Genomic DNA, 48,239 nt, shown 5'->3' with positions numbered 1-48,239 from the left:
ACACGAAGGCCTCCTTGGTGGCGGAGCGGTTCCTTAGACAGCTCCACTCCACACCAGGAGGCCTTCACCCATCTACACCTCAGACCGAGTCGTCACACGATCTCGACCAACGTGCCTGGACATCACACCTAGCCGCTCCCGCGGGACGTGGGCGCGACTACGGTGACCCCATGAGCGACGTGCTGCGCTACACCGCCTTCTCCGACGACCCTGCGGGCGGCAACCCTGCCGGGGTGGTGCTCGACGCCGCGGGTCTGAGCGACACCGAGATGCTCGCGACGGCGGCCGAGATCGGCTACTCCGAGACCGCGTTCCTCGTGGCACGCGACGGCGAGGACCGGTCGTACGACGTGCGCTACTTCGCACCGGAGGCGGAGGTCCCCTTCTGCGGCCACGCGACGGTCGCCTCCGGCGTGGCGCTGGCCGAGCGCCTCGGCACCGGCCCGCTCGTGCTCCACACGCCGGTGGGTCCGGTCGACGTCGACACCGTCGACCAGGACGGCCGTATCTGGGCGACCCTCACGAGCGTCGACCCGCAGGTCGTCCCGGCCGACGTCACGCTCGTCGACGACGTGCTCGGAGCGCTGGGATGGTCGCGCGACGACCTCGACCCGCGCTACCCGCTCTCCGTCGCGAACGCCGGCGTGTGGCACCTCGTCCTCGTCACGCGGACCCGTGAGCGCCTCGCCCAGCTGTCGTACCCGTTCGACCGGCTCCGCACGATCATGGCCGACGCGGGCCTGACGACGCTCCAGCTGGTCTGGCCCGACCACTTCGGCACCTACCAGTCGCGCAACCCGTTCCCGGTCGGCGGCGTGGTGGAGGACCCAGCGACGGGCGCGGCGGCCGCCGCCTTCGGCGCGTACCTCGCGCACCACGGCCTCGTGCCGCCCGACGCGTCCTTCACGATCGAGCAAGGGGTCGACATGGGCCGCCCGAGCCTCATCCACGTCAAGCTCAGCGACGACTCGCCCCGCGTGCGCGTCAGCGGCAAGGCGGTGGCGCTGTGACGGCTCAGCCCCTGGTCAACGGCGCCGTCTCCTACTGGATGAGCGCGCTGGGACGGACCGCGCCGACCCGTGCGCCGCTCACCCGCGACCACGAGGTCGACGTCGCGATCGTCGGCGGCGGGTTCACGGGACTCTGGACGGCCTACTACCTCGCGAAGGCCGACCCGACGTTGCGGATCGCGGTGCTCGAGCGCGAGATGTGCGGCTACGGGGCCTCCGGTCGCAACGGGGGCTGGCTGACCGCGGCGATGGCCGGGTCGCCCGAGGTGTACGCGAAGGCCTCGGGCCGTGACGGCGTCGTGGCGCTGAGCGACGCGATGAAGGCCACGGTCGACGAGGTGATCGCCGTGGCCGCCGCCGAGGGCATCGACGCCGACGTCGTCAAGGGCGGCGAGCTCACGGTCGCGTGCAGCCCTGCGCAGGACGAGCGCCTGCGGGCCGACCACGCGTACGCCGAGTCCTGGGGCGACCACGACCACGAGCTCCTCGACGCGGCCGCGGTCACGTCCCGCGTCGCGGTCGCGGGAGCGGTCAGCGGCCTCTGGACCCCGCACTGCGCGCGGATCCATCCGGCCAAGCTGGTCACCGGCCTCGCCGACGTGGTGGAGGGCCTTGGCGTGCAGGTCTACGAAGGCACCGAGGTGACAGCGATCGAGCCTCGGCGCGTCCGGTTCCGCGCGCGCCCGAGCAGCGGTGCCACGACCGAGGGCACCGTCGGGGCGGCGTACGTCGTCCGGGCGACCGAGGGCTTCACCGCCGGTCTCCCCGGAGAGCGCCGCACCTGGCTGCCGATGAACTCCGCGATGGTCGTCACCGAGCCCCTCGACGCCGCGGTGTGGGACGAGATCGGCTGGTCGGGGTACGACACGGTCGGCGACCAGGCCCACGCCTACATGTACGCCCAGCGGACCGCCGACGACCGGATCGCGATCGGCGGTCGCGGGGTCCCGTACCGCTACGGCTCGCGGACCGACCACGACGGCGCCACCCAGCGCGCGACCGTCGACAGCCTCCGCGACGTGCTGGCGCGGCGGTTCCCTGCGGCTGCGGAGGCCCGGCTCGACCACGCGTGGGCGGGCGTGCTCGGCGTCCCGCGCGACTGGTGCGCGACGGTGACGCTCGACCGGACCACCGGGCTGGCCGCGGCCGGCGGCTACACCGGTCACGGAGTCACCACGACCAACCTTGCCGGACGGACGCTGCGCGACCTCGTCCTCGGGCAGGACACCGGGCTCACCGCGCTGCCGTGGGTCGGCCACCGCACGCGCCGCTGGGAGCCGGAGCCGCTGCGGTGGCTGGGCGTGCAGGCGATGTACGCGGCCTACCGCGCGGCGGACCGGCGCGAGGACAGCCGCGGCGGGCCGACCTCGTGGATCGCGCGCGCCGCGGACGTCGTCAGCGGCAGGTGAGCGACGGCGCCGCGGTCGCTCACCGACAGGCGGCGGCGGACGACCGCGTCGTGCCGACCCAGCGCCAGCCCGACGCCGGCGCACGCCCACGCTCCGACGACCAGACCGGGCGTCAGGACGACGAGGTCGTCGCGGAGCAGGAGCAGGTCGACCACGCCGGTCGCGACCGCGTTGGCCACCCATTGCCACGCCACGCAGAGGATCGAGGCGACGAGCCCGACGATCGCCCACAGCGGGTACGGGTGGCGGAGGCCGCGTCGCCCGTCCCGGAGCGCGAGGGCACCGGCCGTCGCGTACCACAGCGCCGTGGTCGCGACCGCTGATGCGATCGTCGCGTCCGGGGTGTCGCCTGCGAGGAGTCCGACAGCCCGTCCGAGGACGACCCAGACTCCTAGCAGGGCGGCAACCCGCAACGCGACGTCCCCCGAACGTCGCATGCAGACATCATCGCCCCAGGCGCGGAGGTCGGCAGGTCGTTGTCCGGATCCGGTCAGCGGCGCCGGTGGTCCATCCGGGTGATGCGGGGACCGCGACGGGGGCGCGCGAGGGCGCCGTCGGCGTACAGCAGGTGGATCACCCGGCCGCGATGGCCGCGCCACGGCTCGAGGATCTCCAGCATCCGCGCGTCGTCCACCGGCTCGCCGACGAACGCCCACCCGACGTCCTTCGCCAGGTTGTAGTCGCCGACCGACACGGCGTCGGGATCGCCGAGGCGCTGGAGGACCTCGGCGCTCGTCCACACCCCGATGCCGGGGAGCGACTGCAGCGCCGCGGACGCCTCCGCGTACGAACGGTCGACCAGACGCTCGACCGCCGGCGCCCGCTGCGCGACGGTCACGGCGGTGCGGGAGCGCGCGGGATCGACGCCGGCGCGGTGCCACGCCCACGATGGGAGCCCGCGCCACTGCGCGGGGGCGAGGGGGACGACCATCGGGACCGGGGTCGGGCCGGGAGCCGGCTCACCGTACGTGCGCAGCAGGCGGCGCCACGCGGCGTACGCGTCGACGCCCGGGACGCGCTGCTCGAGGATCGCCGGGATCAACGTCTCGAAGATCCGGCGCTGCCGCGGGAGCCGGAGGCCCGGGTGCCGCTGGAGCGCCCGCGCGACGACGGGGATGCGAGGGTCGAAGCCGGACCGGTCGTCGTCCTCGCCGAGCAGCGTCGGCGCCTCCGCCGCCAGCTCGTCCGCGCCGTCGCCCCACGCGTCCACCCGCACCTCGCCGTCCCGCGCGCTGACGCGGTAGGTGACCGGGCCGGTCGCCATCCTGCTGGCGCGCCAGACGGCGCCGTCGGGAGCGACCTGGTGCGCCGGGTCGTACGGGCCCTTGGCCAGGATGCCCAGGGTGCGGCGCACGTCGACCGGGCCCGCGGGACGCCAGGCGCGGGAGGCGTCGGGCGTCGGCGGACGGGAGGTGCTCACCCCCCGATCGTGACACGGGGCCCTGACGCCGGGCGCGGTGTGGGCTGCGTCACGCCGGGGCACCTGCTCCTGTCGCGGCGCGCGGCGGCGTGCGTAGGATCCCCTGTCCATGAAGGCATGGTCATGAGCGGAATCGTCTCCCTGCTCCCCGCCGCCACCGAGATCGTCCTCGCCCTCGAGCTGGACGACGACCTCGTGGCGGTGACCCACGAGTGCGACGAGCGCGCCCGTGCCGGACGGCGGGTGCTGGTCCGCGGGCTCGACACCCGCGGGCTCGAACCCGGTGCGATCAACGCCCTGGTCGCGTCGACCGGCGACGCGGGCGGCTCGACGGCGACGCTCGACGCCGCCGGGCTCGCGGGCCTCGACCCGAGCCTGATCGTCACCCAGGACCTGTGCGCGGTCTGCGCGGTGCCGGCAGGTGCGGTCGACGAGGCGCTGGCGCGGCTCGGCTGCGCGGCCGACGTGGTGACGCTAGACCCGCACTCGTTCGCCGACGTCCTGGTCGGGATCGCCGAGGTCGCCCAGCGCGCCGGCGTCCCGGAGCGCGGGGACGCGCTCGTCAGCGGCCTGCGGACCCGGCTGGCCGACGTCTGCCTCGCCGTCGCCGGGCGGTCGCGTCCGCGGGTCGCGGTCGTCGAGTGGACGGACCCGCTCTTCCTCGGCGGGCACTGGATCCCTGACATGGTCGACCTCGCCGGAGGCGCTGCCGTCGGGGGATCGGCCGGCACCCGGTCCCACGCGGTCGGCTGGGACGCGCTGCGGACCGCCCGGCCCGACGTGGTCGTGGTGGCGCCGTGCGGCTACGACCTCGACGGCGCCGCGCGCCAGGCCGAGGACGTCGCGGCGACGGTCGCCGAGCACGCGGGGCCGGTGCCGGTGTGGGCGATCGACGCCGACGGCCTCGTCGTACGACCGGGGCCGCGGCTGGTCGACGGCGTGGAGGCGCTCGCGTCCGTGCTCCACCCCGGGACGGTGCCCGAGCACGCGGGCGTTCGGCGGGTGGCGTGAACGGGCGGTACGCGCCGAGCCCGTCGGGGGACCTCCACGTCGGGAACCTGCGGACGGCGATGCTCGCCTGGATGTTCGCCCGCTCGACGGGGCGCGGCTTCCGGATGCGCGTCGAGAACCTCGACCGGGTCCGCGCAGGGGCTCAGGAGCAGCAGCTCGCCGACCTCTCCGCGCTTGGCATCGACTGGGACCCGCCGGTCGTGATGCAGTCGCAGCGGCGCCCCGCGTACGACGAGGCGGTGGCGACGCTGGTCGCGCGCGGCCTGACGTACGAGTGCTTCTGCACCCGGCGCGAGATCGCCGAGGCAGCATCGGCGCCGCACGGCGTCCCCGGCCACTACCCGGGCACGTGCCGCCGGCTCACCGAGGAGGAGCGGGCCGCCCGGCGCGCCGAGCGGCCCGCCGCGCTCCGGCTCGCCTCCGGAGTGGACCAGTTCACGGTGCGTGACGTGCTCCACGGGACGTACACAGGTCCGGTCGACGACCTCGTCCTCGTGCGCAACGACGGCGTTCCGGCGTACAACCTCGCCGTGGTCGTCGACGACGCCGCGATGGAGGTCGACCAGGTCGTGCGGGGCGACGACCTCCTCGCCTCGGCGCCGCGGCAGGCCTACCTGGCGACGCTGCTCGGCACGGTCCCGCCGCACTACGCCCACGTGCCGCTCGCGGTGAACGGGCTCGGCAAGCGGCTCGCCAAGCGCGACGGCGCGGTGACGCTCGCCGACCTGGAGGCGCTCGGGTGGAGCGCGGCGGACCTCGTCGCGGCGATCGCGGCGTCGCTCGGCATGGTGGCGCGCGACGCGGCCGGGATGCTCGCCGCGTTCGACCCCGCGGAGCTGCCTCGTACGCCGTGGGTGTTCGTGCCGCCCGCGGCTCCGGCTGCTTGACTCGGGGCGTGCTCGACGCCTACTTCCGGGAGGTCCCGCTGGCCGGGATCGGCGTCGTGCTGGCGCTGCTCCTCGCGACGGCGCTCGCGGCGGTGGCGCTGCGTACCGGGGCGGCATCGCCGGTCCGTGTCTGGCTCTACGTCGCGGTCGTCGGGTCGTACGTCGCCGTCACGATGCTGCCCGGTGCACTCGCGGAGGGGTGGCGGTGGCAGAGCCCGCTGGCGCTGCGCGTGGACGCGCCGCTGTGGGAGGCCTTCTGGACCTCGACGGACTCCCGCACGCTCAACGTCTGGGCCGGGGTCCTGCTCGGCGCCGCCGCCGTGCTGCTCGCGCTGGACCTGCGCCGCTGGTGGCCGGCGCTCGTCGTGCTCGCGCTGCCGTGGGTCGCGGAGTGGTGGCAGGCCGTCATCCCGACGCCCCGCGACGGTCTGTCGGGCGAGGACCTCGGCGACAACCTGTACGGGATCGCCGTCGGTGCCGCCGTCGGTGCGGCCCTGCACCTGGCCCTCGCAGCGGCGGAGCGCCGGTGGGGTGCGGGCGAGCGTTGACGGCTCAGCGGCGCCCGACGAGGAAGTACGCCACCGGCCCCACGGGCTGGACGAAGCACGCCGCCGCCCACGCGGCCTTCGGGCCACGGACCGCCTTCGCGGGGCGCCGGGCCAGGTTCACCAGGGCCGCGACCGTCATGGCGGTCTCGGCGACGCCGGCCACGACCACGAGGCGGCGCTGGGTCGGGGTCAGGTCGGACCAGCTCTTCTGGGGCATGTCTCGACGGTACTGGTCCCACGGCCGGTACGCCGGAGCGCGCGTCGCGGACGACGTGTAACGCCGTGAGCCGCGCGGGCGACACCCCGGCTCGTGCATCTGCGGGGGTGGCGCGGGAGGATCGAGGAGAAGCCACGCACGAGGAGGTCGTCATGTCTTTGGAAGGTCGCGAGTCCGAGGTCGTCGCGGGGGTGCATCCCCAGCTCTTCGTCGGAGGGAAGTGGCGTGACGCAGAAGGCCAGAAGACCTTCGCGGTCGAGGACCCGTCCACCGGCAAGACCATCGCCGAGGTGGCGGACGCGTCTGTCGCCGACGGCCTCGCCGCGCTCGACGCCGCGGTCGCCGCGCAGTCCGACTGGGCCCGGACGGCACCCCGTGACCGCGGCGAGATCCTGCGCAAGGCGTTCGAGCTCATCACCGAGCGCGCCGACGACCTCGCGCTGCTGATGACGCTCGAGATGGGCAAGCCGCTCTCGGAGTCGAAGGCGGAGATCGCGTACGGCGCAGAGTTCTTCCGCTGGTTCTCCGAGGAGGCCGTCCGCATCAACGGCCGCTACGCCGTGGCGCCGAACGGGGCCACCCGGCTCCTCACGCTCAAGCAGCCGGTCGGCCCGTGCCTGATGATCACGCCGTGGAACTTCCCGCTCGCGATGGGCACGCGCAAGATCGGTCCGGCGATCGCCGCCGGCTGCACGATGGTCGTCAAGCCCGCCGCGCTGACGCCGCTGACGATGCTGGCGCTGGCCGACATCCTGGCCGAGGCAGGACTGCCCGACGGCGTGCTGAACGTCGTCACGACGACCGCGACCGGCGACGTGATGGAGCCGCTGATCCGCGACCCGCGCCTGCGCAAGCTCACCTTCACCGGCTCGACCCCGGTCGGCCGCAAGCTCATCGAGCAGAGCGCCGAAGGCATCCTGCGGGTGTCGATGGAGCTCGGCGGCAACGCGCCGTTCCTCGTGTTCGAGGACGCCGACCTGGACAAGGCCGTCGACGGGGCGATGCTCGCCAAGATGCGCAACATCGGTGAGGCGTGCACTGCCGCCAACCGGTTCCTCGTGCACGAGTCGGTCGCCGACACGTTCGCCCAGAAGCTCGCCGAGCGGATGGGCGCGATGACGGTCGGGCGCGGCTCCGAGGACGGGGTCCAGGTCGGTCCGCTGGTCGAGGGCAAGGCGCGCGACAAGGTCGCCGAGCTCGTCGCCGACGCGGTCGGGTCGGGCGCGACCGTGCTCACCGGCGGCGAGGTCCCGGACGGGCCGGGCTACTTCTACCCGCCCACGGTGCTCACCGGCGTCGGCGAGGACGCCCAGGTCTTCCGCGAGGAGATCTTCGGCCCGGTGGCGCCGGTGTTCACGTTCTCCTCCGACGAGGAGGCGCTGCGGATGGCCAACGACACCGAGTACGGCCTGGTGGCGTACGCGTTCACCGAGAGCCTCGAGCGCGCGGTCCGGGTGTACGAGGGGCTCGAGACCGGGATGGTCGGCATCAACCAGGGCGTCGTGTCCAACCCGGCCGCGCCGTTCGGTGGTGTGAAGGCGTCCGGCTTCGGTCGCGAGGGCGGCGCCGAGGGCATCGACGAGTACCTCGAGGTCAAGTACGTGGGGCTCGCGCTCTAGCCCGCAGATCTCGCCCGGAGAAAAAGTTCTGGTGGTGGCGCAAAGTCGGCCGCCGTCGTTCGTGGAGGTCGTGAGAGGCCGACGCGAGGGGCGGCGGCCGACGACTGCAGGAGCACCTCATGACCACCACGACCCACACCCTCGGCAGCACCCGCACCGCCTGTGACCCGCAGACCCGGGTCACGAAGTCCTTGCTCGGGTACGGCGTCCTCGCCGGCCCCTTTTACGTGACCGTCGCGCTCGCGAGCGCGTTCACCCGCGATGGCTTCGACCCGGCCGTCCACCAGTGGAGCATGCTCGCGCTCGGCGAGCACGGCTGGATCCAGGTCGCGAACTTCGTCATCACCGGGCTCATGGTCCTCGCCTTCGCGGTGGGTCTGCGCCGGTCGCTGGCGCCCGGTCGCGGCGCGCGCTGGGCGCCGCGCCTCGTGGCGGCGTACGGGGTCTCCCTCCTCGCCGCGGGCGCCTTCCGCGCCGACGCCGCGTACGGGTTCCCGGCGGGCACCCCCGACGGCCCCGGCGAGGTCTCCTGGCACGGGATGCTCCACCTCATGGCCGGGAGCGTCGGCTTCACGTGCCTCGCGGTCGCGTGCTTCGTGATGGCGCGGCGCTACGGCAGCGACGGTCGGCGGGGCTGGGCGATCGCCTCCCGGACGGTCGGCGTGCTGTTCCTCGCGGGCTTCGGCGCGGTCGCCGCCGGGACGGGCGCCGCCGCCGCTAACCTCGCGTTCACCGCGGGCGTCGTCACCGTCTTCGGGTGGCTCGCCGCGGTCGCCGTCGACCAGTACCGCACCGCCTCCTGATCCGCCACCACCCTCGTACGAAGGAGATCACCATGCGCTATCTCGTCCTGCTCGACGGCACCCCGCCCGAGGGCCCACCCCCGTCCGAGCTCATGGAGGCGATCGCCGCGCTCGGCGCGGAGGCGACCAGCTCGGGCGCCATGCTCGACAACGCCGGGCTCGCTCCGAGCGCCTTCGGGGCCCGGGTTGACCTGACCGGCGGTGAGATCACCGTGAGCGACGGTCCGTTCACCGAGGCGAAGGAGCTCATCAGCTACGCGCTGTACGAGGTCCGCTCCAAGGAGGAGGCCGTCGAGTGGGCGCGTCGCTTCCTGGCGCTGCACCAGGAGCACTGGCCCGCGTGGCAGGGCAGCGCCCGGGTCGTGAAGCTCTTCGGCCCCGAGGACTTCGCCGCCCTCCCCTGACGCCTCCCCGCCCGTCCCGTCCCCGCCCCCGTCCGCGTTTTGAAGGGTTCCGGTTGGTTCCGAGGTCCGGAATCCGACCGCAACCCTTCAAAACGGGGACGGGGCGGGGGCGGGTGTGTGCTTGGATCGGCGGTGATGGCGGGCGAGGCGGAGGCGCGGGCGGCGGTCGAGGCGGTGTGGCGGATCGAGGCCGGCCGCCTGGTCGCCGGTCTCGCACGGGTGACCGGTGACGTCGGGCTCGCCGAGGAGCTCGCCCAGGACGCGCTCGTCGTCGCGCTCGAGCAGTGGCCCGGCAACGGCATCCCTCCGAACCCCGCCGGCTGGCTGATGACCACCGCCAAGAACCGCGCGATCGACGCGGCACGGCGGCGCGGCACCTACCAGCGCAAGCTCGAGCAGATCGGGCGCGACCAGGAGACCTTCGCGTACGCCGCCGGCGACGACGTCGAGGACGCGCTGGACGACGACATCGGCGACGACCTCCTGCGGCTGATCTTCACCTCCTGCCACCCCGTCCTCTCGGTCGAGTCACGGGTCGCGCTCACGCTGCGCTGCCTGGGCGGCCTGACCACCGGCGAGATCGCGCGCGGCCTCCTCATCCCGGAGGCGTCGGCCGGGCAGCGGATCTCCCGGGCGAAGAAGACGCTGCGCGACCGCGGAGTCGTGTTCGCGATGCCGGACGCGGGCGAGCGCGCGGCACGGCTGAGGTCGGTGCTGGAGGTCGTGTACCTGATCTTCAACGAGGGGTACGCCGCGCAGGCCGGCGACGACTGGATGCGTCCGGCGCTGTGCCAGGAGGCGTTGCGCCTCGCCCGCCTGCTCGCCACGCTGGTCCCCGACGACCCGGAGGTCCACGGCTTCGTCGCCCTGCTGGAGCTTCAGGCCTCACGCATCCCGGCCCGGACCTCGCCGGACGGGGGTCCCGTCCTGCTGCTCGACCAGGACCGCCGTCGCTGGGACCGTACGCTGCTGCGTCGCGGGCTGGAGGCGCTCGCCCGCGCCGAGGAGCTGGCCAGTGCTCCGGGTCCGGACGCGCCGGCGCTGGGGGCGTACGCGATCCAGGCCGAGATCGCCGCGTGCCACGCGCGGGCCGCGACGGCCGAGGACACCGACTGGCGCCGGATCGCGGCGCTCTACGTGCTGCTCCGTCACGCGTGGCCGTCGCCGGTCGTCGAGCTCAACCGGGCGGTCGCCGTCGGCTTCGCCGAAGGCCCCGAGCGCGGGCTCGCCGTGGTGGACGCGATCGCGGGTACGCCCGCGCTGGCGTCGTACCCGCAGCTCCCCGCGGTCCGCGCCGACCTGCTCGCCCGCCTGGGCCGCACCACGGAGGCGCAGGAGGCGTACGAGCAGGCGGCGGCGCTGTCGGGCAACGCCCGCGAACGCGAGGTCTACGCGGCGAAGGCGGCCGCGCTCGTCCCCTAGACCCCGCGCCCGCCAGGGTCACGCGTCCTGGCCGACCGGCTCCGGGGCGGCGACCCTCGGCTCGCTCGTACGCCGCTGCGTCACCAGCGCGACCGCTGCCGCCACCACGGTGAAGGCGGCCGCGACGAGGAGCGCCTCCCTGACGCCCGGGACGAAGTCGCCCGGCACCGCGTACGAGGCGTAGACGGTGACGACGACCGCCATCCCGACCGAGCCGCCGACCTGCTGGACGGTCTGGAGGAGGCCTGACGCCGCCCCCGCGTGCTCGGGTGCGACGCCGCGCAGGGCCGCGACGGTCGAGGGCATGAACGCGAGCCCGGCGCCCAGGCCGTTGAGCACCAAGGGGCCGAGGACGGACGCGACGTACGTGCTCGACGCGTCCAGCGTGCTGAGCCAGAGGTGGCTGGCGGCGAGGGCGAGACTTCCGGTCACCAGCAGCGGCCGCACGCCGAACCGCTCGACGAGCCGCGGCGCCACGCGCGAGACCGCGAAGATCGCGGCGGTCAGCGGGAGGAACGCGGCACCGGCGGTGAGCGGTCCGAGGTCGAGTACACGCTGGAGGTACTGCACGAGCAGGAAGAACAGCGCGAACTGGCCTCCGACGATGAGCGCCATCGTGAGCAGCGCCCCGCCCCGGCCGCGGTCGCGCAGCAGCGTCAACGGCAGGAGCGGCGCCGGGGTCCGTGCCTCCACCAGCAGGAACACGGCGATCAGCAGCACGCCGGCGGCCAGCCCGCCGTACGTGAGCGGCGAGTCCCACCCGCGCTCGGCCGCGCTGATGAAACCGGAGACGAGCGCGAGCGAGCCGAGCGTGGCCGTCAGGGCGCCGGCGACGTCGAACCGGCTGCGCTGGCGGGGCGTCTCGGCGACGAAGCGGCGCGCCGAGACGATGACCGCGATCCCGATCGGCACGTTCACGAACAGCGTCCACCGCCACGACCCCCAGTCGGTGAGGATGCCGCCGAGGATCAGCCCGAGCGAGGCTCCGGCCGACGAGACGGCGCTGAAGAGGGCGAGGCCGCGGTTGCGCTCGTGGGTCGTGCGGGCGGTCGTCGTGATCAGCGCGAGGACGCTCGGCGCGGCGAGCGCGGCGCCGACGCCCTGCAGCGTCCGCGCGGCGACCAGCAGCTCCGGCGTGCCGGCGATCCCGCCCAGCAGCGACGCGACCACGAACGTCGCGAGACCGATCTCGAACGCGCGCAGCCGACCGATCGTGTCGCCGATGCGGCCGCCCAGCAGCAGCAGACCGCCGAACGCGAGGGCGTACGCGTTGAGGACCCAGGACAGCCCTGCGGGCGAGAAGCCGAGGTCGTCCTGGATGCCGGGGAGCGCGACGTTCACGACGGTGGCGTCGAGCACGAGCATCAGCTGGGCGGTGGAGACGATGCCCAGGCCGATCGCGGTCCGGCGGGACGTCGGGGTGGACTCCATGGAGGCTCCTTCGAGGAGATCGCGTGCGTTAGGATAGGTGGAGACAGGCTCCGTTTCGGGCCTGAGCATGACGATACGGAGACTGTCTCCGTTTTGGCAAGCGCAATTGCCGCGACCCCGGAAGGACACGCGGGTCGCGGTGCGAGAGGGTGGCGTACGTGACGACCCAGGAGGCGAGCCGGCGTGCCCGGCCGATGCGGGCCGACGCGCGACGCAACTACGAGAAGATCCTCGAGACGGCGCGCGAGGTCTTCCGGGAGAGCGGCGCCGACTGCTCGCTCGACGCCATCGCGAAGCGCGCCGGGGTCGGCCCGGGCACGCTCTACCGGCACTTCCCGACGCGGGAGGACCTCGTCGACGCGCTGCTGGAGGACTGGATCGACGCGCTCGCCGCCGACGGGGAGGCCGCGGTGTCCTCGACGGCTCCGGCGCGCGAGACGCTCAGCACGTGGCTCGCGAGCTTCGTCGACAACATCGTCGTCTACCGCGGGGCGGCCGCGATGATGGCCACCGCGATGGGTGACCCCAGCTCGCCGATCTACGGACGGTGCCAGGTGCTGCGCGACGTGAACGCGCGCGTGCTCGGCACGTTCGTCGAGTCCGGCGCGGTCCGCCCCGACGTCGACGCCGACCAGGTCCAGCGGCTCGTCAACGGCGTCGCCTCCGTCGTCGACCAGGCCGGCCTGTCGACGGACGACGCACGGCCCATGCTCGACATCGTCCTCGACGGGATCCTGGTCGACCCGCGAGGCTGACGACCGCTAGCGCCCGCGCCCCTCGACCAGGTACGCCAGCCGGCGCAGCGCCTCGCGGTTGCGGGCCTTCAGGCTGAGGGCCTCCGCGGGCTTCGGCAGGAGCTTCGCCGGTCCGCTGACCGTGTGCTCCTCCATGTCCACCGTCGTCGTCGCCCCGGTCTCGCGCAGCGTGAGCCCGACGTACCCCTCCCCGACGGGCCACGCCCGCACCTCCAGCTCGAGGCGTCGCCCCGGCTCGCAGGAGATCACGCTCGTGGTGTCGTCGATCAGCAGCGGCCACGAGCCGACCGAGTGGTGGATCTTGGTCCCGGGCTCGGGGAAGCCCGCGTCGACGTGGCGGATGCGCGAGGCCCCCACCACCCACGAGGCGTACGTCCAGCCGTCGGCGAGGACGGCGAACACCTGGTCCGCAGGGGCAGCGATCTCGCGGGAGACGAGCGTCATCGTGGACTCCTTCTCGAAGGGCGTGGGACACCGTCGCGGCGCACCCGGGCGAGCAGCGGGCGCGCGCGCCTGACCAGGGACGGCTCGGCGAGGACGGCGCGTGCGGCGTTGGCGCCGGGCGAGCCGTGGACCCCGCCGCCGGGGTGGGCCGACGCCGAGGCCAGGAAGAGGCCGGGCACGGGGGTCGTCGCGCGGCCGTTGCCGGGGACGGGGCGGAAGACGAGCTGCTGGTGGATCGCCGACGTGCCCCCGTTGATCGCACCGCCGACGAGGTTCGCGTCGCGGGCCTCGAGCTCCCGAGGGCCGAGCACCCGACGGGCGACGATCCGGCTCGCCAGGTCGGGGGCGTGCACCTCGATCCGGCGCTGCATGCGATCGGCGAAGCGCTCCACCTCGTCGCGGTCCCAGCGGCCGGTGAGGCCGTCGCCGCCCGCGTCGTGGCGGACGTGCTGAGGCACGTGCGCGTACGCCCACAGCGCCTCCGTCCCCGTGGGCGACCGCGTCCCGTCGGCGGTCGTCATCTGCCCGACGATGAGGAGCGGCTCGGAGGGCACGGTGTGCGCCGTGATCTGCGCGGTGGCCTCCGCGATCGCGGAGACGGAGTCGGCGACGTGGACCGTGCCGGGCGGCGTCTCGGGCGGCGAGGACCAGGGCACGGGGCCGTTCAGCGCGAAGTCGACCTTCACCGTCCCCGGGTCGAGCTCGAAGAACCGCATCCGCCGGCGCAGGCGCGGGGGCAGCTCGTCCTCCGGGACCAGCTCGCCGTACAGCGAGGAGGCGACGACGTCGGCCACCACAGCGCGACGGGCCCGGACGACCTCGCCGCCGGTGATGCGTACGCCGGTGGCGCGGCGGCCGTCCAGCAGCACGCGGTCGACGCGGGAGGACGTCCGGACCGTGCCGCCGAGGCTCTGGAACCGACGGGCCAGGGCCCCCGCGAGCTCGCCCGCGCCGCCCCGCGGCACCGGGAAGCCGACGGTCTGCCCGAGCATCGTCATGAGCAGGCCCATCAGGCCCGAGCCGGCGGCGTCGGCCGGGATGTCGGCGTGGCCCGCGTTGCCGGCGAGCAGCAGCGCCGCCCCGGGGCCCCGGAAGCCGTCGCGCCCGAGCGCGCTCACCGGCTCCAGCAGACGGCGTACGTAGTCGAGCCCGCCGACCGAGCGCAGCGCCCACAGCGTCCGGGCCCCCGCGCGGACCGGCGGGAAGGGGGTCGTCAACGCGTCGACCAGAGCGTCCCCGATGTGCGCCCAGTCGTCGACCCACGCGCGCCAGCGGTCTCCGTCGCCGGTCCCGAGCGCCTCGAGGGACCGGGCCGTGGCGTCGACGTCGCGGTGCAGCATCGCCCACGACCCGTCGGCGATCGGGTGCCCGAGCACCGCCGGCGCGTGCGTCCACTCGAGGCCGTGCTCCTCGAGCCCGAGCCCGCGGATCACCTTCGACGCGGCCGCGAGCGGGTAGAACGAGCTGAACGTGTCGTGGACGTAGTCCGGGTGCACGTCCCGGGCGCTGCGGACGGCCCCGCCGATCTCGGGCTGCGCCTCGAGGACGAGGACGTCGAGGCCGGCGTCGGCGAGCAGGTTCGCCGCGACGAGGCCGTTCGGCCCGGCCCCCACGACGACCACGTCGCACTCGGTCGCGGCCACGTCGGCTCCCTCCGCGCTCGGGTTGACGGTGCTCGGGGGGTACCCGGGTGCGGCCGGTCTGAAACGCCGAGTGTCCTGGGCGAAGGTGGGTACAGGAGCGCCGACGGAAGGAGCCCGATGCAGTCCTGGTGGCACGACAGGGAGACCGACCGCCCGACGTATGCCCCGCTCGCCGAGGACGTCGCCTGCGACGTCGCGGTCGTGGGGGCCGGGCTGGTGGGGGCGACCGCCGCCCTCGCCCTCGCACGCGCCGGGACCTCGGTCGTCGTGCTCGAGGGGCGCACCGTCGCCGCAGGCACGACCGGCGGCACGACCGGCAAGGTCAGCCTGCTGCAGGGATCGCGCCTCTCGACGGTCCGCCGGCACCATCCCGAGCACCTCCGCGGGTACGTCGAGGCGAACCGGTCCGGGCAGGAGTGGATCCAGGCGTTCTGCCAGTCCAGCGGGATCCCGTACGACGTGCGGGACGCGGTCACGTACGCGACGACCGCCCGTGGCGAGGAGCAGCTGACGGCGGAGCAGGAGGCGTGCGAGGCAGCCGGCCTCGCCGTGGTGCGCGACCCCGATCCCGGCCTGCCGTTCCCGGTCCGCGGGGCCCTCCGCCTCGCGGGGCAGGGACAGATCGACGCTGTCGCGCTGACCGACCGGATCATGGCCGACGCCGTCGAGGCGGGTGCGCGGGTGTTCGAACGGACGCGCGTCCTCGGCGTGGACGGCACGGGACGCCGCCGGGTCCGGACCGAGCGCGCCACCGTCGACGCCCGCCACGTCCTTCTCGCCACCGGCACGCCGATCCTCGACCGCGGCGGCTTCTTCGCCCGCCTCTCGCCGAAGCGCTCGTACGCCGCCGCGTTCCGCACCGACGGCCCCGCGGTGGACGCCATGCACCTCTCCATCGACGCGCCGACGCGCTCCCTGCGGACGTCGACCCCGGACGAGTCGGTGCTCGTCGTCGGCGGCAGCGGGCACACGACCGGGCGGGCCCGCTCGGAGGCGTTGAAGGTCGCCGACCTGGTGGCCTGGGCCCGCAGCACGTTCGGCGTGGGGGAGCCCCTCGCGACGTGGTCCGCGCAGGACTACTCACCGACGTCCGGCCTGCCGTACGTCGGGAGGCTGCTCCCGACCGACGGGCGGATCCACGTGGCCACCGGCTTCGACAAGTGGGGGATGGCGATGGGGGCCGCGGCGGGGCTCGCGCTGGCCGGCGACGTCCTCGGGGAGAAGCCCCCGTGGCGCGACGCCGTCCGCTCGTGGCGCCGACCCGCGCTGCGCGACGCGGCGAAGGCCGCCTCGGTCAACGCTGCCGTCGGGGTCGAGCTCGGCAAGGGCTGGGTGTCGGCGGCGATGTCGCGCGACGATGCCGCGCCGTCGGTCCGCGGGGTGCCGCCCTGCGCGGTCTCCGACGACGGGCCGTCCTTGTCGGCGGTGTGCACCCACCTCGGCGGGATCGTCGAGTGGAACGACGCCGAGCGCACGTGGGACTGCCCGCTGCACGGGTCGCGCTTCGCCGAGGACGGCACGGTGGTGGAAGGACCCGCGACGCGGCCGCTGCGGCGCCGGTGACTTTCGGGGCCTACACCGGTCAGCCTTGGAAGGGGTCCGGACGCGACCCCGTCAGGAGGACGGACATGCTCGCCGAATCACCGGCCTACAGCGGTTTCTCGGTCGACGACGTCGCCGCTGCGAAGGCGTTCTACGCCGACACGCTCGGTCTCGACGTCTCCGAGGCGAACGGGATGCTCACGCTGCACCTCGCGGGCGGGCGGGACACGCTCGTCTACCCGAAGGGGGACCAGCACCAGCCCGCGTCGTACACGATCCTCAACTTCCCGGTGCCCGACATCGAGGCAGCGGTGGACGGGCTCACCGAGCGCGGCGTCGCGTTCGAGAAGTACGAGGGCACGCCCACGGCGACCGACGACAAGGGCATCTTCCGTGGCGGCGGCCCGCTCATCGCGTGGTTCACCGACCCTGCGGGCAACGTCCTGTCCGTGATCCAGGAGTGACGCGCGCTCAGATGCGGACGTCGGCGCGGACGTGGTCCTCGCTGTCACGGACGCAGGTCCCGTCCCGGAAGACGACCCCGTCCCGGAACCGGCCCTCGATCTCACCGCCGCCGAACTGCTCGACGTACAGGCGCGAGTAGAGCCCGCCCTCGGCGAGGAGCTCCGCGTGCGTGCCCTGCTCGACGAGCAGCCCGTCCTCGAGCCCGAAGATGACGTCGGCGTTCTGGATCGTCGACAGCCGGTGGGCGATCGCGATCGTCGTCCGCCCGACCGTCGCACGCTCCAGCGCGTCCTGCACCAGTCGCTCGGTCTCGGTGTCGAGGGCGGACGTCGCTTCGTCGAGGATCAGCACGCGCGGGTTCATCAGGAACACGCGGGCGATCGCCACCCGCTGCTTCTCGCCTCCCGAGAGCCGGTAGCCGCGCTCCCCGGTCACCGTGTCGTACCCTTCCGCGAAGCTCATGATCCGGTCGTGGATGTTCGCGTCTCGGGCGGCCTGCTCGACCTCCTCGGGCGTCGCGCCCTCCTTCGCGTAGGCGATGTTCTCGTAGATCGTGCCGTGGAAGAGGTACGGCTCCTGGGTCACCATCCCGACCGTGGTGGCGAGCGAGTGCTCGGTCGCCTCGCGCACGTCGACGCCGTCGATGAGGACGGCGCCCTCGGTCACCTCGTAGAAGCGCGGCACGAGGTAGGTCATGGTCGTCTTGCCCGAGCCCGAGGGACCGACGATCGCCGCGAGCTGACCGGGCTCGACCGTGAGCGAGACGTCCTGCAGCGTCCACCGCTCCTCGGTGACCGGGTCCTCCTCGTCGGTGTCGCGCGGCTGCTGGATCCCGAGGAGCCGCGGCGGCGGGTAGCGGAACCAGACGTGGCGGAACTCCACCCGGCCACCGCGTCCGGTGTCGGGCAGCGGCCGTGCGTCGGGGCTCTCGACGATCGCGGGCTCCAGGTCGAGGTACTCGAAGATCCGGCGGAACAGCGCGAGCGACGTCTGGACGTCGAGCGTGACCCGCATCAGCTGGATCAGCGGCATCTGCAGCCGTGCCTGCAGCGTCGTGAACGCGACCAGGGTGCCGGCGGTCAGACCCGCGCCGGCGTAGTCGAGGTGCCCGGTCAGCATCAGCCCGGACACGAGGTAGATCAGCGCGGGCGTGATCGCGAAGAACGTCTGCACCATCGCGAAGAAGGTGCGTCCCGTCATCGCGGCGGTGACCTGCAGGCGCGTCTGGCGCTGGTTCTCCTCGCGGTAGCGCAGCGTCTCGCTCTCCGCCCGGTTGAACACCTTCGCGAGCAGGATGCCGGAGACCGACAGGGCCTCCTCGGTGATCGCCGTCATCTCCGACAGCGACTCCTGGGTCTTGCGGGCGAGCCGCTGGCGGCGCCGGCCGACGCGGACCTGGATCACGACGAAGAGCGGCATGAGGATCAGCGTGATGATCGTGAGCTGCCACGAGAGGATCACCATCGCGACGAACGCCGAGACGACGGTGACGGCGTTCTGGAGGATGGTGGTCGCGGTGTCGGTGAGGACCGTCCGCACCCCGCTGACGTCGTTGGCCAGGCGCGACTGGATCGCCCCGGTCTTGGTCGCGGTGAAGAAGCCGAGCTCCATGGTCTGCAGGTGCGCGAACAGCCGCCCACGCAGGTCGGCCATCGCCGAGTTGCCGATCGTCGACGTCAGGTAGTTCTGCCCGATCCCGATCAGCGCGGTCACCACCGGGATCGCGCACAGCCCCGCGACGAGCCAGCCGAGCAGCGCCAGGTCCGGGCTGCCCTCTCCCGTCGGGCTGGTCTGCTGAGGGAAGAGCGCGTCGTCGAACACGGCCTTCGTGAGGAACGGCGCGATCGAGCTGAGCACGGCTCCGGTCACGACCGCGAGGCCGACGAGCAGCATCTTGCCCTTGTACGGCGCCAGCAGGTGGGCGATGCGGGGGAGCACCCGCTGCGCGTCCGCGCGGGCGACGGCGCGGCGCGCGGCGCGCTCCGTCTCCTGCATCGATGAGGTCATGAGCCGAGCCTAGGTCGGGATCCGCCGGGAAGAAGGTGTGAAGGAGCCCCCCGGCGGGTACCCCGTCCCCGTACGACCCCCGAAGGAAAGGAGCGCCCATGTCCGAGGCCGACCTCAGCGGTCGCCGCGTCCTGGTGATCGCCACCAACTACGGCGTGGAGCAGGACGAGCTCGTCGTCCCGGTCGAGCACCTGCGCGAGCGCGGTGCCGAGGTGGACATCGCCGCGGTGAGCGACGACGCCATCGAGACGCTCGTCGGCGACAAGGACCCTGGCAAGACGGTCACCCCGACGACGACCCTTTCCACGCTCGACCCCTCCGCGTACGACCTGCTCGTCGTCCCGGGCGGCACGATCAACGCCGACCAGCTGCGGCTCGACGACGACGCCGTCCGCATCGTGTCGGTGTTCGCCTCCGACGGCCGCCCGATCGCGGCCATCTGCCACGGCCCGTGGGCCCTGGTCGAGGCCGACGCCGTCGCGGGTCGCCGCCTGACGTCGTACGCGTCGTTGCAGGCCGACATCCGCAACGCCGGGGCCACCTGGGTGGACGAGGCCGTGGTCGTCGACGACTCACGCCGTCCCACGGTGATCACCTCGCGGACGCCGAAGGACCTGGACGACTTCCTGCGCGAGGTCGACGCCACCCTGGCGGCGCACTCCTGAGCTCGCGCACGGGCCCACGCGCGACACGCTCCGCGTCGGGCCCGTGCGTGACGTCGTCGTCGCGTGCGAAGGTGACGGGGTGACGGCAACGAATCCCTCGCCCCCGAACCCTGCGGCCGCCGATGCCGCGACCGACGACCCGACCGTCCGTACGGCGCTGGAGCAGGCGCTGGTCTTCGACGGGCACAACGACCTGGCCTGGGAGTCGCGGGCGGAGGCGGCGTACGCGACCGACGGCCTCGGCACCGACGCCCCGCACGGCCGGTTCCACACCGACGTGCCGCGCCTGCGACGCGGCGGTGTGGGCGCGCAGTTCTGGTCCGTCTACGTCCCGACGTCGCTGAAGGGTGCAGACGCGGTGACGGCGACGCTCGAGCAGGTGGACTTCGTGCACCGGCTCGTGGCGGCCTACCCCGACGACCTCGCCCTGGCGCGGACGGGCGACGACGTCCGCGCGGCGTGGGCTGCGGGCAAGGTCGCCTCGCTCCTGGGTGCCGAGGGCGGCCACAGCATCGACGACTCGCTGGCGGTCCTGCGGATGCTGTCCGAGCTCGGCGTCGCGTACATGACGCTCACCCACAACGACAACACCGCCTGGGCCGACTCCGCGACCGACGAGCCGGTGCACGGCGGGCTCACCGACGTGGGCCGCGACGTGGTCCGCGAGATGAACCGGCTGGGGATGCTCGTCGACCTGTCCCACGTCTCGCCGGCCACGATGCACGACGCGCTCGACGTGACCGACTCGCCGGTGATCTTCAGCCACTCGAGCTGCCGCGCGGTGAGCGACCACCCGCGCAACGTGCCGGACGACGTGCTGGTCCGCCTGCGGGACAACGGAGGCGTCCTCATGGTCGCCTTCGTGCCGAGCTTCCTCAACGAGGAGTGGGCGCGCTGGCGTCACGAGGGCGAGGCGGGGCCGGAGCCGGTCGTCTCGGTCGACGACGTCGTGCGGCACGTCGAGCACGCCCGCGAGGTGATGGGGGTCGAGCACGTCGGGCTCGGGGGCGACTACGACGGCTTCGTGCGGTTCCCGCAAGGGCTGGAGGACGTCTCGGGCTACCCGCGGATCCTCGAGGCGCTGGCCGCGCGGGGGTGGACCGCGGACGAGCTGGCCGCGCTCGCCGGCGGCAACGCGCTGCGCGTGCTCGACCGCTCGAGTCGCGAGGGTGCGCACCAGGGCGCATGATCAGGACCGGGTCGCCGCCGTCGTCGACCCGTTCTCAGCTCGCTCGGTCGGCAGGCCTCGGGATATCCGCCCGGCAGCTCCTTTCCCGTGCGCAAGGGCACCTGACGGTGCCCGGAGGAGTGAACCGCCATGCCCCACCACCCGATCCCCCGCTCGACGCCCCGCCGACGCCGCACCCTCGTCGCGCTGTTCGCGGCCCTGACCCTCGTCCTCGGACTCGGCTCGGTCGCCAGTGCGGCGCCGCCGCACAAGAAGCCGTCGTCGGCGCCGAAGCCCACCGTCGTCCTCGTGCACGGCGCCTTCGCCGACGCGTCGGGATGGGCCGACGTGACGAAGAAGCTCCAGAAGAAGGGCTACACCGTGTACGCGCCGGCGAACCCGCTGCGGTCGCTGAGCGGCGACTCCGCGTACATCCGGGCGTTCCTCGAGACCATTCCCGGGCCTGTCGTGCTCGTCGGCCACTCGTACGGCGGTGCGGTCATCACGAACGCGGCGACCGGGAACGCGAACGTGAAGTCGCTCGTCTACGTCGCGGCGTTCGCGCCCGACGCCGGCGAGACGGTCGCCGCCGCCAGCGAGCTCGGAGGCGGACACTCGGAGCTGCTCGCGAACATCGTCACGCGGCCCTACCCCGGGGCGGGCCCGCAGGACGCGGACGCGTACATCAACCCGTCGTCGTTCCGGGCGCTCTTCGCGGCCGACCTGCCGGCGAAGGAGACGGCGGTGATGGCGGCAGCGCAGCGGCCGGCGACGTTCACGACGTTCCTCGAGCCCTCGGGCGAGCCGGCCTGGAAGACCATCCCGTCGTGGTACCTCGTGGCCGAGAACGACAAGACCATCCCGCCGGAGGCCGAGCGGGCGATGGCCGCGCGTGCCGGCGCGCGGACGGTCGAGATCCGCAGCTCCCACGTGGCGATGATCAGTCACCCGAAGGCGGTGACGGACCTCATCCTGCGCGCCGCCCGCTGAACACCTCGGCGACCGACAGGGCGGGACGCCCCAGCAGCTCCGGGATGTCGGAGCTCACGCGGTCGAGCTCGCCGTCACGGATCGCCGTGTAGGTGCTGATCCACGCCTCGACCATCCAGTCGGGGGCGCCGTAGTGCGCACGGCTCGCGTGCGCCTCCGCGATCGTCTCCTCGACGTAGCGGTGCGGCGTCCCCGTCGCCTCCGTCAGCAGGGCCGCGATCTCGGTCAGGGTGAGGGCTGCGGGACCGGTCAGCTCGTAGGCCGCCCCGGCGTGCGCGGTCGGGTCGCCGAGCACCCGGGCCGCGACCTCGGCGACGTCGGCCTGGGCCACGGAGGCGACCTTGCCCTGACCGGCGGGCCCGCGGATCGCACCGTCCTCCCCGAACATCGTCCGGATCGCGTCGGTGTAGAGGTTGTCGCGCAGGAACGTCCACGCGAGCGGGGTGGCTTTGACGTGCTCCTCGGTCGCTCCGTGGTCGCGGGCGAGGGTGAAGGTCGCGTCGGGGCCGGCGCCGGCGAACGACAGGTAGACGACCTGACGCACTCCTGCGGCGACCGCGGCGTCGACCGCGGTGCGGTGCTGCGTGACCCGGTCTGCGGACTCGGTCGCCGACACGAGGAAGAGCGTGTCGATCCCGTCGTACGCCGTCCGGCACGCGCCCGCGTCGTCGTACGAGGCCACCGCGACCTCCGAGCGGGGCAGGCGGGGCGCGCGTGCGGCGTCACGGACGACGAGCCGCGTCGCGTACCCGGCGTCGGCGAGATGGCGCGCGGTCGCGCTGCCGATCTGCCCGGTCGCTCCGGTGATGCCGATCAGGGTGCTCATGCCCCGATCGTGGCACGCCGGGACGCGCGCGACCGACCGTCGTGACCGCTCAGCGGGTGACGTCGCTGTGCGACCGGATGGCGGCGAGCTCGGCGCTCATGCGCTGGCTGTCGCGGTTGCCGTTGCCGACCCGGAAGGCCGGGAATCGCGGGGTGCTGCTGCTCTTGGACCACTTCAAATACCTCATGGCAATCAGTGTGCGACCGATGAGATCCTGCCAAAAGTGGCGGGAAAGCCATTGACCGAATAGATCCTGCCACGTAGCGTGGGCCGCATGATCAAGACCGTCGCAGCCCTTGTGATGGACGACGTCGCGGCCTTCGAGCTGGGCGTGGTCTGCGAGGTGTTCGGGATCGACCGGACCGAGGACGGCGTGCCGTCCTTCGACTTCCGCATCTGCGGACCGGAGGCCGGGCGACCCGTGCGCCTCTCGGTCGGCGGCTCGCTCGTGCCCGAGTACGGGCTCGACGGCCTGGAGGGCGCCGACCTCGTCGCCGTCGTGCCGTCGTGGCGCCGGACCGGGGAGATCCTGGAGCCGATCGAGACCGAGATCATCGGCGCGTTGCGAGCCGCGCACGCGTCCGGAGCCACGATGCTCAGCCTCTGCAGCGGCGCCTTCATCCTCGGCGAGGCCGGCCTGCTCGACGGGCGACCCTGCACGACCCACTGGCGGCACGCCGCCCTGCTGCGCGAGACCTTCCCGGTCGCCGAGGTCAACGAGGACGTCCTCTTCGTCGACGACGGCGACATCGTCACGAGCGCCGGCACCGCGGCCGGCATCGACGCCGCGCTCCATCTCGTCCGGCGCGAGATCGGGAGCCAGGCAGCCAACGCCATCGCGCGTCGCATGGTCGTCCCGCCGCAGCGCGACGGCGGGCAGCGGCAGTTCATCGACCACCCGGTGCCGGAGTGCAGCGACGACATGTTCGCCGAGGTGCTCGACTGGATGGTGGAGCACCTCGAGGAGCAGCAGCCGGTCTCCCGGCTCGCGGAGCTGGCGGGCATGTCCCCGCGCACGTTCGCCCGCCGGTTCAACGCCGAGACGGGCACGACCCCGATCCAGTGGCTCGCGCAGCAGCGCATCCTGCGGGCCCGCGCGCTCCTGGAGTCGACCGACCTCGACGTCGACCACGTCGCGCACCGGTGCGGGTTCTCCTCCGCGACGCTCCTGCGTCACCACTTCCGCCGGCTCGTCGGCGTGACCCCGGGGGAGTACCGCAGGACCTTCGCGCTGGCGTGACGCAGCCGGCTCCCGCCCTCTCGGGGAGCCCGAGAGGACGGGAGCATGCGTCAGAGGCGACGTAGACGCAGGGAGTTCGTGACGACGAGGACCGAGCTCGCGGCCATCGCGGCACCGGCGATCAGCGGGTTGAGGAATCCCGCCGCCGCGAGCGGGATCGCGGCGACGTTGTAGCCGAACGCCCACCCGAGGTTCTGCTTGATCGTGCGCAGCGTCCGGCGCGAGAGCTCGATCGCGCGCGGCGCGAGCCCGAGGTCGCCGCGGACCAGGGTGAGGTCGGACGCCTCGATCGCCACGTCGGTCCCGGTGCCCATCGCGATGCCGAGGTCGGCGGCGGCGAGCGCCGGAGCGTCGTTGACGCCGTCGCCCACCATCGCGACCGTACGGCCCTGCGCCTGCAGGTCGGCGACCACGGCCGCCTTGTCCGCGGGCATCACCTCGGCGACGACCTCGGTGATCCCCACCTCGCGGGCCACCGCCTCGGCGACCGAACGGCGGTCGCCGGTGAGGAGGACCGGAGAGAGGCCCAGCTCGCGGAGGCGGCGTACGGCGTCGGCCGAGGTCGGCTTGACCCGGTCGGCGAGCGCCACGACGCCCACGACCCTTCCGTCCACGGCGACGTGGACCGGGGTGGTTGCGGGGTCGACGTCGGCGAGCTCGCCGGCGGCCTCGACGCCCTGCTCGACGAGCCAGGGCATCCGGCCCGCGAGGACGTCGTGCCCGTCCACGCTCCCGCGCACCCCGAGACCGGTGGTCGTGGTGAAGTCGTGCACCTCGGGGAGCGGGACGTCGCCGTGCGTCTCGCGCGCCGCGGCCGTGATCGCCCGAGCCAGCGGGTGCTCCGAGGCGGCCTCGACCGCGCCGGCCATCCGCAGCACCTCGTCGCGGTCGTAGCCGTCGACCGCCACGACGTCGGCGACGTGCATCGCGCCCTCGGTCACCGTGCCGGTCTTGTCGAGGACGACCGTGTCGACGCGGCGGGTGGACTCGAGGATCTCCGGGCCCTTCACGAGGATGCCCTGCTGTGCGCCGCGGCCGGTGCCGGCGAGCAGAGCCGTCGGGGTCGCGAGTCCGAGTGCGCACGGGCAGGCGATGATGAGCACCGCGACCGCGGCGCCGAACGCCTCGGTGGCCGTCCCGCCGAGGAGCAGCCAGCCGACCAGCGTGGCCAGGGCGAGCACCAGGACGACCGGGACGAAGACCGACGAGACGCGGTCCGCGAGCCGCTGCACCGGGGCCTTGCCGCTCTGCGCGCGCTCCACCAGCCGCGCCATCTGCGCCAGCTGGGTGCCCTCGCCGACGGCGGTCGCGCGGACCACGAGCCGGCCTCCCGCGGCGACGGTGCCGCCGACGACGCGATCTCCGGGTCCGGTCTCGACCGGCACGCTCTCGCCGGTCAGCATCGAGGCGTCGACCGACGCCCGTCCGGACACGACCTCTCCGTCCGTGGCGACCTTCTCGCCGGGGCGGACGACGAAGGTGTCGCCGACGCCGAGCTCGCTCACCGGCACCGAGACCTCGCGCCCGTCGCGGACCACGGTGACGTCCTTCGCCCCCATCGACAGCAGGGCGCGCAGCGCGGCACCGGACTCCCGCTTGGCGCGCTGCTCGAGGTAGCGCCCGAGCAGGAGGAAGACCGTCACGACGCTCGCGACCTCGAGGTAGATCTCCTCCGCCCCCGAGCCCTGGGCGAACCAGGTCAGCTCCATCGTCATGCCGGGCATCCCGGCGTCGCCCCAGAAGAGGGCGTACACCGACCACGCGAACGCGGCGGTGACGCCGAGCGAGATCAGGGTGTCCATCGTGGCCGCGCCGTGGCGCGCGTTGATCCACGCCGCACGGTGGAACGGCCAGGCGCCCCACACCGCGACGGGTGCCGCCAGCGTGAGCGACAGCCACTGCCAGTTCGTGAACTGCCAGGCGGGGACCATCGCGAGCACGAGGACCGGGAGCGCCAGGGCGGCCGAGACGACGAGCCGCTGCCGGAGCGACACCAGCTCGGGGTCGTCCTCTGGGCCGGAGCCTGCTGCGTCCCCCGTCGCAGCAGACTCCGGCCCAGCCTTGTCGGGTCCCGTGGAGACGGGCTCGGCGGTGTAGCCCGTCTTCTCCACCGTCGCCACCAGCTCGGCGACGTCGACGAACGCGGGAGCGGAGACGTACGCCCGCTCCGTGGCGAAGTTGACGGTGGCCTCGACGCCCTCGAGCTTGTTGAGCTTCTTCTCGACGCGGGCCGCGCACGACGCGCAGGTCATGCCGCCGATCTCGAGCTCGTACGTCTCCTCGGGCGCGCCGGTGATCCCGTCGGCCGAGACTGTCACGACTCCACGACCTGGTAGTTCCCTGCCTCGTCGACCGCTGCGGCGACGGCCGCGTCGTCGAGGGTGCCCGCGCTCGTGACGTGGACCGACGACGCGCCACCGGCAACCAGGTCGACCTCGACCGACTCGACACCCTCGAGCGCGCTGATCTCCTCGGTGACGGCACCGGCGCAGTGGCCGCAGGTCATCCCGGTGACGGTGTAGGTCTTCTTCATGAGGGTCTCCTTCATCAGTTACGGGTACGGGGTAGGGGTATCGTCTGGACGGAGCTCGGCCGGCGACCGGGCCCGCCTCGCGTCAGGAGCGCACGAGGCGCGCGATCGCGGCCGAGGCCTCGGCGATCTTGTCCTCGGCGCCCTCGCCCGAGGCGATCGCGTCGTGGACGCAGTGGGCGAGGTGCTCGTCGAGGAGCGAGAGCGCCACGGACTCGAGCGCCTTGGTCGCGGCGGAGACCTGGGTGAGGACGTCGATGCAGTAGGTGTCCTCCTCGACCATCCGCTGGAGGCCGCGGACCTGGCCCTCGATGCGCCGGAGACGCTTGAGGACCGCGGCCTTGTCGGCGCTGTATCCGGGTGCGTGGGTGTCCATGCGTCAGACCATACCCCTAGGGGGTATCAAGTTCAAGCCCCTTCCGGGCACACTCGACATGTGACTGATGCAACGACCATGTCCGAGACCGGGCTCGGCGGCACCCTCGGCTTCCGCTTTGTCGAGCTGTCGGGCGACCACGCCGCCGTCGAGTGGACGGTGGGCCCGCAGCACCTGCAGCCGTTCGGCATCGTCCACGGCGGGGTGCACTGCGCCGTGAACGAGAGCGCCGCCAGCATGGCCGCGCAGGCCTGGCTCCGCGACAAGGGCCTGGTCGTCGGCGTCAACAACAACACCGACTTCCTCCGTCAGGCGCGCGAGGGGGAGACCCTGCGGACCGTCGCGACGCCGATCCACCGCGGGCGTACGACGCAGCTGTGGGAGATGAGCACGACCAACGCGGAGGGCAAGCTCGTCTCGCGCGGGCAGGTCCGCCTCGCGCACATCCCGGGCACGCCGCCCGCGGAGTTCCTCGCGCTGCTCGACGACGACGCCTCCTGACCCACGTCCTCACCTGACGGGCCTCCCGGCCGGCACCCGTGCCGGCCGGGTCGATCCGTGGAACGCGTTCGGCCCGTGCGACCCGACGACCTACACTGGTCGGGTCGCGACTGGCGTTCAGGTGGGACGACCACCAGGGAGCGGCACACCAGCCAAAGACCGCGGGACCGTACGCCTGGGCCCTGGGTCGACCGCCACCCCCGGGTGGACCGACCTGACCAGGAGGCGTGTCCCTGTGACGACACAGACGCTGTACACCATGAATGCTGACCTTCCCGTGACCACGCCGCGGCTCGACGACGGCGACATCCGCGTCCTGCTGCTGGAGAACATCCACGCCGACGGTGCCGAGCTCCTCCGCGCCCAGGGTCACCAGGTCGAGACCCGCAAGGGCGCCCTCGGCGAGGACGAGCTGATCGAGGCCGTCCAGGGCGTGCACCTGCTGGGCATCCGCTCGACGACCTACGTCACCGAGCGCGTGCTCGACAACGCGCCCGACCTGCTCTCGATCGGCGCGTTCTGCATCGGCACCAACCAGATCGACCTCAAGGCGGCGGCGGCGCGCGGCGTCGCGGTCTTCAACGCGCCGTACTCCAACACGCGCTCGGTGGTCGAGCTCGCGATCGGCGAGATCATCTCGCTCGCTCGCCGGCTCAACGAGAAGACCAACGACATGCACGCGGGCATCTGGAACAAGTCCGCGCAGGGCAGCCACGAGATCCGCGGCCGCAAGCTCGGCATCGTCGGCTACGGCAACATCGGCAGCCAGCTCTCGGTGATCGCCGAGGCGCTGGGCATGCAGGTCTACTACTTCGACGTCGCCGACAAGCTCGCGCTCGGCAACGCCAAGCGCTGCGCGACCCTGCACGAGCTGCTGGAGACGGTCGACGTCGTGACGCTCCACGTCGACGGCCGCCCCGGCAACGCCGGGCTCTTCGGCGCCCAGGAGTTCGCGCGGATGAAGCCGCGCTCGCTGTTCCTCAACCTCTCGCGCGGCATCCTGGTCGACACGGTGGCGCTGCGGGCACACATCGAGTCCGGCCACATCGCGGGCGCCGCGGTCGACGTGTTCCCGGTGGAGCCCAAGAAGCAGGGCGATCCGTTCGAGTCCGACCTGCGGGGTCTGCCCAACGTCATCCTCACGCCCCACGTCGGCGGGTCGACGATGGAGGCGCAGCAGGACATCGGCCAGTTCGTCGCGGGCAAGCTCCACGCCTATCTCGCCGAGGGCTCGACCGACCTCTCCCCGAACATGCCGCACCTGCAGCTGCCGTCGTACCGCGACCACCACCGCCTGGTGCACATCCACCACAACGTGCCGGGGGTCCTGTCGGCGATCAACGTCGTGCTCGGGGAGCACGGCGTCAACATCGAGGGCCAGACCCTCGGGACGCGCGGCGAGATCGGCTACGTGCTCACCGACATCGACAAGCAGCTCGAGCCGGAGACGCTGACGGCGCTCGGCACGCTCCCGGAGACCATCCGTCTTCGTCAGCTGAGCTGAGACCGCCGCTCGTCGAGGAGCGCGGTGACCGCGTTGGCGAGCTCCGTCGCGTCCTCCAGCATCGGCAGGTGCCCGGTCGCGAGGCTCCGCTGCCGCGGCGTACCGAGGTTGTCAGCCAGCCGTCGCTGGAGGGCGGGCGACAGCTCGCGGTCCTGGGTCGTCGTGACGTAGCCGACCGGCAGGCGGAGCGGGGCGGTGCCGACGCGGTCCCGGTAGAGCGCGGGCGACTCGGGCACGAACTCCGAGACGATCCGCTCGGCGGTGGCGTCGTCCAGCCCCGCCGCCACACCGCGGCGGATGGCGCCGTCCGGCGGCCGGGTGCCGGCGACGCGCATCGCCAGGCTCAGCAGGTGCCGCTGGGGGAACGGCATCGAGGAGACGAACGACCCTCCGGCGGCCGGGACGACGGCGCACACGCCGACCAGGACACTGACCCGGTCGGGAGCGCGGCGCGCGAGCTCGCTGCCCACGACGCCGCCCGACGAGTGCGCGACGACGGCGAACCGGTCCCACGGGGCGGAGGCGAGGGCGGCGTCGACGTAGTCGGCCAGGCTCGGCGTACGACCGTGGGGCCGGGAGGCGACCACGGTCTCGTGGGCGGGGGCGAGCGCCTCGCGCGTCGCGTCCCAGATCCAGGCGGGGAGCCCGGCACCGCCGAGCAGGAGAACAGGTGCACCGGAGATCGTCATGGGTCCATCGTCTCGCTCCACCCTGTCACCCTTGTGGCACCCTTTTTCTCATGAACCGCACCGACCGGCTGTACGCCATCCGCGAGGAGCTGCGCCGCGCCGGGACGCGGGGCCGGACCGCCGAGCAGCTGGCCGCGACGTACGAGGTCAGCGTCCGGACGATCAAGCGCGACGTGTCCGCGCTGCAGCAGGGCGGGTTCCCGATCTGGGCGCGCCTGGGTCGCCACGGCGGCTACGTCGTGGACCCCGCCGCGACTCTCCCGCCGCTGAACTTCTCCGAGGCCGAGGTCTCGGGACTCGCCGCGGCGATCTCCGCCCACCGGGGTCAGCCGTTCGACGCGCAGGCGCGTGCCGCGCTCGCGAAGGTGCTCGACGGCATGGCGCCACCGACGCGTCTGCGTGCGACCGCCCTCTCCGAACGCGTGTGGATCGACCACGCGGAGGACGTCGCGGGCGACGCCCGCTCGCGGCGGGCCGTGGAGCAGGCGCTCCACGAGAGGCGCGTCGTCTCGCTGCGCTATCGCGACGGCTCGGGAACCGTCACCGACCGTCGCGTCGACCCGCAGATCCTCGCGTCCACGCGCGGCTCGTGGTACCTGGTGGCGCGCTGCCGCGCGCAGGACGAGCTCCGATGGTTCCGGCTCGACCGGATCGAACGGGCGCGGCTCACCGCCGAGCGGGCCGTCGACCTCCCGGTCGAGAGCATCGGTACGCCGCCCCCGACCGCGGCGCCCGTCGCCGACCTCTGAGACTCACTCGGCCATCGCGGCGAGCTTCTCGACCGTGCGCAGGTTGCGCCCCGTGCCGGGGACGCCGCAGAGCTTGAGGAGCCGTGGAGCGGTGACCGGGCTGCGGCCCGCGCCGTCGGCGTACCGGATGTGGAGGTCCTGGCCGATCGCGGTGATCTGGTCCTCGCCGAAGTCGTACGCCTCCACGGCCTTGACCGCCTTCGCGGTCGGCTTGCCTGCGAGGAACCACACATAGCAGAACTTCTCCTCGTGGACCTCGTACGGGAAGGCCTTGCGCGCCGCCCGCAGCTCGGCGGCCGTCCGCGGGATCGCGTCGGTGGTCACGCCCATGCGGTCGGCGATCCCCGCCTCGAGTGCCGACCCGAACGTCACGGGATCCCCGGGCGGGACGCAGACGAGGTTGCCGGAGTTCACGTACGTGGCGACGTCGGTCGCTCCGAGGTCGGACGCGAGCGTACGGAGCTCGGCCATCGGGACCTTGTTGCCGCCGACGTTGACGGCCCGCAGGAGGTAGGCGACCTTGTCAGGCATCAGCGGTCAGAAGTCGAAGCCGCCGCCGAAGTCGAACCCGCCGCCGTCACCGCCGCCGCCCCAGTCGCCGAAGCCGCCGCCGTCGCCACCGGCATCTCCACCGGCGTCACCGCCGCCGTCACCACCGAAGTCGCCGCCGTCGCCACCGGCATCGCTGCCGTCGCCGTACTCAGCGGGATCGAGGCCGGCATCGGTGGCGAACATGCCGCCGAGCATCGTGCCCATGAACAGCGCCGGCATGAAGGCGAACGCGGAGAAGTAGCCGGCCGCGTACGGCGCGTAGGCGGGGCCCGCCTGCCAGTACGGGACGCGCTGTGCCCCGACCATCACCTTGCGGGTGTCGGGGTCGGCGCCGGCCTTGACGCGCTCGGCGTCGAGCGCGCAGGCAGGGACGTCACGGACGACCCCGTCGATCGGCGCGTACTGGACGTCCTCGACGGACAGGCCGTGGCGGGGGTCGAAGAAGCAAGGGGGGCGCTTCGCGGGGAGGGGGTCGCCCACCACCCGCGCCTGGACGCACGCGATCGCGTACCGCCCGTCCTCCAGGATCTCGGTGACGTGCCGGACGTCCTCGGGCTTCTCGAGGGCATCCACGGCCGTCTTCGCCGACTCGTACGCATCGAGGGCCCGCTGGTAGTCGGCGTTGGCACCCTCGTCGAGCGGCGTCCCGACCAGGTCGGCGTCGAGCTTCTGGAGCTCTTCGCCGAGGGCGGTGACGTCCTCGAACGCGGTCTTGCGGACCGCCGCGACCTGGTCAGCGAGCTCGGCGCTCTCGCGCGCCTTCGTCTTTCGACGCTCGCTGACCAGGTACAGGGCGATCGCGGCGATGACGACAAGGATCACGAGCTCCATGTCGCCAGCCTACGTGCTCTGCGGCTAGTTGAAGACGCTCACGCCACCCGGGCCCACGAGGAGGCCCACGATGATGAGGACGATGCCCCAGAGGAACTGGCGGCGCACCAGCGCCACGATGCCGGCAACCACGAGGATGACTGCAAGGATCCAGAGCAAGAACGTCATGCTTTTCCACTCCTCTCCCGGGCCGGGGGACCCAGGTACTCGTACGGCGTCCTGCCGCACGCCAATGACGCTAGTGCAGGTGCCCGATGTCGTCAGATTGAAACGGCGCTAGCGGCCGATCGCGATGACCGGTGCACGGTTCGCGCGGAGGCGTTTCAGGACGAACTTCACGAAAGGTGCCGGAACGGACACGCATCCCGCGGTCGCGGCCTTGCCGTTCGCGTGCAGGAAGATGCCCGACCCGCGGTAGCGGACCGCATTCGGCGGGCGGTTGAAGTCGATGACGATCGACCAGACGTACTGGCGGCGGTAGTCGCGGAGCCGCTCGGAGGCGTTGGGGTTCGACGCGGGCAGCCACCACCGGAAGCCGCCGGCGCCCTTGTTGCGCAGGGTGTTGTAGAACGCCGAGCGGTTGTCCTGCACCCAGTAGTCGCCCTTGCGAACCTTCCGGTACGGCAGCGCCGTGCCGCTCGGACGCGGACGCAGCCCGAACGCCTCCGTCATCGTGAACGTGCCGAGCGGCGTGGTCCCCGTCGACTGCTTGCGCTTGGTCGCGGCGACCAGCCCGCCGTACCCGATGCGCCCGTCGGTCGTGCGTCGCTTGACGACCCAGCGTCCGTCGCGCAGCACCCAGTAGGTGACGCGGGCGCGGTACGACCGGGTGCGGTTGACGGTCACGACCTGGCGCGTGCCGGCCCGCAGGCGCACGGTCACGCCGTCGAGCCGGACGGTGCCGGCGGAGCGGAGCATGGCCTGGACGACGGCCGTCGACGACGTGGCCGACGAGCCTGGCGCCGCCGCGGCCGGCGCGCTGCCGGGGAGGCCGGCGAGGACGGTCGCGGCCGCGAGGACGGCAGGTCCGAGGGCGGTGACGCGGGACGACATCACCCCACGATGCGCCCGACGGGCGAGCCGCGCCACCTCTCGCCAGGACGGGCCACGAGCACCCGGGCGTCGCCGACCAGGCGCCACGGCCCGAACGCGGCCGGGACCACCCACGACTGGCCGCCCCCGACCGGCACCGCGGTGGTGCCCTCGAGGACGCCGGTCCCCGACAGCACGACCAGGGCCGCGAAGCCTTCGGGGACCTGCGGAGCGTCGCCGTGGTCAGGGGACAGGAGGTGCAGCCGGAAGAAGGGGTCCCCCGCCTCCGGCAGCAACGGCACCGGGGTCGCGGCACGGTCCGCCAGGTCGTGGTGGACGGTGAGGCGAGCGAGGTCGTCGGCGTCGAGGGCCGTGATGGACACCGCTTCCATCGCGCGGTCGAACCCGAGCCCGAGGTGGGACTCCTCCCGCGTCGAGGTGGTGATCGACCACTCGAGCAGGATCGAGAAGTCGGTCGGCTCCTGGACCTCGGCGACGAACACGCCCTCCCCGATCGCGTGCGGCGTGCCCGCGGGGACGAGGAAGCCGTCGCCCGGGCGTACGGGGATGCGGTTCAGCCGGCTCAGCATCCAGTCGCCGTCCTGCGCGTCGCGGCGCTCGGCGAGCTCGTCGGGATCGACGTCGGTGCTCCAGCCGAGGTAGACGGCGGCGTCACCGCTGGCGTCCAGCACGAACCATGCCTCGGTCTTGCCGTACGGGCAGTCGAGGTGCCGCGCGGCGAAGTCGCGGTCGGGGTGGACGTGGACCGGCAGGCGCTGGCCGGCGTCGAGCAGCTTCAGCAGGATGCCGGTGTCTCCCGGGAGGGTCGCGGCGCCGTCGCTCGCGGCACCGACCCAGCCCTCCGGGTCGGCCTCGACGAGGTCGCGGACCAGGGCTCCGTCCGTCGTCCGGGCCAGGCCGACGGTCGGGGAGTCGGCACGGGACACGGTCGCACCGACCCACTCCTCCGGGCACCGCTCGACCGGGGGCAGTCCGCGCAGCGCGGCGATGCGGGCGCCGCCGGCGTAGAAGTGGTGGACGAGGTTCGGCTGGAGCAGCTGGGGGGTCGCAGTCACGGCACCGGCTTACCACGTGCGGCCGTCCACAACGACCACCACTGGGTGCGCGTCATCGCCTCGGCGACCTGCTCCGCGTCGGCGCACGCCCGGATGCGCTGGGGGTCGGTGGTGCCGATCACCGCGATGATCTCGGCGGGATGCTTGAGGAGCCAGCCGAGGACCACGGCCTCGGGGGCGGCGCCGAGGGCGTCGGCGTACCGGCGGACGAGCGCCGCGGGCTCCTCGTCCTCGGGGCCGCGAGGCCTTCCGGTGAACCGGCCCTGCGCCAGCGGTCCCCACGCCTGGACGGTGATCGCGTGGTCGGTGCAGTACTCGAGCGTGCCGGCGACCGGTGCGTACGCGGTCGCGTCCGGGTGGTTCACGAGCACTCCGGCCTCGATCAGGTCACGGTGGTGCAGCCCGAGCTCGACCTGGTTGACGTCCAGCGGCTGGCGTACGGAGCCGCGCAGGTGCGCGATCTGCGCGGCGGACATGTTCGAGACCCCGAACGCGCCGACCTTGCCGGCCGCGACGAGGACCTCGAAGGCGTCGGCGATCTCCCCCGGGCGGGCGAGCGGGTCAGGGCGATGGAGCAGCAGCCGGTCGACGCGGTCGACCCCGAGCCGCGTGAGGCTCCCGTCGACCGACGCGAGGACGTGCTCGCGCGAGAAGTCGTACGCGTTGCCGTTCTCCGCGCCGCCGATCACGATCCCGCACTTGGTCTGGATCTCGATCTCGTCGCGCAGCCCCGGATGACGGGCGAGGACCGCTCCGAACACCTCCTCCGCGGTGCCGCCGCCGTAGATGTCGGCGTGGTCGAAGAGGCGGATGCCGACGTCGTACGCGGTGGTCACCGCTGCGTCGGCGCGGTCCAGCTCCTCGGCGGTCGGGGTCGGGCCGGCGGAGCCGAGTCCCATGCAGCCGTACGCGAGTCTCATGCCGCCATCATGGCGCGGACCCGGCCACCGCGACGACGTGCGATTCCCGTCCCGCCCGCGCGCAGCGGGCCGCAGGAGCGGGAATCGCACGTCCTGCGGGTCGTCCCGGTCAGAGCTGCGCGGCGAGCTCCGTGGCCTGACGGATCGCGCGCTTGGCGTCGAGCTCGGCGGCGACGTCGGCGCCGCCGATGACGTGCACGCTCACGCCGGCCTCGCGCAGCGGCTCCACGAGGTCGGAGACCGACTCCTGCCCCGCGCACACGACGACCGTGTCCACCGGCAGCACCTGGGCGTTGCCGTCGCGGTCGGTCAGGTGGAGCCCGGCGTCGTCGACGAAGTCGTACGCGACACCGCCGAGCATGTGGACACCGGAGTCCTTGAGCGTGGCCCGGTGCACCCAGCCCGAGGTCTTCGCGAGGCCCTTGCCGAGCGGCGCGTCCTTGCGCTGGAGCAACCAGATCTCGCGCCTCGGCGGAGCCTTGACCTTGGTGGCGAGACCGCCGGGCTCGAGCGCGGGGTCGGTCACCCCCCAGCGCGCCATCCACGCCCCGAGCTCCTCGTCGGGCTCGTGCAGCAGGAACTCGGCGACGTCGAAGCCGATCCCGCCGGCGCCGATGATCGCGACTTTCTCGCCGACCTCCGCGCGGCCGTCGATGACGTCTGGGTACGACACGACGCTCGCGTGGTCGAGCCCCTTGATCTCCGGCACCCGCGGGACGACGCCCGTCGCCACGACCACCTCGTCGTACGCCGCCAGGTCCGCCGTCGTCGCGCGCACACCGAGCCGCACCTCGACGCCGGTGACCTCGAGGCGGCGCGTGTAGTAGCGGAGCGTCTCGGCGAACTCCTCCTTGCCGGGGATCCGTCGCGCGAGCCGGAACTGTCCGCCGAGGTGGTCGTCGGCCTCGTACAACGTGACCGTGTGACCGCGGTCGGCGATCTCGGTCGCCGCGGCGAGCCCCGCCGGACCGGCGCCGACGACCGCGACGCGCTTGCGACGCGGCTTCGGGACCGGCAGGAGCCGCAGCTCCGTCTCGTACCCGGCCCGCGGGTTGACCAGGCACGTCGCGCGCTTGTTCTTGAAGGTGTGGTCGAGGCACCCCTGGTTGCACGCGATGCACGTGTTGATCTCGTCCGCACGGCCTTCGGCGGCCTTGTTGACGAACTCCGCGTCGGCGAGCAGCGGCCGCGCCATGGACACCATGTCGGCCTGGCCGTCGGCGAGGATCTGCTCGGCGACCTCGGGGGTGTTGATGCGGTTCGAGGCGATGACCGGGATGCCGACCTCGGGACGCAGCTTGGCGGTCACCCAGGCGAACGCGGCGCGCGGCACCGAGGTGACGATGGTGGGCACCCGCGCCTCGTGCCACCCGATGCCGGTGTTGAGGATCGACGCGCCCGCGGCCTCGATCCTGTGCGCGAGCTCGAGCGTCTCGTCCCACGACTGCGCGTCGTCGACGAGGTCGAGCAGCGAGATGCGGTACTGGACGATGAACCGCTCGCCGACCGCCTCCCGGATGCGCCGGACGACCTCGACCGGGAAGCGCATCCGCTTCTCGGCGCTGCCGCCCCACGCGTCCGTACGGTCGTTGGTGCGGGCCGCGAGGAACTGGTTGATGAGGTAGCCCTCGGAGCCCATGATCTCCACGCCGTCGTACCCCGCGCGCTGAGCGAGCCTCGCCGCACGGACGAAGTCGTCGACGGTACGCCCGACCTCGCGGGTGCTCATCGCGCTCGGCTTGAACGGCGTGATCGGGGACTGCTTGCTCGACACGCCCTTCGAGAACGGCGAGTAGCCGTAGCGCCCCGCGTGCAGCACCTGCATGAGGATCCGGCTGTCGTGCGCGTGGACGGCGTCGGTGACCTCGCGGTGCCGGTCGGCCAGGCGCGTGCTGGCCATCGTGGAGCCGAGGGGACTGAGCCAGCCTCGCCAGCTCGGGGCGTACCCGCCGGTGACGAGGAGTGCCGTGCCGCCCTTGGCCCGCTCGGCGAAGTACGCCGCGAGCTTCGGCACGTCGCTCGCCCGGTCCTCGAGCTTGGTGTGCATCGAGCCCATCATCACGCGGTTGCGCAGCGTGAAGCCGGCGACCTCGAGGGGGGAGAGGAGGTGCGGGTACGGGCTGTTCTCGAGACTGTGCTGCTCAGGCATGGGGACCCCTGGTGTTCACTGGACGGGTGATCTCTCGACGTGCTGCGTGGTTCCTGGTGCTCGCCGGGGTGTTCAACATCGTGATCTGGCCCCGGTTCGGGATGGCGGTGTGGAACGACGAGCGGGCGTGGGAGGGTGCGGTCGGCGACAGCACCCCGACCGGATTCCTGTGGGTGCACGCGGTGCTGATCGTGGCGGCGGTGTCGATCGCGCTCGGCGTGCTGTGGGTGGCGTTCACCGCGCTGCGCTCCCGCCGCGCCCCGGTGGTCGAGTAGCCGCGCTCCCTGGTGGTCGAGTAGCCGCGCTCCCTGGTGGTCGAGTAGCCGGCGAGGAACGAGCCGGCGTATCGAGACCCCCCGGCGTATCGAGACCCCCCGGCGTATCGAGACCCCCCAGCAGCCCCAGGATCTCCTCGCACCAGTCCAGCCCCGCCTGCTCGAGCAGGATGCCGCCGCGCAGCACCGCGTACTGCGCGCGCTGCGCGTCGTCGAGCGCGTCGGGGTCGGGGAAGCTGTGCGCCTCGTCGGCGCGGTAGTACGCGAGGCGCTCGCGGTGCGTCGCGGCACGGCGGTCGACGTCGGCGAGGATCGCGTCACGGTCGCCGTACGGCAGCCCGCGCAGCTTGACCGCGAAGTCGCTGCGGGCGGTCTCCGACGCGCTCGGCGTGCGTGACCACTCCTGGATCGCGTCCCGCCCGACCTCGGTGATCGCGTACACCTTCTTGTCCGGGCGGCCCTCCTGCGGAACGGCCTTCGATGCGACCAGGCCGTCGCCCTCCATCCGGCCGAGCACCTTGTAGATCTGCTGGTGGCTCGCCTTCCAGAAGAAGCCGATCGACTTGTCGAAGCGGCGCGTCAGGTCGTAGCCGGTCGCCGAGCGTTCGGCGAGCGAGACGAGGATCGCGTGCTCCAGAGCCATGTCGAGGAGTGTATATGCAACTCGTTGCACTGCATAGGGTTGCATCGTCTTCGTTGCCGCTCCTCCTCCGCGGTTTGCCACGTCGGCGTGGCAAGCCGCGGCGGCGCGGGCGAGGATGCTGCGCCGACCGGAGTCGGCCACGTTGGCGTGGCAAACCGTCAGGCGGCGGCGTCGCGGGCGCGGACGGTGCGCAGCGCGGAGAGGGCGGCGACGCGTCCGGCCCGGTTGGCCCCGATCGTCGACGCCGACGGCCCGTATCCGACCAGCTGCACGCGGTGGTCGCGCGCCGCGGTCGTCGGGGTGTGCGCGTCCTCCCGGGCGACGAGGCGTACGCCGCCGGTGTCCTCGCGCAGGTGCAGCGGCGCGAGGTGTCCGAGCGCCGCGCGGAACCCGGTCGCCCACACGATGACGTCCGCGTGCCGGAAGCTCCCGTCGGCCATCCGGACGCCGTCGGGCTCGACCCGGGTGAACATCGGGTGGCGCTCGTACGCCCCGAGGGTGGCCGCACGCTGCTCCTGCGGGCGCAGCATCAGCCCGGTCACGCTCACCACGCTCTGCGGCGGCAACCCGCGGCGTACCCGCTCCTCGACCAGCGCCACCGCCTCCCGACCGGCGTCGGGGTCGAAGTCGCCCGTACGCCAGACCGGCTCGCGCCGGGTGACCCAGGTCGTCGACGCGGCCAGCGGCGCGACCTCGCCGAGGATCTGGACCGCGGACGCGCCACCGCCGACCACGACGACGTCGAGGCCGGCCAGGTCCTCCGGCCCGGTGTAGTCGGCGGTGTGCAGCTGTCGCCCACGGAACGACGCGGCGCCGGGGTACGACGGCCAGAACGGCCGCTCCCAGGTGCCGGTCGCGTTGACCACCGCCGGTGCGCGCCAGGTGCCGGAGTCGGTGCGGACGAGGAGGTCGCCGTCGGTCGAGCCCGGCTCCGCGTCCTCGACCCGCAGCACCCGCACCGGGCGGACGACGGGGAGGTCGAAGCGCTCTTCGTACGCCGCGTAGTAGGCCGGCACGAAGTCCCGCGCGGCCTGGTCGTCAACCACCCCGGGCACGTCGAGCCCCGGGAGCATCGCGATGCCGTGGACGTCGCGCATCGTGAGCGTGCGCCACCGGTGCTGCCACGCGCCACCCGGGCCGGGGTTGGCGTCGAGGACGACGAAGGAGGCGCGGAGCCGCTTCAGGTGGTACGCCGCCGAGAGACCCGCCTGGCCGGCACCGACCACGACGACGTCCACGTCGGAGTCGGGGGCGGCGGGGGAGGCGGTCACGTCAGGGTCAACCGCCGAGTCCGCCCGCATGTTCCGACGACAGGCCGTACCGGCGCGCGCCGGAGCGCCGCTAGCGTGTGGGCATGACCGACCCCCACTCCGATCCCGAGCACCTCGCCTTCGTCCACCTGCACCACGTGCAGCTCGCGATCCCGGCAGGCGGTGAGGACGCGTGCCGGGCGTTCTGGGCCGGGGCGCTCGGGATGCACGAGCTCGAGAAGCCGCCGGAGCTCGCCGCCCGGGGCGGGTGCTGGTTCCGGTCGGGGGGTGTGGAGGTGCACCTCGGCGTCGAGGAGGACTTCGAGCCGGCCCGCAAGGCGCACCCGGGGATCCTCGTCGCGCGCATCGACGACGTCGCGTCCCGCCTCGGCGCGGCCGGCGTCGACGTGACGTGGGACGACGCGTTCCCCGGGCACCGGCGCTTCTACGCCGCGGACCCGTTCGGCAACCGGCTCGAGTTCCTGCAGCCGATCGGCTGACCGGTACGGCGACCGCCGTCAGCGGTTGTTGGCCGGCACTCCCTCTGCGGCGAGGCGCACGGTCTCCGCGATGCGCTTCTCCCGGGTCGCCGGCCGCTTGGCGTCGACGAGCCAGCGGAGGACCTGCTTGCGCTGGCCCGGGGTGAACGCCTCGTAGCGGTCCCGCGACCCCGGGACCGCGTCGAACGCCGCGGCCAGGTCGTCGGGGACGACCAGGTCCTCCACGCTGTCGAGGATCGTCCACGAGCCGTCGGCCTTCGCGCGGTCGATCGCGGCCTGACCGACCTCCGTCATGCGGCCGGACTGCACGACCCGCTCGACCCGCTCCTTCGACAGCCGGCTCCACACCGAGCCCGGGCGGCGCCGCGTCAGCCACATCATGGAGTGCTCGTCGTCGAGCGTCGCCGCCTGGCCGTCGATCCAGCCGTAGGCCAGCGCCTCCTCGATGAGCTCCTCGTACGACACGCGGCGGTCCGCGGCCACCCGTTCCCAGACGATCCAGACGCCGGGCTCGGGATCGTCGTGGTGCTCCGCGAGCCACCCGCGCCACTGGGCGACGGACGTGATCGGGAGGCGCGGGGCGTCACGGAAGCTGCTCATGGCGCGACGCTACCGCCACCCGCAGACGGTCCCGGCGGAACTGTCCGAGGTGCCTCGTACGGTCGAACACATGTCCACTCCGTCGTCGCTCCGGCCCGCTCCGTCCGCCGCTCCCCGCACCCCCGACGAGCTGAGCGCGCAGCTCGTCGACCGCCTCGTCGCCCGTGACGTCGACGGGGTGGTGGCCCTCTACGAGCCGACCGCCGTCCTCGAGCTGCCCGACGGTCGCGTCGCCGTCGGCCACGACGACATCCGCGCCTTCTACACGCGGGCGCTCGCCGCGCACCGCCCCGTGCGTGCGGGCATCCCGAGGCGCCCGCTCGTGCGGGGTGACCTCGCGCTGACGACGACGGTGCTGCCGATGAGCGCCGGCGCGGGCGGCGCGACCTGCGAGGTCGCGCGACGGCAGCCCGACGGGACGTGGCGCTGGATCATCGACCGGCCGGCGGTGCGGTGACGGGGTGAGCCGACGCTGCGGCTCGCACCCTCACGCGACGAAGCGGTAGCCCAGCCCCGGCTCGGTGAGGAAGTGCTTCGGCTTCGCCGGGTCGTCCTCGAGCTTGCGGCGGATCTGTGCGAGGTAGACGCGCAGATAGTGGGTCTCGCGCTCGTACGCCGGACCCCACACGTCACGGAGGAGCTCGGTCTGCCGGACGAGCCGGCCGGGCCGTCGCAGCAGCGCCGCCACGATGCGCCACTCGGTCGGGGTGAGGTGGACCTCGGCGCCGTCCTTGGTGGCGGTGCCGTCGTCCGGGTCGAGGACGAGCCCGTCGATGGCGACGGCGTGGGACGAAGACGGCACGGCACCTCCACGGCGGACCGCAGCCCGCACCCGCGCGAGCAGCTCCTCCATCCCGAACGGCTTGGTGACGTAGTCGTCGGCCCCCGCGTCGAGCGCCTCGACCTTGTCGTCCGACTCGTGCCGGGCGGACAGCACGACGATCGGGACGTTGCTCGTCGCGCGGACTCGGCGGATCACCGCGGTGCCGCTGACGTCCGGCAGCCCGAGGTCGAGCACGATCACGTCAGGCTCGCGCTCGGCCACGATCTGCAGCGCCGACCGTCCGTCCCCGGCGGTCTCCACCTCGTAGTCGCGTGCCCGCAGGTTGATCCGCAGCGTCCGCAGGATCGCGGGGTCGTCGTCGACCGCGAGCACGAACGTCATCGCCTGTCCTCCTCGACGGCCGGGTCCGTCGCGTCCTCCGGCTCCGGCCGGTACGGCGCGACCTCCGCCTCAGGTGCACCGTCCGTCGCCTTCGCCCGAGGGAGCGACAGGACGAAGGTCAGCCCGCCGCCGGGCGTCTCCTCGGCGTCCAGCGTGCCCGACATCGCCTCGGTCAGCCCGCGCGCCACGGCGAGCCCGAGGCCGACCCCGTCTCCCTGCGGGACGTCGCCCAGCCGCTGGAAGGGGGCGAAGAGCTGGTCGAAGGCGTCCGACGGCACCCCCGGACCGTGGTCGACGATCCGCAGGCACACCAGCGGGACGCCGTCGGACTCGACGTACGCCGATCCCTGCACCGTGACCCGGCTGTCGGTGTGCTTCAGCGCGTTCTCGCACAGGTTCGCGAGGACCCGTTCCAGCAGCCCGGCGTCGGCGTGCACGAGAGGCAGGTCGGCGTCGACCCGGACGTCGACCCGGTCGGCCTCGGGCAGGGGAGCGACGGCTCGGCGCACCACGGACTCGACGTCGACGTCGGTGGGCAGGGCGGTGATCGCACCGGTCCGCAGCCGGCTCATGTCGAGCAGGTTCGCGACCAGGGCGTCGAGCCGGTCCGCCGACTCCTCGATCGTCATCAGCAGCTCGGCCTCGTCCTCCTCCGACCAGGCGATCTCGTCGTTGCGCAGGCTCGACACCGCGGCCTTGATCGCGGCCAGCGGACTGCGCAGGTCGTGCGAGACGGCGGCCAGCAGCGCCGTACGCGTCCGGTCGGTCTCCGCGAGCTGCACGGCGCGCGCCTGCTCGGTCGCGGCGCGGGCGCGTTCGAGGATGACGGCGGCGTGCGCGGCGTACGCCGTCACGAGGCGGCGGTCGGAGGCGGCGAGCGTCCGCCCGCGCAGGACGAGGAAGGTGCGGTCGTCGATCGGGACGTCGACGTCCGCGGTGTCGACCGACGCCGGTGCGTCCCCGTGCGCGACGACCGTGGTCCATCCCTTCTCGTCCCGGGCGAGGATCGCCGCCCCGGTCATCGAGAACACCTCGCACGCCTGGGTGAGGACGGCGGGGAGGCTCTCGCCGGCGCGGAGCAGGCTGTGCGAGAGGACGGCGAGCGCGTCGGCCTCGGACGACGCCCGCCGCGCCTGCGCCGCGCGCCCGGCCGCCAGGTCGACGACCGAGGCGACCGCAGCCCCGACGACGACGAAGACCGCGATGACCACGACGTACTGGCCGCGGGCGATCGTGAGCGTGTGGAGGGGCTCCACGAAGTACCAGTTGAGCAGCACCGCCGAGATCACGGCCGCGACCAGCGCGGGGACCAGTCCCCCGACGATCGCGACCACGACCACGACGCTGAGCATCAGCATCGACTCGAGCGTGAGGTCGTGGAGGTCGGACGTGGCGACCAGGAGCAGCGCCGTCACGATCGGGAGGAGCACGCCGAGCACGTAGCCGACGACCGTCCGCCGCAGGCCGAGGTCCGGTCGCCGCTGGCGGTCGCGGGTGCCCTGACGCGCCTGGTCGTGGCTGACGATGTGGACGTCGATGTCGCCCGAGCCGTCGATCACGCGCTCGCCGACGCCCGGGCGGAAGGCCGTCGACCAGCGCCCGCGGCGACTGGCGCCGATGAGGATCTGCGACGCGTTCTCGGCGCGTGCGAACTCCAGGATCCCTGTCGCGACGTCGTCGCTGACGACCGTGTGGAAGCTGCCTCCCATGTCCTTGACCATCGTGTGCTGCCGCGCGAGCTGGTCGGGCGAGGTGCCCGAGAGCCCGTCGCCGCGCGCGACGTAGACGGCGAGCCACTCGCCGCCGGCGGTGCGGCCCGCGATCAGCGCCGCGCGGCGCAGCAGCGTCGGCGACTCCGGTCCTCCGGTCACCGCGACCACGATCCGCTCGCGGGTCGGCCAGGTCGCGTTGATGCGGTGCTTCTGGCGGTAGAGCTCGAGCCCCTCGTCGACGCGGTCGGCGACCCACAGCAGCGCGAGCTCGCGCAGTGCGGCGAGGTTGCCCTCGCGGAAGTAGCGCGAGAGCGCGGCGTCGACCTTGTCGGCGGCGTAGACGTTGCCGTGCGCGAGCCGCCGACGCAGGGCCTGCGGGCTCATGTCGACCAGCTCGACGGCGTCGGCGTCCCGCACGACGTGGTCCGGGACGGTCTCGCGCTGGCGCACCCCCGTGATCGCCTCGACCACGTCGTTGAGGGACTCGAGGTGCTGGACGTTGACCGTGGTGATGACGTCGATCCCGGCGTCGAGGAGCACGTCGACGTCCTCCCAGCGCTTGGCGTGCTCCACGCCAGGGACGTTGGTGTGGGCGAGCTCGTCGACGACCGCGACCTCCGGCCTGCGGAGGAGGACGGCATCGAGGTCCATCTCCTCGTACGACGAGCCGCGGTAGGCGACACGGCGACGCGGTACGATCTCCAGCCCGTCGAGCTGCTCGGCGGTGTGGACGCGCGCGTGGGTCTCGACGAAGCCGACGACGACGTCGGTCCCGCGCGCGGCGCGGCGCTGCGCCTCGTCGAGCATCTTGTACGTCTTCCCCACGCCGGGGGCGGCCCCGAGATAGACCCGGAGCCGCCCGCGACGTGTGGGCGGGTGGTCCATACCCGCCATCCTGTCAGCCCTCCGCGGCGTCGCGGACCGCGATGTTGAGCAGGAGGACGTTCACGCCCTCCTCGCCGAGGAAGCCGAAGGTCCGTCCGGTCGTGCTCGTGTGGATGAGGTCGCGCACCCGCGCCTCGCTCAAGCCGTTGGCCTCGGCGACGCGGGGCGCCTGCAGCTCGGCGTACGCGGTCGAGATGTGTGGGTCGAGACCCGATGCCGAGGCGGTGAGTGCGTCGGGCGGGACATCGGCCGGGGCCACACCTTCCTCGGCGGCGACGGCTGCGCGTCGCTCCTCGATCGAGGCGAGGAGGTCCGGGTTGGAGGGCCCGAGGTTGCTCGCCGCGCTCGCCAGACCGTCGTACGCGGCGGCCGACGGGCGCGAGTGGAACAGCGCGGGGTCGTCGAACGCCTGCCCGAGGATCGCGGAGCCGACAGGCGTGCCGTCGACCTCCACGATCTGGCCGTTCGCCCGGTCCTCGGCGACGGCCTGGCCGACCGCCCAGACGGCAGCCGGGTAGCCGATCCCGAGGATGACGGTGAGGAGGAGCAGGACGCGCAGGCCGGTGGCGGTCTGGCGCAGCAGCCCCGCGCCGATCGGGGCGTGCGCCGGCGCAGCGTCGGCGTCGCGCTCGGTCGAGGCAGTGGTCGTGGTCATGATGGATGCCCTTTCTCGGAGAGACGAGCCGTGCGGCTCAGAGCGCGGAGCCGAAGAGGCTCGCGAGGAGGAGGTCGATGAGCTTGATCCCGACGAACGGCGCGACGAGGCCGCCGAGCCCGTAGACCAGGAGGTTGCGGCGCAGCAGCCCGGCTGCCGAGCTCACGCGGTACATCACGCCCTTCAGCGCCAGCGGGATGAGGCCGACGATGATGAGGGCGTTGAAGATGACGGCGGAGAGGATCGCGGACTCGGGGCTGTGCAGGCGCATGACGTCCAGCGACTCGAGGCTCGGGTACGCGGCGACGAACATCGCCGGGATGATCGCGAAGTACTTCGCGACGTCGTTGGCGACCGAGAACGTCGTCAAGGCGCCGCGTGTGATGAGCAGCTGCTTGCCGATCTCGACGATGTCGATGAGCTTCGTCGGGTCGGAGTCGAGGTCGACCATGTTGCCGGCCTCCTTCGCGGCCGAGGTGCCCGAGCTCATCGCGACGCCGACGTCGGCGGCCGCGAGCGCCGGTGCGTCGTTCGTGCCGTCACCGGTCATCGCGACGAGGCGTCCTCCGGACTGCTCGTGGCGGATGAAGGCCATCTTGTCCTCCGGGGTCGCCTCCGCGAGCACGTCGTCGACGCCGGCCTCCGCGGCGATCGCCTTGGCGGTGATCGCGTTGTCGCCGGTCACCATCACGGTGCGGATGCCCATCCGGCGCAGCTCGGCGAAGCGCTCGACCATGCCTGGCTTCACGACGTCCTTGAGGTGGACCACGCCGAGGATGCGGTCGCCCGCCCCTCCGCGCACGGCGACCACCAGCGGCGTACCGCCCTCGGCGCTGATCCGCTCGACGGCCGACTCGACGCTCGGCGGGAGCACGGTGTCGCCGAGCCAGGCCAGGACCGCCGACGCGGCGCCCTTGCGGACCTGCGTCCCGTCGGCGAGGTCGAGCCCGGACATCCGCGTCGTCGCGGAGAACTCGACGACCTCCGCGCGGTCGGGGAGCGCCGAGTCCGCGGCGCCCTGCGCGAGAGCGAGCTCGACGATAGACCGGCCCTCGGGGGTCGGGTCGGCCAGGCTGGAGAGACGAGCGGTGTCGCGCAGCGCCGCGACGTCGAGGCCCGCCTGCGGGACGAACGCCGTCGCGCGGCGGTTGCCGTACGTGATGGTGCCGGTCTTGTCGAGGAGCAGCGTGCCGACGTCACCGGCCGCCTCCACGGCGCGCCCCGACATCGCGAGCACGTTCACCCGTACGAGACGGTCCATGCCGGCGATGCCGATCGCCGAGAGCAGGGCGCCGATCGTGGTCGGGATGAGGCAGACCAGCAGCGCCACCAGCACCAGCGTGCGCTGCGGCGCGCCGGCGTAGTCCGCCATCGGTGCCAGCGTCGCCACGGCGAGCAGGAAGACGATCGTGAGGCTGGAGAGCAGGATCGTCAGGGCGCTCTCGTTCGGGGTCTTGCGCCGGCTCGTGCCCTCGACGAGCGCGATCATCGTGTCGAGGAACGTGCTGCCCGGGGCGGCGGTGATCCTGACGACGATCCGGTCCGACAGGACGGTGGTGCCGCCGGTGACCGCGGACCGGTCGCCGCCGGCCTCGCGGATGACCGGAGCGGACTCGCCGGTGATCGCCGACTCGTCGACGGAGGCGATTCCCTCCACGACGTCGCCGTCCCCCGGGATGACCTCGCCGGCCTCGACGACCACCAGGTCACCGATCGTCAGCTCCGTCCCGGGGACCGCGCTCTCCGTGCCGTCGCCGTCGAGCCGCCGTGCGACCGTGTCCTTGCGCGCGGCGCGCAGCGAGGCCGCCTGGGCCTTGCCGCGACCCTCCGCGACCGCCTCGGCGAGGTTGCCGAAGATCACCGTGAGCCACAGCCAGACCGCGACCGCGATCGTGAAGCCGCCCGGGTCCGTCACGGCGAGCACCGTGGTGAGGACGGAGCCGATGAGCACCACGAACATCACCGGGTTGCGCCAGAGGTGGCGCGGGTCGAGCTTGGCCAGGGCCGTGGGGACCTGGGCCAGGAGCAGGGAGAGGGTCATGCGAGGGCCTCCGCGATCGGACCGAGGGCGAGCGCGGGGAAGTAGGTCAGGCCGGTCATCACGAGGATGACGCCGACCAGCAGGCCCGCGAACAGGGGAGTGTGGGTGGGAAGGGTGCCGGCGGTCGCGGGGACCTTGCCCTGCCGCGCCAGCGAACCGGCCAGCGCGAGCACGAAGAGGATCGGGACGAACCGGCCGAGGAGCATCGCCGTGGCGAGCATCAGCTGGAAGAAGGTCGACGTCACCGTTATGCCGCCGAAGGCGCTGCCGTTGTTGTTGGCTGCCGACGTGAAGGCGTAGACGACCTCGGAGAAGCCGTGGCCACCGGGGTTGCCGAGGGCGTCGGCGGTGCTCGGCAGCGCGATCGCGATACCGACACCGACGAGCACGAGGGCGGGCGTCGTGAGGGTGTACAGCGCGACGTAGCGCATCTCGGTCGTCCGGATCTTCTTGCCCAGCAGCTCCGGCGTACGCCCGACCATCAGGCCGGCCACGAAGACCGCGAGGATCGCCATCACGAGGATGCCGTAGATGCCGGCGCCCACCCCGCCGGGCGTCACCTCGCCGAGCATCATGTTGACGAGGACAGTGCCGCCTCCGGTGGGGGTGTACGAGTCGTGGGCTGCGTTGACCGCCCCGGTCGACGTGCCGGTGGTGACCGTCGCGAAGAGCGCCGAGGCCCACTCGCCGAACCGGGTCTCCTTGCCCTCCATCGCAGCGCCCGCGGCCTGTGCCGACCTGCCGTGCGCCCCGACCTCGGCCCACGTGGTGATCGCGAGCGAGGTGACGAACAGGCCCGCCATCGCACCGAGCACGGCGTAGCCCTGCTTGCGGTTGCCGAGCATCGTGCCGAGCGTGCGGGTCAGGGCCACCGGGATGACCAGCATGAGGAAGATCTCGACGAGGTTGGAGAAACCGTTCGGGTTCTCGAACGGGTGGGCCGAGTTCGCGTTGAAGAAGCCACCGCCGTTGGTGCCGAGCTCCTTGATCGCCTCCTGGCTCGCGGCCGGCCCGGTCGTGATGGTCTGCTGGCCGCCCGTGATCGTGTCGACGACCTGGTCGCCGGTGAACGACTGGACGACTCCGGCGACCACGAGGAGGACGGCGCCGACGAAGGCGATCGGCAGCAGCACCCGCAGCGTCACGCGCACCAGGTCGACCCAGAAGTTGCCGAGCTGGTCGGAACGGTTTCGCGTGAAACCACGGATCAGCGCGACCGCGACGGCGATCCCGACCGCGGCAGAGACGAAGTTCTGCACGGCGAGACCGGCGGCCTGCGCGGTCCAGCCGAGCGTCGACTCACCCGCGTACGACTGCCAGTTCGTGTTGGTCACGAAGGACACGGCGGTGTTGAGCGCCATGTCCCACGGCATGCCGTCCATGCCCCGCGAGTACGGCAGGAAGGACTGCGCCACCAGGAGGAGGAAGAGGAGGACCAGGCTCACGACCGAGAAGCCGACGACCGCGAGCGCGTACGACCGCGTGCTCTGGGTGGCGCCCGGGTTCACGCCGGCCAGGCGGTAGACGCCGCGCTCGACTCGGGTGTGCCGCGGGCTCTCGAGCGTGCGGGCGACGTAGTCGCCGAGCGGTCGGTAGGCGAGTGCCAGGAGGGAGACGAGGGCGAGCAGGCTCAGCACGCCTGCGACGGCGTCAGTCATCAGAACCTCTCCGGGTGGAC

General features: G+C 73.0%; 51 protein-coding genes and 1 riboswitch (1 of these 52 only partly in view). Of the genes, 22 read left to right on the top strand and 29 right to left on the bottom strand.

Translation table 11 applies throughout. The annotated features are described in order from the left end of the window. Positions 1–170 precede the first annotated feature (170 nt). The gene (locus ACQSSQ_RS15480) at positions 171–1,010 is read left to right on the top strand and encodes a PhzF family phenazine biosynthesis protein (RefSeq protein WP_431327980.1); all 840 of its coding nucleotides are present in this window, start codon (positions 171–173) and stop codon (positions 1,008–1,010) included. Further along, entirely contained in the window at positions 1,007–2,419 is a 1,413-nt protein-coding gene (locus ACQSSQ_RS15475; RefSeq protein WP_431327979.1) for an NAD(P)/FAD-dependent oxidoreductase, read from the top strand. The genes ACQSSQ_RS15480 and ACQSSQ_RS15475 overlap by 4 nt, the downstream gene beginning before the upstream one ends. Here ACQSSQ_RS15475 and ACQSSQ_RS15470 read toward each other — a convergent pair. Together ACQSSQ_RS15470 and ACQSSQ_RS15465 are read right to left on the bottom strand one after the other, a co-directional pair. Continuing rightward, positions 2,332–2,856 (bottom strand): hypothetical protein, encoded by a 525-nt coding sequence (locus ACQSSQ_RS15470; RefSeq protein ID WP_431327978.1) that lies wholly within the window; start codon positions 2,854–2,856, stop codon positions 2,332–2,334. The two genes, ACQSSQ_RS15475 and ACQSSQ_RS15470, sit on opposite strands and share 88 nt — an antisense overlap. A gap of 53 nt (positions 2,857–2,909) precedes the next feature. Then, positions 2,910–3,839, bottom strand: a complete 930-nt coding sequence (locus tag ACQSSQ_RS15465) for a DNA-3-methyladenine glycosylase family protein (RefSeq protein WP_431327977.1) — start codon at positions 3,837–3,839, stop codon at positions 2,910–2,912. 123 nt (positions 3,840–3,962) lie between these two features. Here ACQSSQ_RS15465 and ACQSSQ_RS15460 point away from each other — a divergent pair, with 123 nt between their 5' ends. From ACQSSQ_RS15460 to ACQSSQ_RS15450, 3 genes are read left to right on the top strand one after another with little or no spacing between them, the layout of a single operon-like run. Beyond that, a complete protein-coding gene (locus ACQSSQ_RS15460) occupies positions 3,963–4,850 on the top strand; it encodes an ABC transporter substrate-binding protein (RefSeq protein ID WP_431327976.1) in 888 nt (295 codons plus the stop codon). After that, a complete protein-coding gene (gene gluQRS, locus ACQSSQ_RS15455; protein ID WP_431327975.1) occupies positions 4,847–5,737 on the top strand; it encodes a tRNA glutamyl-Q(34) synthetase GluQRS in 891 nt (296 codons plus the stop codon). The genes ACQSSQ_RS15460 and gluQRS overlap by 4 nt, the downstream gene beginning before the upstream one ends. Positions 5,738–5,745: 8 nt before the next feature. Next, positions 5,746–6,285: a hypothetical protein gene (locus ACQSSQ_RS15450; protein ID WP_431327974.1), complete on the top strand. Its 540-nt coding sequence runs from the start codon at positions 5,746–5,748 to the stop codon at positions 6,283–6,285. A 4-nt stretch (positions 6,286–6,289) separates the two neighbouring features. On the opposite strand, the gene ACQSSQ_RS15445 is transcribed toward ACQSSQ_RS15450, so the two are convergent. Beyond that, on the bottom strand, positions 6,290–6,502 hold the full coding sequence (locus ACQSSQ_RS15445; protein WP_431327973.1) for a PLD nuclease N-terminal domain-containing protein: 213 nt from the start codon (positions 6,500–6,502) through the stop codon (positions 6,290–6,292). Between the two features lie 152 nt (positions 6,503–6,654). Between ACQSSQ_RS15445 and ACQSSQ_RS15440 the strand changes: the two genes are divergently transcribed. The 4 genes from ACQSSQ_RS15440 to ACQSSQ_RS15425 all read left to right on the top strand — a co-directional run bounded on the left by ACQSSQ_RS15440 (position 6,655) and on the right by ACQSSQ_RS15425 (position 10,750). Next, positions 6,655–8,121 carry an NAD-dependent succinate-semialdehyde dehydrogenase gene (locus ACQSSQ_RS15440; RefSeq protein WP_431327972.1) on the top strand — a complete coding sequence of 489 codons (1,467 nt, stop codon included), beginning with the start codon at positions 6,655–6,657 and terminating at the stop codon, positions 8,119–8,121. 119 nt (positions 8,122–8,240) lie between these two features. Continuing rightward, on the top strand, positions 8,241–8,924 hold the full coding sequence (locus tag ACQSSQ_RS15435; RefSeq protein WP_431327971.1) for a DUF998 domain-containing protein: 684 nt from the start codon (positions 8,241–8,243) through the stop codon (positions 8,922–8,924). Positions 8,925–8,956: 32 nt separating this feature from the next. After that, entirely contained in the window at positions 8,957–9,328 is a 372-nt protein-coding gene (locus ACQSSQ_RS15430) for a YciI family protein (RefSeq protein ID WP_431327970.1), read from the top strand. A 135-nt stretch (positions 9,329–9,463) separates the two neighbouring features. Continuing rightward, positions 9,464–10,750 carry an RNA polymerase sigma factor gene (locus tag ACQSSQ_RS15425; protein ID WP_431327969.1) on the top strand — a complete coding sequence of 429 codons (1,287 nt, stop codon included), beginning with the start codon at positions 9,464–9,466 and terminating at the stop codon, positions 10,748–10,750. Positions 10,751–10,768: 18 nt separating this feature from the next. Here the strand turns inward: ACQSSQ_RS15425 and ACQSSQ_RS15420 are convergent, their stop codons facing one another. Then, on the bottom strand, positions 10,769–12,181 hold the full coding sequence (locus ACQSSQ_RS15420) for an MFS transporter (protein ID WP_431327968.1): 1,413 nt from the start codon (positions 12,179–12,181) through the stop codon (positions 10,769–10,771). 158 nt (positions 12,182–12,339) lie between these two features. Here ACQSSQ_RS15420 and ACQSSQ_RS15415 point away from each other — a divergent pair, with 158 nt between their 5' ends. After that, the gene (locus tag ACQSSQ_RS15415) at positions 12,340–12,936 is read left to right on the top strand and encodes a TetR/AcrR family transcriptional regulator (RefSeq protein WP_431327967.1); all 597 of its coding nucleotides are present in this window, start codon (positions 12,340–12,342) and stop codon (positions 12,934–12,936) included. Positions 12,937–12,942: 6 nt separating this feature from the next. Here ACQSSQ_RS15415 and ACQSSQ_RS15410 read toward each other — a convergent pair whose 3' ends face one another. Next, positions 12,943–13,380, bottom strand: coding sequence for an SRPBCC family protein (locus tag ACQSSQ_RS15410; RefSeq protein WP_431327966.1), 438 nt, complete (start codon positions 13,378–13,380; stop codon positions 12,943–12,945). Next, positions 13,377–15,023 carry a phytoene desaturase family protein gene (locus ACQSSQ_RS15405; protein ID WP_431327965.1) on the bottom strand — a complete coding sequence of 549 codons (1,647 nt, stop codon included), beginning with the start codon at positions 15,021–15,023 and terminating at the stop codon, positions 13,377–13,379. Before ACQSSQ_RS15405 ends, ACQSSQ_RS15410 begins: the two co-directional genes overlap by 4 nt. Before the next feature lie 117 nt (positions 15,024–15,140). Between ACQSSQ_RS15405 and ACQSSQ_RS15400 the strand changes: the two genes are divergently transcribed. Next, positions 15,141–16,586, top strand: a complete 1,446-nt coding sequence (locus tag ACQSSQ_RS15400; protein ID WP_431327964.1) for an FAD-dependent oxidoreductase — start codon at positions 15,141–15,143, stop codon at positions 16,584–16,586. Between the two features lie 65 nt (positions 16,587–16,651). Then, positions 16,652–17,029, top strand: coding sequence for a VOC family protein (locus ACQSSQ_RS15395; protein ID WP_431327963.1), 378 nt, complete (start codon positions 16,652–16,654; stop codon positions 17,027–17,029). A 7-nt stretch (positions 17,030–17,036) separates the two neighbouring features. Here ACQSSQ_RS15395 and ACQSSQ_RS15390 read toward each other — a convergent pair whose 3' ends face one another. Next, positions 17,037–19,037, bottom strand: coding sequence for an ABC transporter ATP-binding protein (locus tag ACQSSQ_RS15390; RefSeq protein WP_431327962.1), 2,001 nt, complete (start codon positions 19,035–19,037; stop codon positions 17,037–17,039). A gap of 98 nt (positions 19,038–19,135) precedes the next feature. Here ACQSSQ_RS15390 and ACQSSQ_RS15385 point away from each other — a divergent pair, with 98 nt between their 5' ends. From ACQSSQ_RS15385 to ACQSSQ_RS15375, 3 genes are all read left to right on the top strand, one after another. Continuing rightward, a complete protein-coding gene (locus ACQSSQ_RS15385; protein ID WP_431327961.1) occupies positions 19,136–19,702 on the top strand; it encodes a DJ-1/PfpI/YhbO family deglycase/protease in 567 nt (188 codons plus the stop codon). Positions 19,703–19,781: 79 nt separating this feature from the next. Further along, positions 19,782–20,891, top strand: a complete 1,110-nt coding sequence (locus tag ACQSSQ_RS15380; RefSeq protein ID WP_431327960.1) for a dipeptidase — start codon at positions 19,782–19,784, stop codon at positions 20,889–20,891. Between the two features lie 129 nt (positions 20,892–21,020). Then, complete coding sequence (locus ACQSSQ_RS15375) at positions 21,021–21,860, top strand: alpha/beta hydrolase (RefSeq protein ID WP_431327959.1); 840 nt, start codon at positions 21,021–21,023, stop codon at positions 21,858–21,860. Here ACQSSQ_RS15375 and ACQSSQ_RS15370 read toward each other — a convergent pair. After that, positions 21,838–22,686, bottom strand: a complete 849-nt coding sequence (locus tag ACQSSQ_RS15370) for an SDR family oxidoreductase (protein ID WP_431327958.1) — start codon at positions 22,684–22,686, stop codon at positions 21,838–21,840. The genes ACQSSQ_RS15375 and ACQSSQ_RS15370 overlap by 23 nt on opposite strands. Positions 22,687–22,735: 49 nt before the next feature. Then, a complete protein-coding gene (locus ACQSSQ_RS15365) occupies positions 22,736–22,873 on the bottom strand; it encodes a hypothetical protein (RefSeq protein WP_431327957.1) in 138 nt (45 codons plus the stop codon). 87 nt (positions 22,874–22,960) lie between these two features. Between ACQSSQ_RS15365 and ACQSSQ_RS15360 the strand changes: the two genes are divergently transcribed. After that, positions 22,961–23,926, top strand: a complete 966-nt coding sequence (locus ACQSSQ_RS15360; RefSeq protein WP_431327956.1) for a GlxA family transcriptional regulator — start codon at positions 22,961–22,963, stop codon at positions 23,924–23,926. Positions 23,927–23,976: 50 nt separating this feature from the next. Here ACQSSQ_RS15360 and ACQSSQ_RS15355 read toward each other — a convergent pair whose 3' ends face one another. From ACQSSQ_RS15355 to ACQSSQ_RS15345, 3 genes are all read right to left on the bottom strand, one after another. Then, positions 23,977–26,244 carry a heavy metal translocating P-type ATPase gene (locus tag ACQSSQ_RS15355; protein ID WP_431327955.1) on the bottom strand — a complete coding sequence of 756 codons (2,268 nt, stop codon included), beginning with the start codon at positions 26,242–26,244 and terminating at the stop codon, positions 23,977–23,979. Next, positions 26,241–26,474 (bottom strand): heavy-metal-associated domain-containing protein, encoded by a 234-nt coding sequence (locus tag ACQSSQ_RS15350; RefSeq protein WP_431327954.1) that lies wholly within the window; start codon positions 26,472–26,474, stop codon positions 26,241–26,243. Before ACQSSQ_RS15350 ends, ACQSSQ_RS15355 begins: the two co-directional genes overlap by 4 nt. Positions 26,475–26,541: 67 nt before the next feature. Beyond that, positions 26,542–26,832 (bottom strand): metal-sensitive transcriptional regulator, encoded by a 291-nt coding sequence (locus ACQSSQ_RS15345; protein WP_431327953.1) that lies wholly within the window; start codon positions 26,830–26,832, stop codon positions 26,542–26,544. A 60-nt stretch (positions 26,833–26,892) separates the two neighbouring features. Here ACQSSQ_RS15345 and ACQSSQ_RS15340 point away from each other — a divergent pair, with 60 nt between their 5' ends. Further along, complete coding sequence (locus ACQSSQ_RS15340) at positions 26,893–27,333, top strand: PaaI family thioesterase (protein WP_431327952.1); 441 nt, start codon at positions 26,893–26,895, stop codon at positions 27,331–27,333. A gap of 96 nt (positions 27,334–27,429) precedes the next feature. Next, positions 27,430–27,521, top strand: a riboswitch (ZMP/ZTP riboswitch). 71 nt (positions 27,522–27,592) lie between these two features. Next, positions 27,593–28,837 (top strand): phosphoglycerate dehydrogenase, encoded by a 1,245-nt coding sequence (gene serA, locus ACQSSQ_RS15335; RefSeq protein WP_431327951.1) that lies wholly within the window; start codon positions 27,593–27,595, stop codon positions 28,835–28,837. On the opposite strand, the gene ACQSSQ_RS15330 is transcribed toward serA, so the two are convergent. Next, positions 28,825–29,526 (bottom strand): alpha/beta fold hydrolase, encoded by a 702-nt coding sequence (locus ACQSSQ_RS15330; protein WP_431327950.1) that lies wholly within the window; start codon positions 29,524–29,526, stop codon positions 28,825–28,827. The genes serA and ACQSSQ_RS15330 overlap by 13 nt on opposite strands. A 50-nt stretch (positions 29,527–29,576) precedes the next feature. Between ACQSSQ_RS15330 and ACQSSQ_RS15325 the strand changes: the two genes are divergently transcribed. After that, a complete protein-coding gene (locus tag ACQSSQ_RS15325; protein WP_431327949.1) occupies positions 29,577–30,275 on the top strand; it encodes a helix-turn-helix transcriptional regulator in 699 nt (232 codons plus the stop codon). A 3-nt stretch (positions 30,276–30,278) separates the two neighbouring features. Here ACQSSQ_RS15325 and ACQSSQ_RS15320 read toward each other — a convergent pair whose 3' ends face one another. The 7 genes from ACQSSQ_RS15320 to ACQSSQ_RS15290 form a co-directional block, all read right to left on the bottom strand. Further along, positions 30,279–30,806, bottom strand: coding sequence for a DUF1697 domain-containing protein (locus ACQSSQ_RS15320; RefSeq protein ID WP_431327948.1), 528 nt, complete (start codon positions 30,804–30,806; stop codon positions 30,279–30,281). Between the two features lie 6 nt (positions 30,807–30,812). Further along, positions 30,813–31,658 carry a hypothetical protein gene (locus ACQSSQ_RS15315; RefSeq protein WP_431327947.1) on the bottom strand — a complete coding sequence of 282 codons (846 nt, stop codon included), beginning with the start codon at positions 31,656–31,658 and terminating at the stop codon, positions 30,813–30,815. Positions 31,659–31,682: 24 nt separating this feature from the next. Beyond that, positions 31,683–31,826 carry a GPGG-motif small membrane protein gene (locus tag ACQSSQ_RS15310; protein WP_431327946.1) on the bottom strand — a complete coding sequence of 48 codons (144 nt, stop codon included), beginning with the start codon at positions 31,824–31,826 and terminating at the stop codon, positions 31,683–31,685. Positions 31,827–31,934: 108 nt separating this feature from the next. Then, the gene (locus tag ACQSSQ_RS15305; RefSeq protein WP_431327945.1) at positions 31,935–32,711 is read right to left on the bottom strand and encodes a L,D-transpeptidase family protein; all 777 of its coding nucleotides are present in this window, start codon (positions 32,709–32,711) and stop codon (positions 31,935–31,937) included. Next, on the bottom strand, positions 32,711–33,766 hold the full coding sequence (locus ACQSSQ_RS15300) for a class I mannose-6-phosphate isomerase (RefSeq protein WP_431327944.1): 1,056 nt from the start codon (positions 33,764–33,766) through the stop codon (positions 32,711–32,713). The genes ACQSSQ_RS15305 and ACQSSQ_RS15300 overlap by 1 nt, the downstream gene beginning before the upstream one ends. After that, positions 33,763–34,686: an aldo/keto reductase gene (locus ACQSSQ_RS15295; protein WP_431327943.1), complete on the bottom strand. Its 924-nt coding sequence runs from the start codon at positions 34,684–34,686 to the stop codon at positions 33,763–33,765. Before ACQSSQ_RS15295 ends, ACQSSQ_RS15300 begins: the two co-directional genes overlap by 4 nt. Before the next feature lie 109 nt (positions 34,687–34,795). Further along, a complete protein-coding gene (locus ACQSSQ_RS15290; RefSeq protein WP_431327942.1) occupies positions 34,796–36,835 on the bottom strand; it encodes an NADPH-dependent 2,4-dienoyl-CoA reductase in 2,040 nt (679 codons plus the stop codon). Between the two features lie 26 nt (positions 36,836–36,861). Here ACQSSQ_RS15290 and ACQSSQ_RS15285 point away from each other — a divergent pair, with 26 nt between their 5' ends. Continuing rightward, positions 36,862–37,110, top strand: a complete 249-nt coding sequence (locus ACQSSQ_RS15285; protein WP_431327941.1) for an SCO4848 family membrane protein — start codon at positions 36,862–36,864, stop codon at positions 37,108–37,110. Here ACQSSQ_RS15285 and ACQSSQ_RS15280 read toward each other — a convergent pair. Next, a complete protein-coding gene (locus tag ACQSSQ_RS15280; protein WP_431327940.1) occupies positions 37,070–37,753 on the bottom strand; it encodes a PadR family transcriptional regulator in 684 nt (227 codons plus the stop codon). The genes ACQSSQ_RS15285 and ACQSSQ_RS15280 overlap by 41 nt on opposite strands. A 158-nt stretch (positions 37,754–37,911) precedes the next feature. After that, positions 37,912–39,024, bottom strand: a complete 1,113-nt coding sequence (locus ACQSSQ_RS15275) for an FAD-dependent oxidoreductase (protein WP_431327939.1) — start codon at positions 39,022–39,024, stop codon at positions 37,912–37,914. 83 nt (positions 39,025–39,107) lie between these two features. Between ACQSSQ_RS15275 and ACQSSQ_RS15270 the strand changes: the two genes are divergently transcribed. Beyond that, the gene (locus tag ACQSSQ_RS15270) at positions 39,108–39,503 is read left to right on the top strand and encodes a VOC family protein (protein ID WP_431327938.1); all 396 of its coding nucleotides are present in this window, start codon (positions 39,108–39,110) and stop codon (positions 39,501–39,503) included. A gap of 18 nt (positions 39,504–39,521) precedes the next feature. On the opposite strand, the gene ACQSSQ_RS15265 is transcribed toward ACQSSQ_RS15270, so the two are convergent. After that, positions 39,522–40,103, bottom strand: coding sequence for a YdeI/OmpD-associated family protein (locus ACQSSQ_RS15265; RefSeq protein ID WP_431327937.1), 582 nt, complete (start codon positions 40,101–40,103; stop codon positions 39,522–39,524). Positions 40,104–40,173: 70 nt separating this feature from the next. Between ACQSSQ_RS15265 and ACQSSQ_RS15260 the strand changes: the two genes are divergently transcribed. Further along, entirely contained in the window at positions 40,174–40,560 is a 387-nt protein-coding gene (locus ACQSSQ_RS15260) for a YybH family protein (protein ID WP_431327936.1), read from the top strand. 30 nt (positions 40,561–40,590) lie between these two features. Here the strand turns inward: ACQSSQ_RS15260 and ACQSSQ_RS15255 are convergent, their stop codons facing one another. The 6 genes in view from ACQSSQ_RS15255 to ACQSSQ_RS15230 are tightly spaced (at most 37 nt apart) and all read right to left on the bottom strand, a layout consistent with a single transcriptional unit that may run on beyond the window. Continuing rightward, a complete protein-coding gene (locus tag ACQSSQ_RS15255; RefSeq protein ID WP_431327935.1) occupies positions 40,591–41,268 on the bottom strand; it encodes a response regulator in 678 nt (225 codons plus the stop codon). Beyond that, the gene (locus ACQSSQ_RS15250) at positions 41,265–43,865 is read right to left on the bottom strand and encodes a DUF4118 domain-containing protein (protein ID WP_431327934.1); all 2,601 of its coding nucleotides are present in this window, start codon (positions 43,863–43,865) and stop codon (positions 41,265–41,267) included. Before ACQSSQ_RS15250 ends, ACQSSQ_RS15255 begins: the two co-directional genes overlap by 4 nt. A 13-nt stretch (positions 43,866–43,878) precedes the next feature. Next, positions 43,879–44,520 carry a potassium-transporting ATPase subunit KdpC gene (kdpC, locus tag ACQSSQ_RS15245; protein WP_431327933.1) on the bottom strand — a complete coding sequence of 214 codons (642 nt, stop codon included), beginning with the start codon at positions 44,518–44,520 and terminating at the stop codon, positions 43,879–43,881. A 37-nt stretch (positions 44,521–44,557) separates the two neighbouring features. Next, the gene (kdpB, locus tag ACQSSQ_RS15240) at positions 44,558–46,561 is read right to left on the bottom strand and encodes a potassium-transporting ATPase subunit KdpB (protein WP_431327932.1); all 2,004 of its coding nucleotides are present in this window, start codon (positions 46,559–46,561) and stop codon (positions 44,558–44,560) included. Beyond that, positions 46,558–48,219 (bottom strand): potassium-transporting ATPase subunit KdpA, encoded by a 1,662-nt coding sequence (gene kdpA, locus ACQSSQ_RS15235; protein WP_431327931.1) that lies wholly within the window; start codon positions 48,217–48,219, stop codon positions 46,558–46,560. The genes kdpB and kdpA overlap by 4 nt, the downstream gene beginning before the upstream one ends. Further along, positions 48,219–48,239, bottom strand: the 3' portion of a protein-coding gene (locus ACQSSQ_RS15230) for a potassium-transporting ATPase subunit F (RefSeq protein WP_431327930.1). The gene runs 69 nt beyond the window's last position; 21 of the gene's 90 nt are visible here — the last part of the coding sequence; the start codon falls outside the window, past its right edge; the stop codon is at positions 48,219–48,221. The genes kdpA and ACQSSQ_RS15230 overlap by 1 nt, the downstream gene beginning before the upstream one ends.

Source organism: Mumia spirodelae, from assembly GCF_050632745.1.
In the GTDB taxonomy this organism is placed as follows: domain Bacteria; phylum Actinomycetota; class Actinomycetes; order Propionibacteriales; family Nocardioidaceae; genus Mumia.
The sequence above is the reverse complement of the archived record's forward strand: the minus strand, read 5'-3'. Positions and strand labels throughout refer to the sequence as shown.

Excerpts from the sequence above, each read along its gene's own strand:
- ACQSSQ_RS15480 (WP_431327980.1), top strand. The coding sequence starts at position 171 with ATGAGCGACGTGCTGCGCTACACCGCCTTCTCCGACGACCCTGCGGGC.
- ACQSSQ_RS15470 (WP_431327978.1), bottom strand. The coding sequence starts at position 2,856 with ATGCGACGTTCGGGGGACGTCGCGTTGCGGGTTGCCGCCCTGCTAGGA.
- ACQSSQ_RS15460 (WP_431327976.1), top strand. The coding sequence starts at position 3,963 with ATGAGCGGAATCGTCTCCCTGCTCCCCGCCGCCACCGAGATCGTCCTC.
- ACQSSQ_RS15445 (WP_431327973.1), bottom strand. The coding sequence starts at position 6,502 with ATGCCCCAGAAGAGCTGGTCCGACCTGACCCCGACCCAGCGCCGCCTC.
- ACQSSQ_RS15440 (WP_431327972.1), top strand. The coding sequence starts at position 6,655 with ATGTCTTTGGAAGGTCGCGAGTCCGAGGTCGTCGCGGGGGTGCATCCC.
- ACQSSQ_RS15435 (WP_431327971.1), top strand. The coding sequence starts at position 8,241 with ATGACCACCACGACCCACACCCTCGGCAGCACCCGCACCGCCTGTGAC.
- ACQSSQ_RS15430 (WP_431327970.1), top strand. The coding sequence starts at position 8,957 with ATGCGCTATCTCGTCCTGCTCGACGGCACCCCGCCCGAGGGCCCACCC.
- ACQSSQ_RS15425 (WP_431327969.1), top strand. The coding sequence starts at position 9,464 with ATGGCGGGCGAGGCGGAGGCGCGGGCGGCGGTCGAGGCGGTGTGGCGG.
- ACQSSQ_RS15420 (WP_431327968.1), bottom strand. The coding sequence starts at position 12,181 with ATGGAGTCCACCCCGACGTCCCGCCGGACCGCGATCGGCCTGGGCATC.
- ACQSSQ_RS15410 (WP_431327966.1), bottom strand. The coding sequence starts at position 13,380 with ATGACGCTCGTCTCCCGCGAGATCGCTGCCCCTGCGGACCAGGTGTTC.
- ACQSSQ_RS15400 (WP_431327964.1), top strand. The coding sequence starts at position 15,141 with ATGCAGTCCTGGTGGCACGACAGGGAGACCGACCGCCCGACGTATGCC.
- ACQSSQ_RS15395 (WP_431327963.1), top strand. The coding sequence starts at position 16,652 with ATGCTCGCCGAATCACCGGCCTACAGCGGTTTCTCGGTCGACGACGTC.
- ACQSSQ_RS15390 (WP_431327962.1), bottom strand. The coding sequence starts at position 19,037 with ATGACCTCATCGATGCAGGAGACGGAGCGCGCCGCGCGCCGCGCCGTC.
- ACQSSQ_RS15385 (WP_431327961.1), top strand. The coding sequence starts at position 19,136 with ATGTCCGAGGCCGACCTCAGCGGTCGCCGCGTCCTGGTGATCGCCACC.
- ACQSSQ_RS15375 (WP_431327959.1), top strand. The coding sequence starts at position 21,021 with ATGCCCCACCACCCGATCCCCCGCTCGACGCCCCGCCGACGCCGCACC.
- ACQSSQ_RS15370 (WP_431327958.1), bottom strand. The coding sequence starts at position 22,686 with ATGAGCACCCTGATCGGCATCACCGGAGCGACCGGGCAGATCGGCAGC.
- ACQSSQ_RS15365 (WP_431327957.1), bottom strand. The coding sequence starts at position 22,873 with ATGAGGTATTTGAAGTGGTCCAAGAGCAGCAGCACCCCGCGATTCCCG.
- ACQSSQ_RS15360 (WP_431327956.1), top strand. The coding sequence starts at position 22,961 with ATGATCAAGACCGTCGCAGCCCTTGTGATGGACGACGTCGCGGCCTTC.
- ACQSSQ_RS15350 (WP_431327954.1), bottom strand. The coding sequence starts at position 26,474 with ATGAAGGAGACCCTCATGAAGAAGACCTACACCGTCACCGGGATGACC.
- ACQSSQ_RS15345 (WP_431327953.1), bottom strand. The coding sequence starts at position 26,832 with ATGGACACCCACGCACCCGGATACAGCGCCGACAAGGCCGCGGTCCTC.
- serA (WP_431327951.1), top strand. The coding sequence starts at position 27,593 with ATGAATGCTGACCTTCCCGTGACCACGCCGCGGCTCGACGACGGCGAC.
- ACQSSQ_RS15330 (WP_431327950.1), bottom strand. The coding sequence starts at position 29,526 with ATGACGATCTCCGGTGCACCTGTTCTCCTGCTCGGCGGTGCCGGGCTC.
- ACQSSQ_RS15325 (WP_431327949.1), top strand. The coding sequence starts at position 29,577 with ATGAACCGCACCGACCGGCTGTACGCCATCCGCGAGGAGCTGCGCCGC.
- ACQSSQ_RS15320 (WP_431327948.1), bottom strand. The coding sequence starts at position 30,806 with ATGCCTGACAAGGTCGCCTACCTCCTGCGGGCCGTCAACGTCGGCGGC.
- ACQSSQ_RS15315 (WP_431327947.1), bottom strand. The coding sequence starts at position 31,658 with ATGGAGCTCGTGATCCTTGTCGTCATCGCCGCGATCGCCCTGTACCTG.
- ACQSSQ_RS15310 (WP_431327946.1), bottom strand. The coding sequence starts at position 31,826 with ATGACGTTCTTGCTCTGGATCCTTGCAGTCATCCTCGTGGTTGCCGGC.
- ACQSSQ_RS15305 (WP_431327945.1), bottom strand. The coding sequence starts at position 32,711 with ATGTCGTCCCGCGTCACCGCCCTCGGACCTGCCGTCCTCGCGGCCGCG.
- ACQSSQ_RS15295 (WP_431327943.1), bottom strand. The coding sequence starts at position 34,686 with ATGAGACTCGCGTACGGCTGCATGGGACTCGGCTCCGCCGGCCCGACC.
- ACQSSQ_RS15290 (WP_431327942.1), bottom strand. The coding sequence starts at position 36,835 with ATGCCTGAGCAGCACAGTCTCGAGAACAGCCCGTACCCGCACCTCCTC.
- ACQSSQ_RS15280 (WP_431327940.1), bottom strand. The coding sequence starts at position 37,753 with ATGGCTCTGGAGCACGCGATCCTCGTCTCGCTCGCCGAACGCTCGGCG.
- ACQSSQ_RS15270 (WP_431327938.1), top strand. The coding sequence starts at position 39,108 with ATGACCGACCCCCACTCCGATCCCGAGCACCTCGCCTTCGTCCACCTG.
- ACQSSQ_RS15265 (WP_431327937.1), bottom strand. The coding sequence starts at position 40,103 with ATGAGCAGCTTCCGTGACGCCCCGCGCCTCCCGATCACGTCCGTCGCC.
- ACQSSQ_RS15260 (WP_431327936.1), top strand. The coding sequence starts at position 40,174 with ATGTCCACTCCGTCGTCGCTCCGGCCCGCTCCGTCCGCCGCTCCCCGC.
- ACQSSQ_RS15255 (WP_431327935.1), bottom strand. The coding sequence starts at position 41,268 with ATGACGTTCGTGCTCGCGGTCGACGACGACCCCGCGATCCTGCGGACG.
- ACQSSQ_RS15250 (WP_431327934.1), bottom strand. The coding sequence starts at position 43,865 with ATGGACCACCCGCCCACACGTCGCGGGCGGCTCCGGGTCTATCTCGGG.
- kdpC (WP_431327933.1), bottom strand. The coding sequence starts at position 44,520 with ATGACCACGACCACTGCCTCGACCGAGCGCGACGCCGACGCTGCGCCG.
- kdpB (WP_431327932.1), bottom strand. The coding sequence starts at position 46,561 with ATGACCCTCTCCCTGCTCCTGGCCCAGGTCCCCACGGCCCTGGCCAAG.
- kdpA (WP_431327931.1), bottom strand. The coding sequence starts at position 48,219 with ATGACTGACGCCGTCGCAGGCGTGCTGAGCCTGCTCGCCCTCGTCTCC.